Here is a 57,671-nt window from a genome sequence, read left to right on the forward strand (position 1 = left end):
GCTTCAATTTTCACACGCTGGCTGACCCCAATCGCACCATTGGCACGCATCGCAGTTTCTAAACCACGTTGAGATAAATACAAACGTCCAATCAGTGGAATACGGCTATTAAAACCTTGGAAAATGACCCGATCACCCAAATTCAATTCAAGATCGGCACGAATATCCCATGGACGAGCTGAACGTAATAATGCCAGTTGATCTTGTCCTTCATGTACCACACGCACATCCGAAGACACGTTAACCACAGGTGCAGACACTTCAGGCATAGAAATTAAAGCCCGAGGTACATCTACACGTCCTTTTAAACTCAGTTTTTTCTGGAAAGGTAAAACATCTAAGGATACATCTGGCGTAATCATTGCAGTAATTAGCGGTGCTTGACGAATTAATAAGTCTTTACCGTTTAAATTTAACTGAATACGCGGATCATTTTTCCAATCCACACTGCCCGTTAAACGCCCTACACCACCACCGCTGTTAAATGCGCCATTAATGCTGGCTTGATCTTGGCGGATAGAGGAATAGACCTGCACATTGGTCAGATTTACAGGTAACGAAATCATGCTGATCGCACCATCTTTCAGGCGCATTTCACCTGTGAGCAATGGTGAAGTTAAAGTCCCATTGATCTTGCCAGCAAAGGACAAAATGCCTGCCATTGAGCGCACATCGGCAATAAACGGTTTAAAAACTTTAAGTTGTACCTGATCAAAGGCAATTTCACCGCGCATTGGCATGTTTTTAGTGTAAGGATCAATCAGCACATTGGCATAACCTGTACCAATTTCAGGTGTTTTCACATCTATGCGTAATTTCAAGCCTTCGGCAATGCTTTTTGCGACCACAGCCACTTGTTCATAGCGCAAGGTTGAGCCTATATCTTGTGGATCGTCCGCAGCAAGTCCAATGACGCCATCACGCGTGACCAAATGTGCATCAATTTTTGGCTTCTGTCCTTTTGCCCACGCCGCTTTGGCATATCCATTGACCTTGCCTGTAATCGCCAAACCTTCAGGCATAAATGCTGAAAAGTCATTTAAGTCTAAGTTTTGAGTCACAAATGATGCATTGGCTTTGGTTTTACTCACACGAATAGGTTGATCAAAACACAATTGGCTTTGCTGACTCATCCAACAATGCGCACCAACATACAACTCACTGGTTCTATGTTGATAAATCACGGCCGCGTTTTGGCGCTGTGCCAAGTGGGTTCTTAAGGAGTCAAAATCTCCTTTCTGAATTTGTCCCATCCAATCATTTTGTGCATTTAAACCACCCGCCAATTGTACATAAAACTTACTCAGCTTATTTTCGGCTTCTAGTTTTAAAATATGTGCCTGACGTGTACCTGCTAAAGAAATCTGCCCTTGCTCGATGCCACGGTTGCCACTGCGTAAATTTTCCATGGATGCCGTCATCAGCGTTGGCGTATTTTCAGAGGTTGGCAATTCACCTTGTAGGCGCAATTTACGCACGCTGAAAATATTATTTACACTGAACTGATCAACAGCGAAATTGGCAGTGGCTTGTAAGCGTGGCTGCGACTGCACATTGATATAGCCATACGCACGTCCACGTAAACCTGAATAGATTTCGTATAAAGCAGGCGCATTGACTTTAATACGCAGATTTTGTGCATTCCCCGTTGCTTGTAACTGATTTTTGGCATAAGACAAAAATAGATTATTGGCTTCAAACTGTTGTGGTAAAAAGCCTTTTTGATTAGCATCAATCAACATGGCTAAATTCCCCGTACCACGTACAGGTTTATTATTGAGCATGCCTGCCAAATTCAGACGTTCAATGTTGATCCGTTTTTGAGTGTCTGACCAAATACCTTGAGTGCGAATATTGCCCGATAATTCACCACGTACACTGGACACAAAATAGTGCGGCTTAAAGCGAATCAATGAGGCATTTAAATTCCAACCTATGCCATTATTCAAATGCAGCAAACCATCCGCCACAATTTGCCCTGCAACACCATTATGGCGTAAGTCGCTAATTTTAATTAGTTCCGGCGTACCCGATAATTTTAGTTTTAAATGTCCTTCACTGCCTTGAATGGCACTGGCATTTAACCCACCATCATAATTCACGGCAAAACTTTTAAAGCCACCACCAGCTTTCACATCATGGAACAATAAAGCGATGGTGCTTTGCCCAGTTAAATGTACGTTTTCATTTTGATTGACCAAACGCCCTGTCAAATTAATATCTTTCAAATGAATAATTTGCTGATTCGGCAATGCAAAACCATTGGCTTTAAACTGCCCATTTAACACATTAACAGGTGCTGCGGTGCTGATACTTTGCGGATTAAAGTTTTTCGCAGCCAATACCGCATTCCATTTCAACTGACGTTTATCAGTTGGTAAATCAATGACGGCGCTGCCTGCCAAATGACTATCTGCAGTATCAAATTTAAAATTAGGAATATTTAAACGATTATTCTTTAAATTCAATTTGGCTTGGTACATGCCCGCAGGTAACATGGTTTTTTCATGTGTGCTGACTTTACTCGCCACAAAAATATCTTGCTGACCTTCTACCAAGGCCAATTGCACATCACCCGATTCACTTTTCAACCAACCCACATACGGCACAGCACGGTCTATGTTGTTCCAGCGCACATCAAGCAACATCGGATTTGCCGCTTTGCCCTGCGCAGGTTTTTGATCGAGTTTTAAATTCCAAGTTTCATATTGGTCAAAATCGACTTGTGCAGTTAAGTGTGTGCCTTTTTCCAAATGACCTTTAGATGCTAAATTGGCATCTAAACTTGGCGGTAAAAAGTCTTTGACCACTTGAGGAATTAGTGGATCTTTAGGATTAATTTTATCCAGACGTCCTGTTAAATCCCAATTGACTTTTTTATCCCAACTGACAATGCCCGCTACATTGGCAGCACCTTGCATAAGTTGTGCATTTAAATTACTGATATTCAGTTGATGAACTAAATCGGTATACATCAGACCTGTATATTGACCTTTAGGAATGTTTTTACCACTCAAGTCCGTATTGACATCAATATCTAAACGGTTAATGTCGCCTTTAAATTTGGCTGCGCCTGCTTGAGTAAAAAGTTCCTGCTCGGTCAAAATCGGCCAACGGTAGTCTTTAAATTGTAACTCACCAAACATTGGCACTTGCTTGCGCATAGGGTGCAACACCACCCATCCTGTGAGCAAGTCAGGCGTATTTGTTGCAACACCTGCCTGAACTGTATCGAGCGTGCCTTTGCCAACCACCTTAATATCGTGAATATTTAAGCTGTTATGTAAAGATGGAATATTTAAAACACCCACCACATTAAGCGGATATTTACCCTCAAACTTCATATTGCCTGTGGCATTACGTACATTCAAATACTCCATATCCATCTTGGAGTCTTCAAATTTAAGCTCTGTGCCCGACCATAAGGCATTGTTTAAATGAATATCGTAAAAATCGACCTGAGTTCCAGAAGCGGTTTGAATCAATAAATGATCGACATCGGCAGTGTCTAGACGCAAAACAAAAGGTAAACGGATTTCATTGAATTTGAATGGATCATCACTCGGTGGGCCTTTTGGATAAATCCGCAGATTACGCACATCGGCACGGTTAAGATGGATTTCTTTATCTAAAATGGCGCGCCAACCAAGAATGACATCGGCACGGTCAATTTTGACATCAACAGGTTTTAAGCTGACGATGATATTGCGCAAAATAATCCCGCGCCATAAATTACCGCCTTCATATTCATATTGAATAATTTCTTGGCGCTGCAATACGCTGTCTAATAAGAACTTTGAGCCACGGTCTGTTGAGAACATCACCACCAAAGCGGACACCAATAACACCAGCATCAACAGCAGTGACAGTAAAACACTCCTGAGTATTCGACGCTTTTTAGGTGGCGTTACTGGAGTTTCTGGTTGCTGTTCAACTTCAGCCATAATGTTCTCTAAGTCTTAAATTTATAGTTGAGAGCCAATAAAGAAATGTAAACGGATTGGATGGTTATCATCTGAAATACCAGAAGCCACATCAATCCGAATTGGGCCAATTGGTGATGCCCAACGTACCCCTAAACCAACGCTATATTCGGTGTCGTTGCTAAAGTCTTTATCGTAAGCATTACCAAAATCACTAAATACGGCTGCGCGCCAACCCTCTTTAAATTGATAGTTATATTCTAATGAACCCACTGCCAAAGCCTGACCACCAATTTTAAAGCCTTCGATTTGTGGTGATAAAGACTTGTAGTCAAAGCCACGTAAAGACTGGTCACCACCAGTAAAATAACGCAAATTATAAGGCACTTTATTAAAATCTTCGGTGTAGATATAACCTAAGTCACTGCGTCCGACAAACTGATGATCGTCATTTTCACCCAATGAATAAATAAAACGCCAACCTGCATTTAGAATGGCTAAATCTGCATCGCTGAGCAGTGATTCACTCCCCAGTTCTATTTTATAAATTTGGCGGAAACCTTTGCTTGGGTTAACACGACGGTTACTGTCGGTACGTGAAACTTCATAGCCAAGCAATAACGATTGTTGCTCGACATCACCATTGGCAATAAACGCATCAGGCACTTTTTCCAAAAATACAGTGCCATCTTCAGTTAAGCGATCCAGTCGATAACGCAAGCCAAAAGTATGTTGCCAACTGCCCATTGGGTTTTTAATCACACGGTCTACACCTGCAACCGCAGATTCAATCATCAAGCCGCCACCTTGTGCAACATCGTCACGTTCTTCACGCTCATAACCGCCAACCAACGCGACATAATCATTCAAGGGATGGTTATAAGGAATATTATAACGTCCATCAATGGCTTGACGAATTTGCGAAAGCTCTAAGTTGGCATCGAAAGAGTGACCACGTTTATTGACAATGGCACGGCGATATTGCCCACGCAAACGCACGCCTGTGTCAGTTCCGTAACCTGCACCGACTTCGGCACTATTTAAGCGGTCTACATTTAAAGTCACAATCACAGGAATTTTTTTGTCTATGCGTGCTTGCTGTTTTAAGCGTTCTTCTTCTGATTGTTTGTCTTCTTGCTGTGCTTGTAGCATGCGCAGCTTATCGTTGCTCGCACCTTCTTCTGTGCCAGCAAATTCAGCTTCGTTCACCACAGATTGCGTCACTTCCTGAGATGACACCACCCGTTTTTGATCGACGACTGTGGCATCGTAAACTGAGATTTTTTGTTGATCGACCAAAGCCTGAATATCAGGTGGCAATTCCAAAGGATGCTCTACAGGATCAGGACGGATCGTATCAACTAAGGTGTAGTTGAAATAACGCGAGTTGGTGAGGTTATTGGCCAAACCATTTACACGCCAAAAAGTATAGTCAGCATTGTCCTGCCAAGTGACCATACTTTGCAGAATATCCATATCCAAAGGGAATTCTTGATTTGGATCGCTCATACGAAATTCAACATTTCCGAGTTTATAACGCTCGCCTGTTTCATAACGTAAATTGATATCGGCTGTATTTTGAGGTTGAGCGACTTTAACGTCATGCAAACGCCAGTAACTGTCAAAATAACCGTTATCTGAAGCGGCATCGGTAATTCGTTTTTTGGTTTGCTCATACAAACCATGATTAAACACATCATCTACTTCTTGATCAGGCAAGACACCAATAACCTGAAATTGTGCCTCGTATTGTCCTTCACCTGTAAATTCAATATTTTGCTGTTTAATCGCCACAGGTGGATTTGGCACAACCTGCACACGCACGCGGCTATCACTGAGTTTTTCAAACTTAAACTCGGCATTATAAAAACCCACCGCCTGCGCAGCCTGATTGGATAAGGTGCGCAACTGTGGCAATGCCGATGGAAAATCTGCAAAAGACTCCTGGGTAAAACTGGACAGTTTGGCCTTAATATTGGCACTTAACTGATCTACCGCTGTACGATAAGCATCGGGCGATACCTCTCCAATTGAGTTTTGTGTACCATTGACACCATTTGCGGTAATGACCACATCTGCACTAATACGCGGCACTTTGGCTGTATTTAGCTCACGCGGTGGACGGACTTTATACAGTAAACGTCTGAAAAAACCGGGTTTATCGGCATTTTCCACCTGCGTCATCCAGCCCAATTCAGCCATTAAGGTATCGTTAGGATTGGCTTCCACTACAAAATTACTGTCTGCCTGAATATTGGTTATGAGCTGATCGACATTTACAGGCGCTTGATCAATTTGCAGTAGCTCCTGCTGTGTTGCGTCTTTAACCAACGTTTCTGGCACTTGACCATTGCGGTCTAGCATCGCTTCTTGTTTGGCTTGTTCTGCCACCTGAAAAATTTCATTGGCAAGCCCCTGATCTACAGGTGCAATGGGTAAATCTTCTAAGTCTTCAAATTCGATAGGCTGAAATTCAGCAAAAGATGCCCCTGCCTGTTGTTGCTGTTGCAGCATTTCTAGACTATTAAATTCAGGTGTTTGCGCTTGCTCTAAAGCTTCTTCTATTTTTTGTAGATCTTGGGCACTGTCTTTACCTTGTGCTGCTGCCAGTTGTTTAATTTCTGCAGCTAAATTTTGTGCTTCTTCTGCAGTTGGAGTCTGTAGCGGTACAGGATTTTCAGCAAGCTGAGCGTTTGAATTGGGTACAGTAAGACTTTCTGCAAAACTTGAAGATGCAACTAAACCTAAAAACAGACTTAGTCCGAGCTTTTTCGGCATATTCCAGCATAAAATTGCATGCATACTGGAACACAGTACTGATTTTTTAAAGTTTGTATTTACAAGCATAAAAAACTCTAAACTGATTTAATTTTTATGGAAAAACCCCAATGAACCCGCGTACAAACACCAATTTATTTGATTTTTTCATCAGTGAAAAGACTTGAAACATCATACATGATTTTCTGTACTATTATATCAAGCGGTCACATTTCTTAATAAAACTAAACGAAGTTAATCACGCATGGAAAAAAATGAACATTTGTTGAGGAGTCGTCGCTTTTTGCCGATGTTTCTCACTCAATTTTTTGGCGCACTCAATGATAATGTGTATAAACAAGCGCTGCTTTTGGTCTTTACCTATGGCTGGATTAGCCAACAATCTGCAAATGTCAGCACCCTGAACAATTTGGCAGCCCTGCTGTTTATTTTGCCCTATTTCATTTTTTCTGCCACCGCAGGACAATTGGCAGACAAGTATGAACGCGCTCAATTGGTACGTGCCATCAAACTGCTTGAAATTATCATCATGCTGATTGGTACCGTTGGTTTTATTTTAGGAAATTTGTGGCTGTTGCTGATGGCCTTGTTTTTAATGGGCGCACAATCGACCTTTTTTGGCCCAATCAAATATGCCATTTTGCCTGAAGTGCTCAAACCGCATGAACTGATGTCAGGGAATGCAATTTTCCAGTCAGGTACATCCATTGCAATTTTACTGGGGATGATTTTAGGCGGTGCAGTGATTTCGGTATCTGCAGGCAATTTAGTCTGGATTAGCTTAACTGTGGTGATTATTGCACTAATTGGTTATGCCTCAAGTCGTTTTGTGCTGACGCAGCGCGTCACGGCACCCGACATTCAAATTGACTGGAATTTTTTCCGTACCAGTTTCCAGACTTTAAAATATGCCAAAAGCCTGCCGATGATTTTTCTAATATTATTGGGCAATTCTTGGTATTGGTTTTATGGGGCAACGTATTTAACCCAAATTCCACAGCTCACTCAACAAAACTTGCATGCTTCTGAAAATGTGGTGAGTTTATTACTGACACTCTTTTCTGTCGGTATTGGCGTAGGTTCTTTGCTCTGCCGTAAAATAGGCGGTACCGAGGTCAATATTAAAATGGTGCCTATTGGCGCAGTCGGTTTAACCGTCTTTGCTTTTTATTTGGCAGGCACATTGGCTTTTGTACCAGAAAAAACAGGCGCACTACTGGGCTTAGCCGAAGTCTTTCAGCAAGGCTGGAGTTATTATCATGTCATGTGTGCAGTCACTTTACTGGGCATTAGTGGCGGTTTTTACATTGTGCCCTTGTATGCCATGATGCAAGCCTATTCCCCTCGCTCGCACCGCGCACGTGTGGTCGCAGCCAACAATATTTTAAATGCGGTATTTATGGTGTCATCTGCCATTTTTTCGATTTTAATTTTAAGCATTTTAAAAATTGATTTAAAAATTTTATTTAGTATTACGGCTGTTTTAAGTGCTGTTTTCACCTTTTGGCTCTTGTTAAAGCTCAAGCCAATGTTAGATACTGCACAGGACTCTTTGGAGGATTAATTTCATGCGTCATTACACAGGCATCGACAAGTTTATTCATTCATTTGACCAAGCCTTACGTAGTTTAGTACCTGGCACAACTTCGGCTCAACGTGAAAACCCGGGCAATACGGTTGAAACCAAATTGGCTGTGAGTGAAGCACGTCATGTTGCAGGCTTAATGCGAGTAAACCATAGTGGTGAAGTCTGTGCACAAGCCTTATATCACGGTCAGGCTTTAACTGCGAAATTGCCCAATGTACGTCGTGAAATGGAACAGGCTGCAATTGAAGAACAAGACCATTTGGCGTGGTGCGAAGACCGCTTAAAAGAGTTAGACAGTCACACCAGTTTGCTTAATCCTGTATGGTATGGCTTGTCTTTTGGGATGGGTGCAATTGCAGGTATTGCGGGCGATAAATACAGTTTGGGTTTTGTGGCAGAAACTGAACGTCAAGTCAGCTTGCATTTAGAACATCATATTAGCCAATTGCCTGAACAAGATGATCGTTCACGTAAAATTCTAGTCCAAATGAATGAAGATGAATTGCATCATCGCGATACGGCGCTCAAAGCAGGTGGTGTAGATTTGCCTGTACCTGTACGTTTGACCATGACTGCGATTTCCAAGCTCATGACCAAGACCAGTTATTATATTTAATGAATTGATAACACTTAAACGCTCACAATTGTGGGCGTTTTTTTATGTCATTGGAATAGAAAACATCTCGATTAAAACGATCAAAAAATAACAGAGAAAGAGCCGATTTTGAGTTATCCCAAGATTTATCCGCAGATTTTGTGGATAGTTTTTAAGTGCAAAGCCGTATAAATACAGAAAAATATTATTTTTGATGGTTTTTCATACAAACATATCAGCAAGATATGACACAATGATGTAAGCCGAAATCAGATCACGTATCACAGCCAAAATTTAAAAATGCATCACTGATCTGCCAATTTTACTGGCTGATTTACTCTTCACAACTCACAATGGGATAGTCATGCGCAGAATGCACAAAAGCCTCATCTTGCCAAATATCCCACATTGGAATTTTAACATCTAAAGCAAGTGGCATTTTTTTCGGATTGAATTGCATTTGAGCTAAATTTTCACCCCACGCAATAATATCAATATCCAGCGGAATGTCATGCGATGGACGCACACGCCCTGCTGCAACTTCCAATTCCTTAAGGATGACGTTTAGATGCTCAAAGCTTAAACGGCTTTTTAGCAAACAAGCAGAATTCCAATAGTGTGCACCAATTCCATCACGGCATGGAATCAGATAAATGTGCGAAAAATGCACTTCACCCAATGCAGCAATTTGCTGATAGGCATTTTTAAACTGACGCGGTGCTTCGCAGTTACTCGCCAGAGCGAGGGCAAAAATCGTTTCGGTGGCGTTCAAGACGAATTCCTACAGAATTGGCTTCTGGAATAATGGCAGGTTTGCGAATGGTGATGGTAATGGATTCAATGGCGGCAAAAGTCGTAAAAAGTGCATCCAATACCAATTGTGCGGCATGCTCAATCAATTTGGGCGCAGCCTGCTGAATCACTTGCGCTGAAATGCTGCAAATTTCTGCATAATTGAGCGTGTCTTGCAACTCATCTGAAGCTGCAGCTTGGCTTAAATTGGTGGCAATAATCAAATCCAACATAAGCGGTTGTTGAATCTGACGCTCCCATGCAAAACAGCCAACGACTGTTTCTACCTTTAAGCCTTCAATGATAATTGCATCCATGACCACACTCTATATTTCATTTTAAATCCTTCTATCTCTGTCTATTGAAAGGGATATTTGCCGTATTTTAAAGCCACACTGAACTCATAAAACAAAAGATCGGTGGCTTTAAAACATGCAACCAGAAGGCTTGATTCGCCCAATATGGATAATTAATGCTTTAACAACAAATTCGGATCAATGCTTTGTACCATCTGCAATCGTTGATCGGCATAAATATCGGTATAAGGTGCTAAAACGCGCATGAAACGGTCAAAGTACAGCATTTGCTTGAACAGTAAAGCAAAGTCACGCGGGAAACGAATCCCATGACGCTCACCCACAGCAACCATATCGAGCATAATGTCATTTAAATCTGCAGGGTTAGAAGTCAGCAACTCTTGAGGATCGGCCAGCAATACGCCACTAAATAAACGCTCTAAATCTGCTGCCAAAACCTGAGTATCAATTTGCTTGTCGGTCATGCCCATTTTGAGCATATTTTCAGCCATAAGCGTGTAGTTGGTATTTTGTAGAGCATCCATAAAAGCCATACATGCAGTCCACACTTCAGGATTCAGCTGTCCAACAATACCAAAATCAATAAAGCCGACACGCCCATCTTCAAGCAACATCAGGTTGCCTGCGTGTAAATCGGCATGGAAACTGTTACACATCATCAAGCTACCAAACCATGTATTCATGGCAGTAATCAACACTTGCGATGGATCGTTAGATACTTGTTTCACCACGTCAAAATCGGTCAAAGGTACGCCATACAAACGCTGCATGGTCAATACGCGACGGGTGGAATATTGATGATAGACCTTAGGTGCAGTGGCTTTTGTATTTTGGGTTAAATTCAGATAATTAATAAAATCATCTAGGTTACGTGCTTCTTCAATAAAGTCGACTTCACGCACCATACGGGTTTTGATTTCTTCGACAATATCGGCCAATGACGCAAATTTGACTTTAGGTACAGCTTTTTCGAGCAGTTTAGTCGCCCAGTGCAAGACGTTTAAATCGGTATAGAGAATGGTTTCTACACCCGGTTTTTGCACTTTAATCACTACATCTTCGCCACTCACCAATTTTGCAGCATGTACTTGTGCGATAGATGCTGAAGCTAAAGGCTTTTCATCTATTGAGGCAAATATTTCATCTAAATTGCGCCCTGCAAATTCAGATGCCAATACTTGCTGTACATAGCTAAACGGTAAAGTTGGAGTTTGGTCTAAACAACCTTGAAATTCTTCGACATATTCACGTGGGAACAATGACGGTGTACTGGCAATAAACTGCCCAAGTTTAATGTAGGTTGAACCTAAAGATTCAAATGTTTCGCGCATGAGTTTGGCATTACTTGGCTTTTCAGTGGCATATTTAATGCCTGCTTTGGCTGCCACTACGGCAGTTTCACCCATGCGAGCAACTGAACGTAAACCATCTAACCAGATATTATTTTTCATCATGTCTGAGTCATATTAAAGTAGTGAGAGTTTAACAAAAAATTGCCAAGTAAAAAGGCTATCTTGCCTGACAAACTGGACAGTTGTGGTCTTGATCAAACGACAATAAGCGTTGTTTCATGCTTAAACCATCCCAAAGTAATAGCTTTTGTTTCAGCGCGGTGTTGCCTAAACCCAAGTACAATAAGGCATGATGCGCTTGTAAACTGGCCATGACGTTGGGAGTGGTTGCCAATACGCCACTGTCGGCACAGCGCAAACTTTCATTGGCATGTTGTTCTTTCGGGAACAGACATTCATAGCAAGCAGAATCACCTTCGACCATGAACATTTGCCCTTGAAAACCAATGGCAGAGGCACTGAGTAAAGGTACATTCAATTGTCGGCAATATTGATTGACCAAATATCGGGTACTGAAATTATCACAACCATCTAAAACTAGGTCTTGTTGGGCAACTAAAGTGCCTGCATTTTGCGCATCTAACAGCGTGGTTAAACAAACAATCTCGATATAAGGATTAATTTGCATTAATCTTTTTGCGAGAATTTCGGCCTTATAAAAGCCTAAATCTGCGGGGGTATAGGCGATTTGTCGTTGCAAATTACTGGTTTCAATCACATCAGCATCAATCAGAGTGATTTTTCCCACGCCTGCACGTGCAAGTAATTCTGCGCTTAAACAGCCAATCCCGCCACACCCCACAACAAGTACGTTGGCCAGTTTTAATTTTTCTTGGGCTTCAATATCCCAGCCATCCAATAAAATTTGTCGGCTATATAGATGCATTTCTGCATCGCTCAATTCCAACTGAGTATCGAATATGCTTTCCAAGAAAATGCCCTATTCTGCAAAACCAAAACGCCAAGTATAACGGGTATTCAAAGCAAACCGCCATGACGGCGGTTGAATTGTTGCGTATTTGAACAGATGGAGATGTGCAACGACTTGCTTAAAAGTGCATCCGCATGCCTACGTTATAAGTAACGCCATCGGCATCGCCTATATATTCATTATAATAGGCAATTCCACCATTCCAGTAACATGCCGTATTCCCGACTTTGTCTGAGGTTGTCCCATCTTTACAGGTGGTATTCGAGGTGCTGTCATATAACCATTTATAACCGGCAGTGGCGTAAATCGAGAAATCAGGAACAAAGTTCAAACCGACTTCTACGCCCACAGGTAAAGTGACAAAATTGACATCATTGGCAAGCAGCTTTGAACTTGCGCCGCTATAACCTAGACCTGCGTATGTATTGAAATAAAAACCATGATAGCTGATCAGGTTTAAATTCCCGCCCATATTGAATTCATAATAATCCAAATCGTATTCATTGTTTTTTAAGAATTCCAATCTGCCATAAAAACCTGAGCGATGTGGCGTGGTGGAAACACCCAAAGCAAAACCATCTAGTTCTACTGTATCGCCACTGTCAAAATCTGCTTCAAAATTGGCGTATTCGGCAAAGACTGCATAATTTTTTTGTGGCGTTTTTGCTGCTGGATAGCTGGAATAGGCTGTACTTTCAGCAGTTGGCGCTGGGTTCCAGTTTTGTGCATAACTGCCAGAGGCACACAACAGTAAAGCTGCGCCCATCCATATCGACTTCGTAAATATCCGCTTTGACGGCTGCGTGAAATTTAAATGAGCTGTTACCATGATGTTCTCCCCCAATATGTATTGCGCTGCCTACATGCTTTTATCGTAATCGAAGTACATGCAGCCTTGTTCATTGTGTCAGCATAAAGTTGAAAATATCACATCACCAATATGATGCACACATTTTCTATCGATTGAGTTCGTGCTTGCATAATCGGGTGGTTTAAATAAAGAATACAGATTTAAAAAAACGCCAATCTGTATGAATGGCGTTTTTCTTATGGCGCAATAATTAACAGGGCCTATTGGCTGAATTTAGCTCACTTTTTTAAAAGCATTTTGTTTTGCAATTTCTTGTTGCTTCAATAAATTACGCTGAATTTTTCCACTGGATGTTTTAGGCAAACTGCTGACAAATTCAATTTCATTAGGATAGGCATGTTTCGATAAGCGTGAACGCACATACTGTTGCAGCTTTTCCTGCAATGCAGTGCTTGGTTGATATTGATTTTTTAACACCACAAAGGCTTTTACCACTTCTGTACGCTCTGGGTCTGGCTTACCAATTACTGCGGATTCAAGCACTTCCTCACATTCAAGCAAAGTACTTTCTACATCAAAAGGCCCGACACGATAACCCGAAGTTGTAATGACATCGTCTGCACGACCAATAAAATCAATCCCACCAAATTCATTTAAACGTACCGTATCACCCGTTAAATAATACTGTCCCACAAATGATTTACGGTCATCCCCATCGTAACCTTTGAACCACATTAAAGGCGATTGTGATTCATCCAGTGCAAGTGTGCCAATTTCGCCGTGAGCGACTTCCTGATGCTGTGCATTTAAAACCGCGAAACGATGTCCGGGAATAGCATAACCCGCAGAACCTACTTTTTTCTGATGTTCCAGTGCATGATGATTGGCAATCACCATCCCCAATTCGGTTTGTCCATATTGATCATAAATATTGACTTGTAAATCATGCTTAAACCAATGAATCACTTCTGGTGTGAGCGGCTCGCCTGCACTGCTAACCACACGCAGATGTCGTTGAATATCACCATCAAACTTTTCTTTAAAACCAAAGAACATTCTAAATGCGGTTGGTGAACCTGTTAAATTACTCACCTGATATTTACGGATAATTTCCAGTGCATGATCAACACTAAATGGACGTTCATCCATAATAATGCTATGCCCCAAACTCAGTGGCCCTGTAATACCGTAATACAAGCCATAAGCCCAACCAGGGTCGGCTAAATTCCAAAATGAATCTTCTGCTCTTAAATCGACTGCATGCTGCATATAACCTTTAAATGCCACAATGGCTTTTAAAGGCACAGGTACAGATTTAGCTAAACCCGTAGTGCCTGATGTAAACATCATCAGAAAATCATCTTCAAAACTGCGATACACGGTTTCAAAGTAAGTGTCTTGAGTGCTTAGAACTTGCCAAAAATCTGTATCATGGTTTTGAGCTTGATTTGCTGCGTCCACAGTTAAAATTTTCACATTAGACAAGGCATTTAGTTTTGGACGCTGCTCAGTATTGGTCACAATGAGCTGCGTCTTTGCAGTTTGAATACGGTGCTCAATCGCTTTAGATTCAAAGGCTGTAAATAAAGGCTGATACACTGCCCCAATGCGCCATGTGGCAAAAACCGTAATTAACAATTCAGGCGTACGCGGCAATAATCCTGCAATACAATCACCTGCTTTTAAGCCCAGTTGAGTAAAATAATTTGCCAATTTTCCAGATGCTTCTGCCAGTTGATCAAATGTCCACGATGCAGTTTGACCGTGTTTGCCTTCCCAAATTAAGGCAGTTTGTTGAGTACCCGTATAGCGTCCGCAACATTCTTCATAGGCATTAAGTGCCGTTGGCGTTCCTGCCAATTGGGTTTGAATCAGTTGCTCAATATCAAACTGTTGATATGCCTCTTGCAAAGTTTTCATTCTTTTAAGCTCCGTCTTAAACTGATGACACTGCAATTCATTTGCAGCAATATGCGTTATTGTTTTAACCGTTTTTACAAGTTAGGATTGAATCGCTCTTTAAAATTTAAATTAGGTTTGCTGTGTTGAAGTCGATCATGCAACGCAATCACGACATGATCTTCGCGTATTTTTCAATCAAGTTAGCTAAACATGATTTGAACATTTTCTCAATTTCCACATCCTGCAATAACCTTGCAAGCTTTGGACACCGACTAAAGTTTTAGATACTCAGCTTTAACGCTTAGTCACTTCACGTGCAATCACCAAACGCTGAATATCGGATGCACCTTCATAAATTTGGCTAACGCGCACATCGCGGTAAATACGTTCAACTGGGAAATCAGATACATAGCCATAGCCCCCATGTATTTGAATCGCATCTGAACACACACGCTCTGCCATGGTTGAAGCAAAAAGCTTGGCCATAGATGCTTCTTTTAAACACGGTAAGCCTGCATCTTTGAGGCTTGCGGCATGTAGAATAAGCTGTCGTGCAGCTTCAATCTGTGTTGCCATATCTGCCAAGCGAAACGCGACTGCCTGATGTTGCACAATTTCAACTCCAAAAGCTTTACGCTCATTGGCATAGTCCACGGCTGCATCTAAAGCTGCTCGCGCCATACCCACCGATTGCGCGGCAATACCAATACGCCCCGACTCTAAATTAGAGAGTGCAATTTTGTAGCCTTCACCTTCTTGCCCCAATAGGTTTTCTGCAGGAATACGGCAGTTTTCCAACACGATGGTGGCGGTATCGGAACAGTGCTGTCCCATTTTGTCTTCTAAACGTGCCACGATATAACCTGGTGTGTTCGTCGGGACTAAAAAGCAGGAAATGCCTTTTTTACCCGCAGTTTTGTCCGTTACAGCAAAAACTAAAGCAACATCTGCATATTTGCCTGTGGTGATAAACTGCTTGGTGCCATTTAAAACCCAATCCTCGCCATCTTTTTCAGCTTTACATTCAATCGCGCTGGCATCAGAGCCGACTTGTGGTTCAGTTAAACAAAAGCAGCCTAACCATTCGCCTGTTGCCAGTTTAGTTAAATATTTTTGTTTTTGCGCCTCTGTGCCGTAGCGTTGTGTAATTCCGCATGGCAATGAGTTTTGCACACTCACAATCGTTGAAATTGCACCATCACCCGCAGCAATTTCTTCTAAGGCTAAAACGAGAGATACATAATCTAAACCTGCACCGCCCCATTCTTCTGCAACGGTCATGCCCAAAGCACCTAGCTCACCCAGTTCTTTTAACTCCTTTGCAGGGAATTCAGCAGTTTTATCACGTGCCGCTGCAGTTGGTTTAAGCTTTTCCTGTGCATAACTGCGCAGCATATCCTGAATCATTTTTTGTTCATGGCTTAAAATCATGGTGACCCTCTGTTTATATGGTAGATGTTGTTTTTGTCAGGAATGCGCGCAACATCCTTGTTCTGTATTGCAACGGTTTTTTAGTATCCAGTTTTTCAATACTTGAATTTTTGCTTAGGCTATTTTATGGATATAGCATCGTCATAACTTATTTCGGTTGCATACGAATTGCGCCATCCAAACGAATCACTTCACCGTTTAAATAACCATTTTCAAAAATATGACCCACCAATTGCGCAAATTCTTCAGGCTTTGCCAAACGTGGTGGAAATGGCACCATTTGCCCTAAAGCATCTTGCACATGCTGTGGAAATGCTTTCAGCATCGGGGTTTCCATAATACCGGGGGCAATCGTCATCACCCGAATGGCTTCACGTGCCAATTCACGTGCCAAAGGCAGCGTCATCCCCACAATTGCACCTTTCGATGCAGAATACGCACTTTGTCCAATCTGCCCATCAAATGCTGCAACCGAAGCAGTATTCACAATCACACCACGCTCTTCTTCATCGGCGGCTAAGTCATATTTCGCCATCAGTTGTGCCGCAAAACGGATCATATTAAAACTGCCCGTGACATTAATATTCAGCACTTTTTGGAACATTGCCAAATCATGCAAACCATCACGTCCCAAGACTTTGGCAGACGGTGCAATGCCTGCACAATTCACCAAGCCATTTAACTGTCCGTATTTTTGCTCAATATGGTTAAAAAGCTGCTGTACTTGGTTTTCATCGGTCACGTCTACAGCTACGAAGTCTGCATTTTCGCCCAATTGCTGTTGAAGCTGCTGCCCAAGTTCTTGATTCATATCAACCAAAATAACTTTTGCACCTTGCGCAACTAAATGTTGTGCAGTCGCAGCGCCTAAACCCGATGCACCACCCGTGACCACACAGACTTTTCCTTGAATTTTCATTTTATTTTCCTTATAAATTTTCAGGTTGATACAACTTAAGAAACAGATTAATCACACTCAAGCTAGAGTACAATTACCAAACCCTGCATCGACTATGATGTATTTGAACACTCAACTTGTAAATGGAATACCACGCCATCCCATGAATGCAACTCAGCTCACTTACAGCAAAGGTACAATTTCAATTGCTTTAGTCCATGAAGCTTTGCATACTGCACAGCAACGCGGTATGGATACGCATGCGATTTTGCAGACGGCGGGTATTCCTGCAGAGCTGTTACATTCCAACAAAGCGCGGGTGTCGGTTCTGCAATATGGTCAATTGTGGATTGCACTGGCAGATACCATGAATGATGAGTTTTTTGGCATGGACAGCCATGCTATGCGTCGTGGCAGTTATCAACTCTTGTCTAAATGGGTGTACCAAGCAGAGCATTTAAAGGCCGCATTACAGGACATTTTAAATTTCTTTAATTTAATACTGGATGATTTTTCAGGTGAATTAAACGTAGATGGTGAATATGCAATCTTAACCATTCACGATAAATATCAAGTGAAACCGATGTTTAGTTATGCCACATATTTAATGCTGATTCATGGCTTGATGTGCTGGCTGACAGGACAACGTATTGCTATCTTAAACATGCAACTCAAATGTGCTGCTCCGCAGGATGATGCTGATTATCGTGTCCGTTTCTGTGACCAAATTGAATATGCGTGTACAACGCATAAGATTTATTTTGAGGCAAAACATCTTGATTTAAAAATCAAGCAGGATAAAAAAAGCTGGAAACGCTTTTTAAAACAAACGCCTTTTAATCTTTTAGTGCGTTATAAAAACCCACATGCGCTGAGTCATAAAATTCGTAAACAATTAATGCGATTGCCGCCGAGTGAATGGTTAGAGCTGAACGAATTAACCCAGCATTTCAATATGTCTGAAGCGACGTTCCAACGGCGTTTAAAGCAGGAAGGCACTAGCTATCAGCAATTAAAAAATGAAATCCGTCGAGATACGGCAATCGAATTGTTGAGCAAAACCCAACAATCACTTCAAGAGATTAGCGATCAATTAAATTTCCATGATCCTAGTGCTTTTCATCGTGCCTTTAAAAAATGGACTGGGGTCAATCCTGGTGCATATCGACAATATACCGAAAGCTCATAATTGAAAGCTCATAATTGCGTGACTTATCACCTACTACTCAGCCACTATTTTGTGTATTTTACAAACAACTTAATTATAAAAGAAAACTCATCGCTGTGATTTCAAGGTTGAGCAGTGAACTGGACGTTCATCGGCACTGCATTGTCAAAGTATTAAATTTAGTTTACTTTTCAATCAATTTAAAGCATAAATTTTATGCAATTCGGCTGTCATACTCCCCCTGTAATATTAAATGTACGAGCATCTTTGGAGGTTTCCCCATGCTTAAGATGATGGATGTACTTGAACACAATCTAGTTCAAAATTTCTCTCACTCCCTCAACCAAGCTTCTGACCAATTAGATGAATTACTCAATCAAAGTATTCTAAATACCTCAGAAGAACAGTTACGCAATGTCATGTCTGCGTTTTTCAAACGTGAAGATGCACTTGAAGCAGCGCAAGCCCTAGATATTTGCCAAGAAGATTTACAATCTTTACAAGCAGGTTTAGCACTCAAAGATGAACACCTGTGCGATACCGCTAAAATTGTTGCACTATGTTTAGCTTTAGAAACAGACAGTTTGGCACAAGTTGAAATTCCAGACTGTTTGCAAGATTACCCGATGTAAGCTAAAACTTTGAGCATTCAGTTGCTGAAAGTATTTAAAAAGTGATGTCTTCATGGCATCACTTTTTTATTGGCTGTTGCAATAATAAATAAGAAAAATTGACTTTAAGCCGCTTGCTGCTTTTTTAAATCAAAAGCTAGCTATCATCTTGCCAAGCGTTGTTTGTCTATGAAACACTAAGGACAGCTTCAAGGATGCATCAAGATGATTATTCGCAATAAAAACAACAGTTTTACCCTACTGTTTGCATGGTATGGGACAATTTTACCCACGGTCTTACCTGCACTTGCAATTGTGGTCTTCCTTTCTACGGTCTTAGTGTATTTGTCTTCTCACCACTTTTTTCAAGTGCCGAGCGTACCAGCCATTGGCTTTACCATTTTCGGTATTATTTTGTCTATTTTCCTCAGTTTTAGAAATAACGCCAGTTATGAACGTTGGTGGGAAGGTCGAAAATTGTGGGGGACGTTAATTGCAACATCACGGCATATTTCACGTGACTCATACGTACTGCCAGATCAACAGCGTCGGGTCTTGATGTATCGGGTCATGTTGTTTAGTAATTTATTGCGTAACCGTTTACGCAATCAAAACCAACCTATCGATTTTTATCAAAACAAAGTCAACCTCACATCTGCAGATTATGAAGCATTATTTCCGCATATTAATGCCGCACAGTTTATTTTAGAAAGCATTCAAAAAGAGTTAGTCAGCGCACTGAAAACAGGTGAAATTTCCGATATTATTTATCAAGGCTTGAATCAACATATTGTTGAATTGGGTAATGTGCAAGCAGGTTGCGATCGAATTCTCAGCACACCCTTGCCTTTTTCTTATTCAGTCTTGTTGCACCGCACTGTGTATTGCTTCTGCTTTATTCTGCCTTTTAGTTTAGAAGCAAGTTTAGGAATCTGGACACCAATTTTGGTGGGTTTAATTGCCTATTTATTCTTAGGTTTAGATGCTCTCAGCGAACAACTTGAAGAACCTTTTGGCCTGCAAGACAATGATTTACCGCTCAACTCCATGGTGCGATTAATTGAACGGGAAATGCTGAGTTCACTTGGCGAAGAACTGCCACCTGCAATTTTGGCAGTGAAAGGCAACCTAAGCTGACATCAGTTGAGTTGAGGCTCATAAATTGGTCTTGCACTTAAACTTTGCTAATCATTCGTCTATGTTTGCAAGCTGATAAATAGATCTCACAAGATTTTTAACTGATATAACACATCAGCCAGCAAGCCATTGTGCTAAAGTCACCCGATCATTGCCTGCATAATCTTTGACTGTACGAATGTCAGAAAAACCGTGTTCTGCAAAAATCGCTTGCACTGCTAAAGCTTGGTCATAGCCATGCTCTAGTGCAATCCATCCATTTGCTTTCAGCCAGTGCTTACCCTGCGAAATAATCTGCAGAATATCTGCCAAACCCTGATCTGCTGCCACCAATGCACGTTCAGGCTCTGCTGCCAAAGCAGACATGTGTGCATCATTAGCATCTATATACGGCGGATTAGATACAATTAAATCAAAACGTGGCTCGGCTGCTGAACCCAATGCCTCAAACCATGCACCACAGGCAAATTGCACCTGATTTAAAGCATGCTTGCTTGCATTTTCTTGAGCAACTGCAAGCGTTGGCAGGTAAATATCGGTTGCGGTTACCTGCCAATCTGGACGTTCAGATGCTAAAGCCAAAGCAATCGCCCCTGTACCTGTGCCTAAATCGACAATTACAGCATCACGTTGTAATGACAAAGCCAACACAGTTTCGACCAAAACCTCGGTATCAGGACGTGGCACCAAAGTATCGTGCGTGACTTTTAAATCCAGTGTCCAAAATGGCTGTGAACCTGTGATATACGCCAAAGGCTCGCCTGCTGCTATACATGCCAAAGCCTGCACATACATCTGCTCTTGCGCGGCACTCAATTCCTGATCTGCACGATATTTTAATTCAAGCGCACTGAGTCCTAAAAAATGCTCTAACAACCAAATATTTTCTTGACGCTCATAGCTATCGACTTCACCACGTAGCGCCAAGGCTTGTGCAATATTCATTAACCACCGTTTTGCTGAGCAAGCATCGCCAACTGATCTGCCTGATATTCACGATGCAGACTATCTAGTAGTTCAGTTAAATCACCTTCCATCACCGCATCCAACTTATATAAAGTCAGGTTAATACGATGATCTGTCATACGTCCTTGCGGATAGTTATAGGTACGAATACGCTCAGAACGGTCACCCGAACCCACCAAATCACGACGCATTTCTGAAGTTGCTGCATCTGCTGCAGCACGTTTGGCATTTTCCAAACGTGATGCCAACAACGCCATCGCTTTCGCTTTGTTTTTATGCTGTGAACGCTCTTCCTGACATTCCACCACAGTACCCGTCGGAATGTGGGTTATACGCACTGCAGAGTCGGTTTTGTTAACGTGCTGACCACCCGCACCCGAAGCACGATAGGTATCGATACGCAAATCGGCAGGGTTAATATCTACCGTGGTATCAACATCTACCTCTGGCAGAATTGCCACGGTACATGCAGACGTATGCACACGCCCTTGTGATTCTGTTGCAGGCACACGTTGTACACGGTGTGCACCACTTTCAAACTTCAAACGGCCATACACGCCTTCGCCATTGACCAAGCAAATGACTTCTTTATAGCCACCGTGTTCGCCTTCATTTTCAGAAAGAATTTCAATCCGCCAGCCTTGGCTTTCTGCATATTTGCTATACATGCGGAATAAATCACCCGAGAAAATTGCAGCTTCATCACCACCCGTTCCTGCACGAATCTCTAAATAAGCAGAGTTAGCATCGTTCGGGTCTTTCGGAATCATTAAAATATTTAAATCTGACTCAAGTTGCTGAATCAGTGCTTTATTCTCTTTAATTTCTTCTTGCGCCATTTCCTTAAAGTCAGGATCAGACAACATTGCTTCGGCTGTTTCAATATCGGCTTCGGCTTGTGTGTATTGTGACCACACTGCCGTAATTTCGTCTAAATCACTGTGTTCACGTGATAATTGACGAAAACGCTTGTTATCTGAAATCACTTCAACATCTGCCAACAAAGCAGTCAATTCTTCATGGCGGTCAGAAAGCTGATCTAATCGTAAACGTAACGATTCTTTCATTGTTTAAAAAATCTCAATGCAAAGGCTGTTACATGCAACACGCAGCACAGCGAAATAAAAAATTGCGCATAGTTTACCGATTCTACCACCCAAATAACATCATTATTACGTCTGTACGATGTTTGAAATACCTATCTGCAGATGTTCTAGCAGTATTTCTGTGTGATGATGCTGTGCATTGCGGTGAATGTACAACTCACCAAGTACCGCAATTAGCATCCGCATTTGGACATTTTTTTAGCAATTTTAATCAAACTCATACAAAGCCCACACCAAAGCACACCAATCTCGTGCGCACTCTCCACATTTTGACAGAGACTCTTTGATAGATTTAGCCCATCAAAATTGATCATAAAATAAGTCCTGAAAATGGACATGGAGTGCAATCATGAAACTTAATGCAATGTTATTTAGTGCAGCTTTAGCCGCAGGTTCAATGCTTAGTGCTAATGTTTACGCAGACAATACCACACGTGTAGCTGCTGCAAGTGCTTTAGGCAGCGTGGCAGGTACAGCTATTGGTAAAAATATGGGCGGCACAACAGGTGCAACTATTGGTGCTGCACTCGGTGGTGCAGGTGGTGCTGCGGTTGCGAGCAATAAACGTCATCGTACCGAATCTGCTATTGGTGGTGCTTTAGGTGGTGGCGCTGGTTATACCGTAGGTAAAAATATGGGTGGAACCAATGGTGGATATATTGGTTCGGCACTCGGTGCTGCCGGTGGTGCAGCTTTGGGGAATAAAATCTCAAAAGATAAAGAATACGACCGCTACCAAGAACGTAAATGGAAGAAAAAACGTAACCGACGTTAATTTATACGTCTGAATCAGTCTTAATGATTCACCTAAAAGCATCGACATTAGCTCGGTGCTTTTTTGATCCTGTTTAGAAATATCATAAATACCAAAAAGCGATGAAATATGTAGAATTAATGTGGGGTAATTACAGTGTATTTACCAAACTTTACAACATGTTCTATCTGGCCTTCACGATTCTTTCTACAAGCTTTTATACATTAATTACATATATAAATACCCAAGCGCATAAGTTATTGATACGGAGCATCCTCATGAAACTGAATTATTTTTTATTAAGTGGTGTCATCGCGAGTTCTGCCTTAATCATGGGAACTGCACATGCAAATGACACACGTGTTGCTGCAAGTTCTGCGCTTGGTGGTGCAGTCGGTGCAGCCATTGGTCAGCACATGGGTGGACAAACAGGTGCCATGATTGGCTCTGCAATTGGTGGCGCAGGTGGTGCGGCGGCTTCTGCCAGTAAACGTGACCGTAACGGTGCCATGATTGGTGCAGCGTTAGGTGGTGCGGGTGGTTATAGTGTCGGTCGCAACGTGGCAGGCAATACGGGTGGCTATGTTGGCGCTGGACTCGGTTCTGCAGGTGGTGCTGTACTGGGTAAAAAAGTGAGCGAAGACCGTCGAGATGATCGCTATGACAACAAACGCTATGATGACCGTTACGACCGACGCTATGACAGCCGTGGCTATCGTTATAATGATGTGCGTTACAATAACCGTTACAGTAAAGACAATGGCTTGCATTTAGGTCATTACAAAAATGGAAAACGTCGTTAATTGTTAATTCATCTCCGCCACGCTCTCTACAATCTCTTTAATATTGCAAAAGCACCTTCGGGTGCTTTTTCTTATACAGACAATAATCTCACTATATTAAATCACTGCTTAAACACACATCCGCTAAATCTAGCGCACTGAACACCCTTATATCGAAAATTATCGATATACAATCCACTCAATGCATCGTATGATAAAACTCTCTTTATCAAGCTGGAATAAATGATGCGTTCCCTGCAAGACACAAAATTTGCCATTCTTGAACTTGCTCCCGTCCGTGATGATCAAACAGTTCAATTTTCACTGCATCACGCACTCGAATTGGCACAACATGCAGAACAACTTGGTTATGACCGTTTATGGTTGGCTGAACATCATAATATGGATGGCATTGCCAGCTCTGCAACTGCAGTACTTTTAGGCTATTTATTAGCAAATACGCAAAAAATTAAACTCGGTTCTGGCGGTATTATGCTCCCCAACCACGCACCGTTAGTGGTCGCTGAACAGTTTGGAACTTTAGCGACTTTATATCCTAACCGTATTGAACTCGGTTTAGGTCGCGCACCAGGCACAGATCAAGTGACCATGCGTGCGCTGCGTCGTGGGCGACAGGAAACTGAAGATCAATTTCCGCAAGATGTTTTAGAAATTTTGCATTACTTTAAAGATGCTGAACCACAACAACGTATTGTTGCTACGCCAGGACAAGGGACACACGTTCCTGTATGGTTGCTTGGTTCAAGTTTATTTAGCGCACAACTGGCTGCAAAATTAGGATTGCCCTATTCATTTGCCTCACACTTTGCCCCACGCATGCTTGGTCAAGCAATTCAGTTATACCGTGACAACTTTGAACCCTCAGAATATTTAGACCGCCCGTATGTGTCTATGGGTGTACCAACTGTAGTTGCAGACAGCGATGCAGAAGCACAATATCTCGCCACAAGTTCCTATCAACGGGTATTGGGCTTAATTCGTGGGCAGAGTTTGAAACTCAAAGCTCCTATAAACAGCATGGATGGTTTGTGGTCACCTGCTGAAAAAATGTCAGTCGATAGTTTTTATGGCATGGCGCAAATTGGCTCTGTGGCAACAGTAAAAGCTGGACTGGAAAACTTATTGGCAAAGTATGATGTAGATGAGTTCATTTTCACTTGTGACATTTATGATACGCAAAAACGCTTACATAACTTTGATTTGCTCATGCAAATGAAGTTAGATACTTAATTAGCTCCGACCTTGTAGTTCTATTGAGCTACAAGGTTTCATCAATTAAAAACATTTAAAATAAATAACTTAAATCCGTTTTCTTGTTCTCTTTCGCTTAAATCTCAGTAATCTCAGTTGAATTAATTTTCAATCTTTAGGAATGACTGGCTCGCCTGCACAAAAGACTTTACCAAACAGTACTGTCCCAACAAAATAGAGTAAATGTTCTAATTTATAAAATGAATATATCAAGAGATTCAGCATGGTCAGTCCTAAACACGACGTACATAGACACGCTTTTCAAAACTGCTTGGCAGATTTTCAAGAATTCCAAGGCGAATGCATTCCTGCAACTGAAATCAAACAGCATGACTTCACAGGTTTACGCGTTGCAGTTATTGGTGCAAATCAGGACAGCGTGGCACAACTCGATAGAATTTGTCAGCAAGCAACATCTGTTCAAGTCTTTCAAATTGCACCGCATTTTGTCCTGCCAAGTACAGAACGTGGCATCCATCGCCTAATTAGCCATCCTTTGGTGTTTAAAAATCGACGTTTGTTTAATAACCGCGTCAAAAATATTTTGGCTTTACGCTTTTTAGATGCTCAAGTCAAAGACACGTGGCTTAAACGTCAACTCACACCAAACATTGCAGATACACATCAACGCTATTTTAAATCTGATCATTATTATTCAGCTTTACAATGCGAAAATTGCCATTTGATTACTTGGCCAATTGTCAAAGTCTGTGCACATAGCGTGCATAGTATTGATGGACAAGAACATCCAATTGATACCATTATCACTACATTTTAAGTCACACTAAAAGCATTATCATTTAAATAAATAGTAGCTTGATTTTTATTCTATTTAAATCCAATAAAAAAGAGCCAAAATAAAATTTTGGCTCTTTTAATACATATAGTTTCATTAACCAATACGACGTTTTAAACCTGTCATTTGTAAAACACGTGTTGAAATTTCTTCAATCGACATTTCTGAAACATTTAAATATTTAATCCCTTCTGAAATATAAATACCTTCAATCGCACGCAATTCCATTTGGCATTGATTAAAACTTGCATAACGGCTATTGGCTTTACGTTCAGTACGAATTGCAACAAGGCGTTCAGCATCAATCATCAAGCCAAATAACTTATGTTTATGCGGCTTTAATACGGCTGGCAAACGGTTGTCATCGAGGTCTTCTTCAGTCAATGGATAGTTCGCCACACGAATCCCGAACTGTAAAGAAAGGTAGATGGAAGTTGGCGTTTTACCCGAACGCGACACCCCAATCAGAATCAGATCGGCCTTGTCGTAATGGCGTGTACGTGCGCCATCATCGTTATCTAAGGCAAAATGCACCGCATCAATACGTGCCTTGTAAGATTCAGAATCTGTTACGGCATGCGTCTGCCCGACCAAAGTGGTTGGTGGTGTTCCTAACTCTTCAGAAAGCTTACTAATTAAGCCTTCAAATACATCTAAATTAATTGCTTTGGCAGTGTTGATAATGTCACGCACATATTGGTCAACCAAGGTATCAAACACCAAAGGTAATTGACCATCAGTTTGTGCTCGGGCATTAATCTCTGCCACCACATTCATAGCCGCTTCTTCAGACGTAATATAAGGATGAATATGAATATCAAAGTCCACATTTGGAAATTGCGCTAAGAGTGAATGTCCAAGGGTTTCAGCCGTAATTGCAGTTCCATCGGAAATAAAAAAAACACTCCGCTTAATTTGTTTACCATCTGACATTAAAATTCTCCTTAAACATTTGTCTTAGTGCTATATAATCTTTATAGTAAACCGATCTTACATGACTGTCGCTTAGTAAAACCAAATTGCTAAGTAGATTTATTATAATTTCATGACAAGATAGTGATTAATACTGCAAAAGTGGAGTAACAACTTTGGAAGCGCGCGTAATTGGTCTGGAAAAATTAGGGAAACACGATGTTGAGCTCGTGGGTGGGAAAAACTCATCTTTGGGCGAAATGATCAGCCACTTATCTAATGCTGGTGTATCGGTACCAGGTGGCTTTGCAACAACAGCTGCTGCTTATCGTGAATTTCTCGAGCAAAGTGGCCTAAACGCTAAAATTCAAGCAGAGCTAAAAACACTCAATGTAGATGACGTGAATGCGCTTGCTGAAACTGGTGCAAAAATTCGTCAATGGATTGTCGACACTCCGCTTACTGCATCACTAGAACAAGAAATCCGAGTTGCTTTTGAAGCACTCTCTAACGGCAACCCAAACATCGCGGTTGCCGTTCGTTCATCTGCAACTGCAGAAGATCTACCAGACGCATCTTTCGCAGGTCAGCAAGAAACATTCTTAAACATCCGTGGCATTGACAACGTATTAATTGCCATTAAAGAAGTTTTTGCATCTTTGTACAACGACCGCGCGATTTCTTACCGTGTACACCAAAACTTTGACCACGATGTCGTTGCTTTGTCTGCAGGCGTACAACGTATGGTACGTTCAGAAACTGGCGCTGCTGGTGTAATGTTTACCCTAGATACAGAATCTGGTTTCCGTGATGCTGTATTCATTACTGCTTCTTATGGTTTGGGTGAAATGGTGGTTCAGGGTGCAGTTAACCCAGATGAATTCTATATTTCTAAGCCTTTATTAAAAGCAGGCAAACACTCAGTTTTACGTCGTAACCTTGGCTCTAAACACCAAAAAATGATTTATGGTGAAGAAGGCGCGGCTGGTAAATCTGTAGTTGTGGTCGATGTTGAAAAACAAGATCGCCAACAGTTCTCTTTAAATGATCACGAACTACAAGAATTAGCGAAACAAGCGTTAATTATTGAAGAACATTATCAAGCGCCTATGGATATTGAATGGGCAAAAGATGGTGATGACGGTCAAATCTACATCGTTCAAGCACGTCCTGAAACTGTAAAAAGCCGTGAAAACGTCGGTACTATGGAACGCTACCTATTGAAACAAAAAGGTACGGTCATTTGTGAAGGTCGTTCAATTGGTCAGCGTATCGGTTCTGGTAGAGTCCGCGTTGTAACGTCTATTAAAGAAATGGACAAAGTTCAGGAAGGTGACGTTCTTGTTTCAGACATGACTGATCCAGACTGGGAACCAGTGATGAAGCGTGCTGCTGCAATTGTCACTAACCGCGGTGGTCGTACTTGTCACGCTGCAATTATTGCCCGTGAATTAGGCGTACCTGCAATTGTAGGTTGTGGTAATGCAACTGAAGTTTTGACTGATGGTCAGGAAGTTACAGTTTCTTGCGCCGAAGGCGACACAGGTTTCATTTATGAAGGTGCTTTAGATTTTGAAGTTCAAAAGAACTCAATCGAATCTATGCCTAAACTTCCGTTCAAAATCATGATGAACGTTGGTAACCCAGACCGCGCATTTGACTTTGCTCAAATTCCAAACGAAGGGATTGGTCTTGCACGTTTAGAATTCATCATCAACCGTATGATTGGTGTGCATCCTAAAGCATTGCTTAATATTGACAGCTTACCACGTGAAACACGTGCAGCAGTTATGGCGCGTACTGCGGGCTATTCATCGCCAATCGAATTCTATGTAGAAAAATTGGTTGAAGGTATTTCTACCCTTGCTGCTGCATTCGCTGACAAACCAGTGATTGTGCGTATGTCTGACTTCAAATCAAACGAATACGCAAACTTAATTGGTGGTAAGTTATATGAGCCAGAAGAAGAAAACCCAATGTTGGGCTTCCGTGGTGCAAGTCGTTATGTGTCTGACAATTTCCGTGACTGCTTCGAGCTTGAATGTCGTGCCTTGAAAAAAGTACGTGACGAAATGGGCTTAACCAACGTACAAATTATGATTCCATTTGTACGTACCGTTGCTGAAGCAAAACGTGTGATCGAATTGCTTGCGCTGAATGGTTTAAAACGTGGTGAAAATGGTCTGAAAGTGATCATGATGTGTGAATTACCAACCAACGCATTGTTGGCTGAACAATTCCTTGAGCACTTCGATGGTTTCTCTATCGGCTCAAATGACTTAACTCAGTTAACACTTGGTTTAGACCGTGACTCAGGCATTGTTTCTCACCTGTTCGATGAACGTGACCCTGCAGTGAAAGCATTACTTTCTATGGCAATTCACGCATGCCGTAAAGCAGGTAAATATGTCGGTATCTGTGGTCAAGGCCCTTCAGATCACCCTGACCTTGCACGTTGGTTAATGGAACAAGGTATTGAATCTGTATCTTTAAACCCAGACTCAGTTTTAGACACTTGGTTCTTCCTTTCTGAAGAAAAAGCTCAACAAGCGTAATAAAACGTGTTAAAAGAAAACCCATGCACCTGCGTGGGTTTTTTTTCAAATTCATTTTTTGAGATTTTATATTTATGCAAATTTACTTGGCACGAAATAATCAACAAGCTGGGCCATACACCTTAGAGCAGCTCAACCAAATGCTCGCCAGCCAACAAGTGTTGCTGACAGATTTGGCTTGGCACCAAGGCATGAGCGAATGGAAAGCTTTAGGTGAACTCACCCAAGGTAAACTTGTATATGAACCACAAGGCTATGTAGCACCGACTTCTGAAGCATCTCCTTTTCAGCAGCCTGAACAGAACTATAGTGCAACTGCAGCACAATATAGCCAATCACAAAATACAAAAACCAAAACAACGCAAACTGAGTTAGCCAGTATCAACAGTCGTGCGCTAGCAAAAATTATTGATATGCTACTTTGGCTACCAGCAGCAGCTATTCCCTCTTTTTTCTTAAATGCAGATCAATTTGAACAATTGTCTGGCTTACAACAAAAGATGCAAGCGGCAACCACTTCAGATCAAGCCATTCAATTACAAACTGAGTTATTTCAGCTGATTCCTATGCAAGCATGGCAAGCCATTGCAATTTATTTACTCATTATGCTGGGCTTGCAAGCATTCTTACTGGCTAAAAATGGTCAAAGTATTGGTAAGCGTTTAACCAAAATTAAAATTGTAGATGCAGAAAGCAATGAAAAAGTGAGCCTAATGCGAGTCTTTACGATTCGCTCTATCATTTTCATTATTTTGAATATGATGTTTATGCCATTCATCACAATTTTAGATTATGGCTTTGCATTTGGTGCAAAACGACAGGCTTTGCACGATAAACTCGCCAAAACCAAAGTCGTAAAGCAATAATTTGATTTTATTTATTCAGGGATGATTGATCATCCCTTTTTTCTTATAATATTGATAAATATAAATAAATTAAAATTAACACAAATAATTCCGAGTATAAAAATTGGTTTTTATTCCCTCCACTTAAAGCCGCTTTATGTGTAGCTTAGTTTGTCGATATCAGGCATAATGCCCTACAACGTAGCGGTGTCCGATGATTAAGAAGACTTTTTCATCTTTTTTGATGTCTTTTTAATCATGCGACACTTTAATCGCTATCCCATATTAAATTAGGGAATGGGACTCTTCACCGAGGTTGTAAAATGAGACAAACGATTTTAGCTGTATTGTCTTTATCTACGATGGCTGCACTCTTAACTGGGTGTGGCGGTGATTTAGTACTTCTGAACTCAAAAGGTCCAGTTGCAGCAGGTCAAAGTAACCTGATGATGACTGCGATTTACCTAATGCTATTGGTGGTTATTCCATCTGCAATTATGGCATTGTGGTTCGGTTGGAAATATCGCGCATCGAATAAAGACGCAGACTATCAACCAACATGGTCACACTCTACTGCAATTGAAATTGTAGTATGGGGTATACCTGTTATTATTATTTGTATTTTAGCTTGGTTAACTTGGTGGGGTTCCCACAAGTACGACCCTTACCGTCCGCTAGAATCCGAAAAAGCTCCTTTAACTGTTCAAGTTATTGCTGAACAATTTAAATGGATCTTCATCTACCCAGAACAGAACATTGCTACTGTTAACGAATTACGCTTCCCAGAGCAAACGCCTGTAAGCTTACGTTTAACATCTAACTTCACAATGAACTCGTTCTTTATCCCTGCATTATCTGGTCAGATTTATGCAATGGCGGGTATGCAAACTCACTTGAACGTTTTAGCAGACAACACGGGCGAATTCCGTGGTTTCTCATCTAACTACTCAGGTTATGGTTTCTCGCAAATGCGCTTTAAAGCTCACTCTGTAACTCAAGCTGATTTTGAGCAATGGGTAACAGCTGTTAAAGCAGGTCAAGGTACGACTATCAATCCTCAAGCTGTTCAAAAAACAGTTTTAGATCAAGCTGAATTTGCTTCTTTACGTGACGGTAACCGTTCACAGAAACAAATTGATGCAATGGTTCGTAACGCCAAAACTGAATTAGAGAAAAAACTTGCTGCAACGGCTTTAAAAGAAGGTCCATATAAGACTCAGCCACATCCTGTGACTTATTACTCTTCTGTTGAGCAAGGCTTGTTTGAATCAGTGATCAATAACTATATGAGTAACTACCATGGTGCTGACCATTCAGCTCCTGTAGTGGCTGGTGAAGCGCCTGCTTCTGAAACTCATGTAGCAGTTGAACATGCGACTGCTTCTCAAGGGGAATAAGACATGAGCTTATTAGGTAAGTTAGGTCCAGATGCAATTCCTTACGATCCAATCGTATTGGTAACTGTTGCAGCGATGATCTTAGGTGGTCTTGCAGCGATTGCTGGTATTACCTACTTCAAAAAATGGGGCTACTTGTGGAACGAATGGTTCACATCTGTAGACCATAAAAAAATTGGTATCATGTATATCTTTGTATCTGTAGTCATGTTACTTCGTGGCTTCGCAGATGCGATCATGATGCGTCTTCAACAGTTCCTTGCGAAAGGTGGTGGTGAAGGCTATTTACACCCAGAACACTATGACCAGATTTTCACCGCACACGGTGTGATCATGATCTTCTTCGTGGCAATGGGTCTTGTTGTTGGCTTAATGAACATCTCTGTACCATTACAGATTGGTGCTCGTGACGTAGCCTTCCCGTTATTAAACTCTTTAAGCTTCTGGTTATTCGCTGGTGCTGCAGGTTTAATGATGGTTTCACTTGCATTAGGTGAATTCGCTGCTACAGGTTGGATGGCTTATCCTCCTCTATCTGGTATCGAATATTCTCCAGGTGTTGGTGTTGACTACTATATTTGGGCACTTCAGGTTTCTGGTCTAGGTACGCTTCTTACTGGTGTTAACTTCTTCGTTACCATCATCAAAATGCGTGCGCCTGGCATGAAACTTATGGACATGCCTGTTTTCACTTGGACATCATTAGTTACTGCGGTACTTATCATTGCAACTTTCCCAGTTTTAACTGCGACAATTGCGATGTTAACGCTTGACCGTTACTTCGGTTTCCACTTCTTTACCAACGACATGGGTGGTAGCCCAATGTTGTATGTAAACTTGATTTGGACATGGGGTCACCCAGAAGTATATATCTTAATATTACCAGCATTTGGTATTTTCTCTGAAGTAACTGCGACTTTTGCGCGCAAAACTTTGTTCGGTTACAAATCAATGGTGTACGCAACCGTTGCAATTGGTGTGTTATCACTTGTTGTATGGGTTCACCACTTCTTTACCATGGGTGCAGGTGCCAACGTTAACGCGTTCTTCGGTATCATGACCATGATTATTGCGATTCCTACTGGTGTGAAAATCTTCTCTTGGTTATTCACTATGTACAAGGGTCGTATTACCTACACTACCCCAATGCTATGGACACTTGGCTTCCTTGTGACTTTTGGTATCGGTGGTTTAACAGGTGTATTAATGGCAGTTCCACCAGCGGACTTCCTTGTACACAACTCTTTATTCTTGATTGCTCACTTCCATAACGTAATTATTGGTGGTGTTGTATTCGGGATGTTCGCAGGTATCATTTATTACTGGCCAAAAATGTTTGGTTGGAGACTCAATGAAACTTGGGGTAAAGCAGCATTCTGGTTCTGGTTCTTCGGTTTCTACTTTGCATTCATGCCACTTTATATCCTTGGTTTCATGGGTATGACTCGTCGTTTGAATACATATGACAACCCAGAATGGGATCCATACTTGGCAATTGCGTTCTTCGGTTCTGTGTTAATTGCTATTGGTCTATTCTGCTTCGTTATGCAGATTGTGGTTGGCTTCCTACAACGCAACCAACGCTTAGACCTTACTGGAGATCCATGGGATGGCCGTACGCTTGAGTGGGCGACTTCTTCTCCAGCACCGTTCTATAACTTTGCTCACCTTCCAAAGATCAATGGTATTGATACTTTCTGGACTGACAAAGAAAATGGTGTTGCATACGCTCGTCCAACGAAGTATGAAGATGTCCATATGCCAACTAACCGTGCAGCTGGCTTCATAATTGCAATGTTTATTACAACTATGGGCTTCGCATTAATCTGGCATATTTGGTGGCTAGCAATCGTTACGTTCATTGCGGCAATCATCAGCTTCATCGTGAGTTCTTTCACGAAGAAAGTGGACTACTATGTTCCTGCTGCTGAAGTTGAGCGTATTGAAAACGAACGCTATGCGATCCTTGAAAAACACTTGAAGAAGGACTAAGACATGGCTGAAGTACTTCATCACGACAACCACGGACATGATGATCATCACCACGATGATACAGACATCACCGTCTTTGGTTTCTGGACCTACTTGATGAGTGACCTTGTAATTTTTGGTACACTTTTCATCGCGTTCGCTGTATTAAGTAGCCACGTTCCAGTAGGCACTCCAACAGCTAAAGATTTGTTTGGCGAGTCATTAGGCTTCGTTTTAACAGAAACTTTTGCCCTGTTGATTTCTTCTGTAACTTTCGGTTTTGCCGTTTTAGCTGCTTACAAGAAAGATGTTGCTAAAGTTCTAACTTGGTTAGGCGTGACTTGGGTTTTCGGTGCGATCTTTATTGGTATGGAACTTTATGAGTTCAACCATTTAGTTCACGCTGGACATGGTCCAAGTGCGAGTGCGTTCTTATCTGCGTTCTTTACTTTGGTTGGTACGCACGGTATTCACGTAACTTCAGGTTTAGTTTGGATGATCGTGTTAATGGTTCAAATCAAGAAATATGGTTTGACTATTCCGAACATGCGTCGTTTAGCTTGCCTAAGCTTGTTCTGGCACTTCCTTGACATCGTTTGGATCTGTGTATTCAGCGTAGTTTACTTGATGGGAGTTCTCTAATGAGTCACGATCACAACTCTGCTGGTGCATCACACGGTAACACTAAGCAATATACGATTGGCTTTATCCTTTCTGTTATCCTTACCATTATTCCTTTTGGTATGGTTATGGCAGGTGGTTTTGGCCGTGGTATTTTGATTACTGTTATTTCGATTACAGCAGTTGCTCAGATTCTTATTCAATTAATTTATTTCTTGCATATGAATTCTTCTTCAGAGCAACGTTGGAACGTGATTGCATTCGTGTATACCATTCTGACCATTGCCATCCTTTTGGTTGGTTCTGTATGGATCATGAACTACCTACACTACAACATGATGATCTAAACTGGTTGTCATGCTGAAAAAGTATTTATTCCTGACAAAGCCAGGAATTCTCTTTGGTAATTTTATTACCACTTTGGGTGGCTACTTTGTAGCTGCCCAAGGTTCTGTAGATTTCCTTCTCCTACTGCTTACTCTGCTTGGTACAACGCTTGTTGTCGCCTCAGGATGTGTGGTCAACAATATTATTGACCAAGACATCGACCAAAAAATGCAACGCACACAAAACCGTGCTTTAGTGAAAAAAACTGTTTCTGTTCCTATTGCGCTGATTTATTCAGTGGTATTGGGCATAATTGGTTTTAGCATTTTATGGTTTGGAGTTAACGCATACGCTTTTCTTTTTGCACTGATTGGTTTCGTGGTTTATGTCGGCTTTTACAGTCTATGGACCAAACGCACAACAATTCATCAAACCATTATTGGCAGTATTTCAGGCGCAAGCCCACCTGTCATTGGTTATACCGCTGTTGCAAATCAATTTGACTTAGCTGCACTACTTATCTTTTTAGGTTATGCACTTTGGCAAATGCCCCACTCTTGGGCGATTGCAATTTACCGTTATGATGATTACAAAAATGCGGGGATTCCAATTTTGCCAGTTGCTCGTTCAATTTTTCGAACGAAAATTGAATCACTAATTTATGTGGTGTTATTTACCGTTGCCATGAATGGACTGTTTGTATTTGGTTATGCAAACTGGCTATATCTGGTTATTTTGAATGCACTTTGTATTTATTGGTTCTATATTGGCGTCATTGGCTTCAAAGCAGAAAATGATCAATTATGGGCAAAACGCTTTTTCCTATTTTCGGTTATTTTAATTACTGTTGTGAGTTTATGTTTTAGCTTTACAGCAACCACACCAAGCACGCAAATCATACTTTTTTAAAAGATAGAGTTTAGCTCTATCTTTTAATGGAGTGCCTACCCTCTCCACACTTCAATATTTAAATAATAACAATTTATCTGTCTTTGATTTATTCGTCCTTAATAATTTTTGCATTAAACACTCTAAAAGTTAGTGACATACAAATACAAAGCATAAAATTTAAATTCCAATCATAGATGCAAAATATTACATTCCCTTTTTACCCAAGCCGATCTTTTCTTAGACCAAGCCTTGAATTTACTTGGAAAAAGCTCTAAAATTCACGCTTCGCAATTTCGCGACACAACTTCGGTTGTGACTCCTTGCTTCTGGCTCAATTTAGTCAGGGGCTGCATAAACCGTAAGGAGCTGACAATGCGTCACTACGAAATCGTACTTTTGGTACACCCAGACCAAAGCGATCAAGTTGTGGGTATGGTAGAACGTTACCTAACTCACATCAAAGAAGCTGAAGGTCAAATTCACCGTTTAGAAGATTGGGGCCGTCGTCAATTGGCTTACCCAATTAACAAAATTCACAAAGCGCACTACATTCTTATGAACGTTGAATGTGGTCAAACTACGCTTGACGAGTTAGAAGAATTGTTCCGTTATAACGACGCGATCCTTCGTAGCTTGATCATCCGTCGTGAAAACGCTATCACTGAAGAGTCATTATTGGCTAAGAGTGCTGAAGAAAAACGTGCGCGTAAAGCTCAACGTGAAGAAGCACAACACGCTAACCAAGACTCTGCTGAAGCTTAAGGAGAACATCAATGGCACGTTTTTACCGTCGTCGCAAGTTCTGCCGCTTTACAGCTGAGAACGTTACGTACATCGACTACAAAGATATCGATACACTAAAACAGTACATCACTGAAAATGGCAAGATTGTTCCTAGCCGTATTACAGGTACTAAAGCTCGTTACCAACGTCAATTAGCGCTTGCTATTAAACAAGCTCGCTACTTAGCGTTGATCCCTTACACTGACAATCATAAGTGAGGTTGAGCTGTGGATATTATCTTATTACAACGCATTAAGAACCTTGGTAAATTAGGCGATAAAGTTTCAGTTAAAGCTGGTTACGGCCGTAACTACTTGATCCCTCAAGGTAAAGCAGTTGCTGCAACTGAAGCAAACACTGCTGCATTTGAAGCTCGTCGTGCTGAACTTGAGAAGCAAGAAGCTGAAATTTTAGCTGCTGCTCAAGCACGTGCTGACCAATTGAACGAAGTTAACATCGTAATCACTGCTAAAGCTGGTGATGAAGGTAAACTTTTCGGTTCTATCGGTACTCGTGACATCGCTGACGCGTTAACGAATGCTGGTCTTGAAGTTGACCGTGCAGAAGTTCGTTTACCAAACGGTGCGCTTCGTCACACTGGTGAATTCAACATCGCAATCCAATTGCACCATGATGTTGTTGCTGAAGTTCTCGTTACTATCGTATCTGAGTAATTTTCTGCAAAAGAAAAGAGCATGCCTAATCGCATGCTCTTTTTTTGTCTTTAGAATATACGATTAGTACAATTTTCCTAAATCGATCTATACGCTTTGACTTATCCTTCACCAAAATCTACTCGCTTTTTTTTCTAGAGGGCGTATCATCGGGAAGTGGAAAGAATATGAGTTTCAAGTTCTATCCCCCATGCATTATTCAGCATTTACTGTTTTAAAAATCAGGGATTTATATGTCACAGGCGACTGCTAGCGCAAAGCAACATACTGCAAAGTCTGATCTAAAACCAAATGAGAACAGCCCGCTTAAAGAGTTTCGTACCCCACCGCATAACTTAGCCATCGAACAAGCTGTTTTGGCTGCGTTGATGACTGTAGCCGAATCTTTTGAACAAGTGGGTGATGTATTACAAGAATCTGATTTTTACGCGACACGCCACAAATATATTTTCCGCGCTATTGATTCTTTATCTAAAGAAAACTCACCTTATGATGCCGTATTGGTGAATGACTGGCTGATTAAACAAAATTTACTTGAAGCTGCGGGCGGTGAAGAATATTTAATGCAGCTCATGGCAGACTCACCTTCTAGTTTTTATAACCTAGAAACCTATGCCACGAAAATTAAAGAATTCTCAACCCTCAGAAACATGATTAAAGTCAGTTCTGAAATTTTACAAAATGCCTATGACACCAAAGGGCGTAGTGTAAGTGAGATTTTAGATTTGGCTGAAACTAATATTTTCCAAATTGCCGAACAACACAATAACAATGCCAAAGCGCAAGGCCCAAAAGCCATTTCGAGTGTGGTTGCCGATGTATTCGACAAACTTGATGAACTTTCTAAAATGGAAGGCAATATTACAGGTTTAACCACAGGCTTTGTGGAGTTAGATAATAAAACTTCGGGCATGCAAGCGGGTGATTTGATTATTGTCGCTGCGCGTCCATCTATGGGTAAAACCACCTTTGCCATGAATTTGGTTGAAAGTGTTTTGTTTAACAATGACTTACCTGCCCTTGTCTACTCTATGGAAATGCCTGCAGACTCAATCGCAATGCGTTTAATTTCTGCATACGGCAAAGTGCATCAAGGGAACTTACGTTCAGGTAAACTCAGTGGCGATGAATGGTCAAAAGTCACAGGCACGATTTTACAACTGCAAGAAAAGCATTTGTATATTGATGACTCATCTGCCCTACCACCTACGGAAGTACGTGCACGTGCGCGACGCATTGCCAAACAACATGGCGGTAAAATTGGCTGTATCATGGTCGATTATTTGCAGTTAATGAAAGTCCCAGGCATGGGCGATAACCGTGTCGGCGAAATCTCAGAAATTTCACGTAGCTTAAAAGCCTTGGCCAAAGAGATGAACTGCCCTGTGATTGCTTTGTCACAGCTCAACCGCTCATTAGAGAACCGACCTAATAAACGCCCTGTGATGTCTGACTTGCGTGAATCTGGTGCAATTGAGCAGGATGCGGATTTAATCATGTTTATTTACCGCGACGAAGTTTACAATAAAGAATCTAAAGAAGCAGGTACTGCCGAAATTATTATTGGTAAACAGCGTAACGGCCCAATTGGTACGGTACGTCTTGCTTTTGAAGGGCAATATACGCGTTTTAGTAACTTATCTCCTGAGTATTATGCTCAGTATGATGATGAAGAGTAATGCTTGCATTGCTCTTTTTTATTAAAACCATGTTTTAATCTGACTTATTAACTTTGCCCACCATAGTTTCCAACTTGAGAGTAAATTATAATCTTGACTATTTTCTTCCATTTCAAGTGATGGAAATGCTTTATTTAATTGCTTGCATGTCGGATACTTTTGTTGCAGTTGCGCCAAATAATGTGTCTGATCATAGTCTATAAAACCATCTAAAATCCCAACCTCTGATCTATCGACTGTAGAACAATTTGAGGTCTGCTTATTCCAAGCTAAAAATGGGACAATCGGTTTAGATAAAACAAGCTGGTCATTCTTACAGTTTAATGTTGCAAATGAAACTACTTGATATTGCTGGGGTTTAGCACCATCTGGTGCATAAGCTAAACCAATAATTAATTGGTTTTTAGCTGTACTTTTACCTGAAAATCCACTGTACCATTGAGTAGGCTTTTTATATTTAACCTCATCTAGTATTGAGCGAAAAATAAATTGACCTGAACTGAGTTCAAAAATGAAGTCTGAACTCTCCTGTACTGCCAGTGAACCTTGGTAACGGGCAATAAAAACGTCATTGGGTGAATGTGGCATACAAGCCATAACTGACTGACAAAAAAATAAAGTACTCCATCCCAGATAACAAAATATTTTCATTATTTATTCAACATATCCAAGTTTAAAATGCATTGTTTAATCTCTCTTTGAGTTCATTTAAATTACGAACCCACTCTCCACAATCATCTGAATCTTGCCATAACTCGTACAGTTTAGAATTTCCTGAGTGAGAGCATCTAACACCATAATAGCTTTTAGAACGTATAGTTTTATATGAAAAATAAAGTCTGAAACTTTTACAAATTATTTGCAATCAATAACCTAATAGATTTTTCGATCTTAAATTAATTTATGATCAAAAACTTAAATGTTCATGTCTATTTGAGGTTGATAGGTCTACAATAGTGAATATTTTTAAATAGAACTATTTTTAGTATTTATTTATCACTCCACAGTGTATCTAACACAAATTACCAATTGTCATTCCCAAGGAGTAACGAGGGTGCGCCAAGCAACAGTTTATATTGACAGTCAGGCACTGCAATATAATTTAAACCGTGTCAAACAACTTGCCCCAACAGCGAAAATTGTTAGCATGGTCAAGGCCAATGCTTACGGACATGGTGTAAAAGACTGCTTAGCAGCCTTAAAAGACAGCGATGCCTTTGGTGTCGCTTGCGTTGAAGAAGCCTTAGAAATTCGTGAATTGGGATATACGCAGCCCATCACCCTGATTGAAGGTGTTTTTTCTGCCGATGAAATGCAAAGTGTGTTAGCACACAAATTAGAATGTGTGGTGCATCATCAAGCACAGCTCGACTGGCTGCTACAACATAAAGCTGATTACATCACACAAGGCTTAAAAGTCTGGGTCAAACTCAACAGTGGCATGAATCGTTTAGGTTTTAAAATTCCTGAAATTATTGATGTGATTCACATGCTCAAAGCCGAAGGTTTTACCTGTGTGTTGACCATGCATTTTGCCAATGCCGATGGTGATCATGCTTTAAATGATCAACAAGTCGCGCAATTTTTGCATGTCAAAGACAATTGCAGCCCTATTCTTGCTTCTTGCTGTAACTCTGCTGCAATCTATCGTTATCCCGAATTGCATTTTGATTATGTACGCCCAGGCATTATGCTTTACGGTGCAACGCCTTTTGCCGCACATAATGTGCATACACTCGACTTAAAGCCTGTGATGACTTTAAGCGCAGAAGTGATCGCACTAAATGAAATTGATGCAGGCGAACACGTCGGCTACGGTTCAACCTTTACTGCAGAACAAGCCATGCAAATTGCGATTGTTTCAATTGGCTATGGCGATGGTTATCCACGTACATTTGTGCAGCCAAATTTTGTTGCGATTGGTACAAAATTAACGCCTGTACTTGGTCGTGTGTCTATGGATATGATTGCCATTGATGTCACAGGTTTAGACGTTGAATTAGGCACACAAGTTGAACTATGGGGCAAACACCGTTTGGTGGATGATGTTGCCACAGCCAATGGTACGATTGGCTATGAGTTGTTGTGTCGTTTAAGCCCTCGCCCACAGCGCAAGGCAACCAGCATTTAACTTTCTTTTTTCGATCTGTTGCATGTAGCAGTTTTGCTGCATGCAATCGTCTAAGCCATTCTCTTTTTCTTTCTTATATTTTTCTTTTCGCTTTTTATTTTCTTAAATTCACTGTATTTCCATTCATATTGATAAAAATTTGTGGTCACCCACATTTGCATTTAGCGCTTTACAGTCATCCAAATATTTAGCTGAAAATCACACTCAAAATCTCAAGAAAAAACAATATGCTCGCGCACTGTCTTTAAACTGCCACATCGCTTCAAATTCATGGATTAATCACATTTCACCAGTACTCAGAAGTTTGTGCTGCGCGCTACGATGAATCAATGACTTCACGACTATTTAAGCCATTTATAAAAGCATCCACATGATAAGAAAATAATCTATTACCAATATTTGTTTACTTTTGACTTCAAAGCATCATCAAACTGCAGCCTCTTTGAAATATAAAACGCTTAATTTCTAAACAAGAATAAAGGGGAAAAACTCCTTAATTTTTATAACCTTATTCTGCTTAGGAAAACAACATGTCTGAACAAAAAGTAGCTTTAGTGACGGGTGCGTTAGGTGGTATTGGCAGTGAGATTTGCCATCAACTGGTTACAGCAGGCTATAAAATTATTGCAACGGTTGTACCAAGAGAAGAAGATCGCGAAAAACAATGGCTTGAAAGCAAAGGCTTTACAGAAAGCGATGTGCGCTTTGTTTTAACCAACTTAAATGAGCATGAAGCGGCAACAGCAGCTATTCAAGAAGCAATTGCTGCTGAAGGTCGTGTCGATGTGCTGGTCAATAATGCAGGCATCACCCGTGATGCAACTTTTAAAAAGATGAGCTATGAACAGTGGTCACAAGTCATTGATACCAACTTAAAAACACTTTTTACAGTGACTCAGCCCGTGTTTAACAAAATGTTAGAACAAAAGTCGGGACGTATTGTCAATATCAGCTCAGTCAACGGTTTAAAAGGTCAGTTTGGACAAGCCAACTACTCTGCGAGCAAAGCCGGCATTATCGGTTTTACCAAAGCCTTAGCTCAAGAAGGTGCACGTTCAAATATCTGCGTGAACGTCGTTGCACCAGGTTATACCGCAACCCCGATGGTCACAGCCATGCGCGAAGAAGTAATTAAAAGCATTGAAGCACAAATTCCTCTGCAACGTCTTGCCGCCCCTACCGAAATTGCGGCAGCAGTTATGTATTTAGTGAGTGATCATGCTGCATACGTAACAGGCGAAACCTTATCAATCAACGGCGGCTTATACATGCACTAAGCGTGTAACACCTCATTTTAATCTACAAGTTTATTTACTGGAGTGACACCCATGCTATACGGCGACTTATTTTCAAACATGAATGCTCAATACAAAAACGTGTTTGAACCGTACACCAAATTCAACAGTATAGTTGCAAAAAATTTTGCTAACTTAACCAACCTACAATTAGAAGCAGCACGCAACTATGCCAACATTGGTTTAGCACAAATGTTTGCCAATAGCGAAGTGAAAGACATGCAAAGCATGGTGAACTGCACCACCAAGCAATTAGAAACTATGAACAAACTCAGTCAGCAAATGATTGAAGATGGCAAAAAATTAGCAACACTGACTTCAGAAGTCAAAGCAGAATTTGAAAAGTTAGTCAGCGATTCAATGCCAAATAATAAATAAACACTGCTCTGAAAACCATGCGTTATCAGGACGAATGTTACGGGGAAGTGTGAAAATTTCCCCGTTTTAGTTTCAGCCTTACACTCAATTTGATTGCTAAAAGCCATGTGCTATGGAGCGATGAAATGAAACAGAACTCATTTCAATTCAAAGAAAATATATTACAATTTTTCTCTAGCCACGATGATATCTGGAAAAAACTACAAGAATTTTATTATGGGCAAAGCCCTATTAATGACGCCTTAACACAGCTCAACAAAGAAGATATGTCTATGTTCTTTGAAGCTTTGTCTAAAAATCCAGCACGCTTGATGGAAATGCAATGGAGCTGGTGGCAAGGTCAAATGCAAATCTACCAAAATGTGATGATGCGCAGTGTGGCAAAAGACATCGAACCATTCATTCAACCTGAAAGTGGTGATCGTCGTTTTAACAGCCCATTATGGCAAGAACAACCCAATTTTGACCTGTTATCGCAGTCTTATTTGCTGTTTAGCCAACTGGTACAAAATATGGTGGATGTCGTAGAAGGCATTCCAGACAAAGTGCGTTACCGCATTCACTTTTTTACCCGTCAAATGATTAATGCTTTATCACCAAGCAATTTTCTTTGGACTAACCCTGAAGTGATTCAGCAAACCATTACCGAACAAGGCGAAAACCTTGTCCGTGGTATGCAAATTTTCCATGATGATGTGGTCAATAGCGGAAAATATTTATCTATTCGCATAGTCAATAGTGACTCTTTTAGCTTGGGTAAAGATTTAGCCTATACACCAGGCGCAGTGGTCTTTGAAAATGAAATTTTCCAGTTGTTGCAATATGAAGCAACGACAGAAAATGTATATCAAACCCCGATTCTAATCGTGCCGCCATTTATTAATAAATATTATGTGCTGGATTTACGCGAACAAAACTCATTGGTGAACTGGTTACGTCAGCAAGGTCATACGGTCTTTTTAATGTCTTGGCGTAACCCAAATGCCGAACAAAAAGAACTCACTTTCGCAGATCTTATTACCGCAGGTGCAGTTGAAGCTTTGCGTGTTATTGAAGAAATTACAGGCGAAAAAGAAGCCAACTGTATCGGCTATTGTATTGGTGGTACTTTACTTGCTGCAACGCAGGCTTATTACGTGGCAAAACGCCTGAAAAGTCATGTGAAATCTGCCACGTATATGGCAACCATTATCGACTTTGAAAACCCAGGCAGCTTAGGCGTATTTATTAATGAACCTGTGATTAATGGTTTAGAAACCTTAAATAATCAATTCGGTTATTTTGATGGTCGCCAATTGGCAGTTACGTTCAGTTTGTTACGTGAAAATACCCTGTACTGGAACTACTACATCGAGAACTATTTAAAAGGCAAAGAGCCTTCAGATTTCGATATTTTGTATTGGAACAGCGACGGCACCAATATTCCTGCCAAAATTCATAATTTCTTATTGCGTAATTTGTATTTGAATAATGAATTGATTTCACCAAACGCAGTGAAAGTAAACGGTGTTGGACTCAACCTTTCTCGTGTCAAAACACCAAGCTTCTTTATTGCAACGCAGGAAGATCATATCGCACTTTGGGATACAAGCTTCCGTGGTGCAGATTACTTAGGCGGTGAATCTACACTGGTACTTGGTGAATCTGGACACGTGGCAGGCATTGTGAATCCGCCAAGTCGTAATAAATACGGCTGCTATACCAACTCTGCCAAGTTTGAAAATACCAAGCAATGGCTAGATGGTGCAGAGTATCATCCTGAGTCTTGGTGGCTACGCTGGCAGGCTTGGGTTACACCGTATGCAGGCCAACAATTCCCTGCCCGTGCCTTAGGTAATGCACAATATCCAACAATAGAAGCAGCACCAGGTCGCTATGTTTTGGTAAATTTATTTTAATCAGTCATATAACATCAGTAATGCACATGCTATATATCATGTGCATCCACAGAAACGTGAACATAAGATTTAAGGATATAAAATGAAAGATGTTGTGATTGTTGCAGCAAAACGTACTGCGATTGGTAGCTTTTTAGGTAGCCTCGCTTCTTTATCTGCACCACAATTGGGGCAAACAGCAATTCGTGCGGTATTAGACAGTGCCAAAGTACAGCCTGAACAAGTCGATCAGGTGATTATGGGCAACGTACTCACTACAGGTGTAGGACAAAACCCTGCACGCCAAGCCGCAATTGCTGCAGGTATTCCTGTGCAAGTACCCGCATCAACGCTTAACGTGGTGTGTGGTTCAGGTTTACGTGCCGTACATTTGGCTGCACAAGCGATTCAGTGTGATGAAGCAGAAATTGTGGTTGCTGGTGGTCAAGAATCAATGTCACAAAGCGCACACTATATGCAATTGCGAAACTGTCAAAAAATGGGGAATGCCCAGTTGATCGACAGTATGGTGGCTGATGGTTTAACCGATGCCTATAACCAATATCACATGGGTATTACTGCAGAAAATATTGTAGAAAAGCTTGGTTTAAACCGTGAAGAACAAGACCAATTGGCACTGACTTCACAACAACGCGCGGCTGCAGCACAAGCGGCTGGTAAATTTAAAGATGAAATTGCAGCTGTAAGCATTCCACAGCGTAAAGGCGACCCAATTGTATTTGCTGAAGATGAATACATCAAAGCCAATACCACCCTTGAAAGCTTGAATAAATTGCGCCCTGCGTTCAAAAAAGATGGCAGCGTAACCGCAGGTAATGCTTCTGGTATCAACGATGGTGCAGCAGCAGTGTTGATGATGAGTGCAGACAAAGCTGCAGCCTTAGGTCTACAACCTTTAGCACGTATTAAAGCCTATGCAATGTCGGGTATTGAGCCTGAAATTATGGGTCTTGGCCCTGTTGAAGCGGTAAAGAAAACCCTGAATAAAGCAGGCTGGAGCTTAGATCAAGTTGATTTGATTGAAGCTAACGAAGCCTTTGCCGCTCAGGCTTTAGGCGTTGCCAAAGAACTAGGCTTAGACTTAGATAAAGTAAACGTGAATGGCGGTGCAATTGCCCTCGGTCACCCGATTGGTGCTTCTGGTTGCCGTATCCTTGTGACGTTACTACACGAAATGCAACGCCGTGATGCAAAAAAAGGCATCGCAACGCTTTGCGTCGGCGGTGGTATGGGTGTTGCACTTGCGGTTGAACGCGACTAAGTAACCGAGCCGAAAGTACTGCACGAGTCAAAGCTATTGAATTTGATAGCTGTTCAAAGCCAGTAATAAGTTAAGACATAATGGGAGCTTCGGCTTCCACTATTTTTTTAACTACACAGAGCTTAAAATAATATTGTTGTCGATTAATTTGACATGACAAGTTCTGCTTAATCCACCGAAAGTAAGTGCTGAATATGATCACTAAAGTGATAAAAATGCATGGTATCGGGTTGCTGTTTCAGCTGTTGCCATGCGTCTACAAACGACGTCCAACCTAAATCTTTTAGGCATTGCACAATCATTTCCAATTGCGACAAAGTCTTTTCAGTCGATTGTTTTAACCGAATTTGTCGGTCTAATTGTTCAATTTTTTGCCCCAATTGGAAAAATAAATATATCTGCTGTGGTTCTGCATCTAATAGTGCTTCGCAGTCTTGTACCACATCACAAATATAACTCGCGTTATCGCACGCATTTTGAATACATTGCTGTAATTCAACATAAGTAGCTTTAGAAAACACCTGTGCCAAGTTTTGAATTTTTGTCCGTGTTTGCTCAAACTGCATCGCAAATGAAGCAGGCTGTTCTTCGTTTAAAATCAATTCATTTAAAGAAGCTGCATCAAATGCAGGCAAACAAAAGGCATGTGCATAAGTCAAAGCAGCATCATTTTGTTTAAATGGAAATTGCTGACATACATATTGAATACGGGTTAAATATCGGGCTAACCAAAAAATTTCTCGCGCATCGCTGCTAGATAAATTCACGGTTGTTTCATCCTCCTAACTCTAAGGTCTGTTGATAATTCATCGCGATAAAGCACCTCAATCGCCTTGCCCAATTAACCTACAGCACTCATCCACTCAGACCGCTTTTATTTACATAAACCTGTATCTACCATACAAAACAATGACAGGTTTTCACTTAAACACAACTATTCAATCTTGCTTTTCTAATTGATCCAAGTATGGCTTGAGGTCATAGTTTCTGATTCACTTCTATTATTTGATTAACTTTGCCCGTCCAAATTTTGTGATATTTACTGCAAAATCTGCGGTTATATTTTGCCCTTTTTCAGTAAAAAACTTGCTAATCATTCCGAGTTTTCTTATTGTGTGGAAGAACAAGTTTTCATCCGTATGAATTGACCTAGTAAATATTGAATATGTCTATACAAGAAAAAGAAACATCGAATAGTTTATATCGCCAATGGCAAATTTTATCGCGCCTTTCTACAGGTAAATGGATGGGCACACGTGAATTACACGATGTCCTGCAACGTGAAGGTATCGACATTAGTTTGCGTACGATTCAACGTGACTTAAATCAAATTTCTCAGCGCTTTCCAATTGAAAGTAATGGTACCGTACCACAAGGTTGGCGCTGGCGTTCAGATGCACCGATTCAAAGTTTACCGCACATGACCAGCTCTCAAGCGGTAACGTTTATGATGGTCGAGGAACATTTAAAACATCTGCTGCCGCCAAGTTTGATTGAAGAAATGAACCCATGGTTTGATTTGGCACGACGCAGTCTATCGACCCAAAACAATGTCCGCCAATGGATTAATCGTGTGCGAATTGTGCCTGCAACACAACCTTTAATTCCACCAGTCGTAGACCGCAATGCACAACAGGCGATATATGAAGGCTTGCTCCAAGACAAACAACTAGAATGTATTTATCAATCACGCAGCAATTCAGGCGAAGAAAAAACTTATGTGCTGAATCCTTTGGCTTTGGTGCAAAAAGGTGCGGTGATTTATTTAATCTGTACTCGATTTGACAAAACCGACATTCAAACCTTTGCCCTGCATCGTTTTAAAGCAGCCAAAGTTTTAGATTCACGCGCCTTGCATCCTGTTAATTTTGATATTGATGCCTATATTGAATCTGGCGAATTAGGTTTTAGAGTCGATTTCAGTAAAGCTACTGAAAATATTCAGCTCAAACTTACCATGCAAAAAGCTGATGCCATATACTTCGATGAAAGCCAATTAAGCAAAGATCAAACTATGGAAACACTGGAAAATGGTAATGTGTTGGTGACTGCCACTGTGCCGTTTACCTCACAATTGGTTTGGTGGTTGCGTAGTTTTGGTAAAAAGCTAATTCAGATTGAACCTGTAGAAGTTGCCAATGCGGTGCATCAAACTCAGGAATAAAAAAGCCCCAAATATATTGGGGCGATAGCATTATCGTTCTCTTTTAAATCAAATTATTGTGATTGCTGATTGAAGTTAAAATTAAAATTGACTCGGCATCGTTCAGCGTGGGCATGCCAGTTCAGCTGTACTATAACGAATGCTTTTTAAAGTCATATTTTGCTCCTATCTATGTTGATAAGTGTCACTTTAAATGCTCCTGATCTAGCTGTGAAATCATAAGATATGCAGTCGAAATCAGATTTATTCTTATACGCAACTTCTTCTTTGCTTAGCATCTGATTTACTTTGGCGCATAAAAAAGCCCGCAATTTAAATTGTGGGCTTCTTCATCAATCCATCAAACCTTAAGCAGATTTACGTGACTGTGCATTTTTACGAATGGTGATCATCACCAATTGAACTGCGGCAGGTGTCACACCTGGAATACGACTGGCTTGTGCCAAAGTTTCAGGCAAAACATGCTTCAATTTTAGCGTGATTTCACGCGATAAACCTGACACTGCATCATAATCAAAATCGGCAGGGATTTTGGTTTCTTCCAAGCGTTTTAATTGTGCGACATCTTCATGCTGACGGTTAATATAACCAGCATATTTCACTGCAATTTCAATTTGATCGCCCACTTGTCCAGAAACTTCTGAGCCTGTTAATTCTGCAATTTGCGCAAAACTGATATTTGGACGTTTTAACAGATCAATCGCAGAACATTCTTTAGATAAATCTGCACCTGTCATTTCAACAAATTTTTTGCCCATTGGGTTGTTTGGTGCAGCCCACAAATGCTGTAAACGCCCTGTTTCACGTTCTACTGCTTCCATTTTTTCACAGTAAGCCGCCCAACGAGTGTCATCCACCAAACCAAGCTCACGACCAATTGGCGTCAAACGCTGATCGGCATTATCTTCACGCAACATCAAACGGTATTCCGCACGTGAGGTAAACATGCGGTACGGTTCTTTAGTACCTAGCGTGATCAAATCATCAACCAATACACCAATATAAGCTTCGTCACGTTTTGGTGTCCATTGTTCCTGATCCCAAGCGCGACGTGCCGCATTCAAACCAGCTAACACACCTTGCGCACCCGCTTCTTCATAGCCAGTCGTACCATTAATTTGACCTGCAAAATACAAGTTATTAATGGCTTTGGTTTCCAAAGTGAATTTCAAGGCTTGTGGATTGAAGTAATCATATTCAATCGCATAACCTGGACGCAAAATATGCGCATTTTCCATACCACGAATTGAACGAACTAACTCGAACTGCACATCAAACGGTAAAGAGGTTGAAATCCCGTTTGGATACAATTCATGTGTATCTAAACCTTCAGGCTCCAAAAATACCTGATGCGAGTCTTTATCAGAAAAACGGTGAATTTTATCTTCAATCGATGGGCAGTAACGTGGGCCAACACCTTCAATCACACCTGTATACATCGGTGAACGATCTAAACCACCACGAATAATTTCGTGAGTACGTTCATTGGTATGGGTGATATAGCAGTTCACTTGTTCAGGGTGCATCGACACATCACCCATGAATGACATGGTTGGTGATGGGAAATCACCTGGCTGCGGAATCATGACCGAAAAATCGACTGAGCGTGCATCAATACGTGGTGGCGTACCTGTTTTTAAACGCCCAACAGGCAAATTTAATTCACGTAAACGTGCCGCCAAAGCAATTGATGGAGGATCGCCTGCACGACCACCGCTCGATTTTTCTAAACCGATGTGAATCACACCACCCAAGAATGTACCTGTGGTCAATACCACGGTTTTCGCATCAAAACGAATCCCCATTTGAGTGACTACACCTTTTACAGTATCGCCTTCTACAATCAGGTCATCGGCTGCTTGTTGGAAAATATCTAAATTGGCTTGGTTTTCTAAAGTGGCGCGAATCGCAGCTTTAAAGCGAACTCGGTCTGCCTGCGCACGTGTTGCACGAACAGCAGCACCTTTACGCGAGTTTAAAATACGGAATTGAATCCCGCTTTTATCGGCAGCCAATGCCATTGCGCCGCCTAAGGCATCAATCTCACGTACCAAATGCGACTTACCAATCCCGCCAATTGCAGGGTTACAGCTCATCTGCCCTAAAGTCTCAATGTTATGAGTTAAGAGTAAGGTTTGACGACCCATACGTGCTGCTGCAAGCGCCGCTTCGGTGCCTGCGTGACCGCCACCAATAACAATGACATCGTAAACTTTAGGATAGTGCATAATGGTCAATGAGAGATAAAAAATAAAGACGGAATATTATAGCAAAACTTGTGGCATAAGTTGACAGATTCAGTCGATTTTATTGGCTTAACCGCGCTACAAAATTAATATTTTGTAATCCAAATTTGCATTTTTACTGTACATAAAAACATTTAGACCTAAAAATTAACCAGATCACCGTTGTTTTAATTTGTCTATTTTTTATCCTAATAGCACAGATATGAGAAACAAAGGGAAACATCATGAATAAGAAAATTTTGCTGTCCTCTATGCTTTGTGGCTTATTTTTCAGTCCATTTGCAGTGCAGGCAAATGATAAAGTAGAAACCGTCTATAACGCGCAAAAATTCCAGCAAGTCTGTAAAGGTAAAACTCAGGGCGCACCTGTAAGCTTTGCTTATCGTGGGATTATCTGGAATGGTACCTGTGAACCACAATTCTTTAGTTCATCTAAAGCAGTGCAATTACAAGGCAATGAGCCTGAATTATACCGTTCTTGTATGGCAGATGCGCAAAGCACCGTCATTACAGTCAATGGTACTGAGTTAAAAGGCAAATGTGCCTTAGGCTTTACGCCACCACGCCCTGCTGCAATGTGATCAATCAGTTAATCTATATTTTCATGAACAGATCGGGTATTCATTCAAACTGAAAGCATGAAAATAACACCAAAGCAGTCATTTATAAGAAGTGACTGCTTTGTTTATTGCACAAGCTCAAAAAACAATTACACTGCAAAGAGAGGGAAAATTATACCCATAAGAAAAAAATAAAGGATGTGCTATGGATTCAGGCTTTTTTACCTTTTTTCTACCACTGACCTTGGCTGTGATGATGATGGGCTTAGGCTTACAACTCACGCCTAAAGACTTTATTCGGGTCAATCAATTTCCTAAAGTCATTTTTTTAACGCTTTTTTCACAATTGGTCATTTTGCCTGTTTTAGCATTTTCAATTTGTTTATTTTTAGAATTGCCACCGCTCTTGGCAATTGGCTTAATGCTGCTTGCTGCCTCACCAGGGGGGCCTACTGCGAACTTATTTAGCTATGTTTATAAAGGTGACGTTGCCCTAAATATTACCCTAACCGCAATGAACTCTGTGATGGCGACCTTTACGCTGCCTTTTATTGTTAATTTGTCTTTTCTGTATTTTATGACCGATCAACAACAAATTGGCATGCCAATTGAAAAAATGGCACAGGTTTTTTTACTGATTATTGTGCCTGTTTGTGTAGGAATGGCGGTGCGTAATGCAATGCCACAAATTGCATTACAGTTGGGCAAACCTATGCGTTTGATGTCCATTTATTTCATTTTCGCTTTATTCTTTTATGCGCTTTTCCGCGAACGCGCCAATGTCTTTGACTATTTCAGTGCGATTGGTATCGCCACAGCGCTTTTTTGCTTTTTAAGTTTACTTATTGGTTATCTTGTGCCGTATTTGGCGGGTGTGCCTGATCAACAAGCACGCTCTTGTTGTTTTGAAATTGGCATTCATAACACTGCTGTTTCTTTAACCGTTGCGCTATCGGTTTTGCAAAGCACTGAAATTGCCATTCCTTCTGCGATTTACACCATTTTTATGTATATGTTCAGCTTTATTTTAGGGAGTATGCTAGCTAGACAATCTGCCAAACTTGCCCATCAACACAAACAGGAGCAGAGTTTAAACCACAATAAAAATACAATTTAAAACGTGAGCAAAATTAACTACATATTAAACAAACAGTTAAATATCAAATAAATTATTGTAGATGTAAAAACAAAGGAGTGTTTATGGATTCAGGATTAATCACAATATTTTTGCCGCTGGCTTTGGCCGTGGTCATGGCTGGACTTGGCTTAGAACTCACTCCTAACGACTTTAAACGGGTGAGCAAACACCCCAAAGCAGTGTTTATTGCTTTATTTTGTCAATTGGTCGTCCTGACAGCAATTGCATTCTTTATTTGTAAACTGCTGAATTTACCACCACTGCTTGCAGTCGGACTCATGCTACTAGCAGCATCTCCAGGTGGGCCAACAGCCAACTTATTTAGCTACTTATATAAAGGTGATATTGCACTAAACATCACCCTCACTGCCGTGAATTCCGTGATTGCAGCATTTACCTTGCCCCTGATTGTCAACTTTGCCATTCAACATTTTATGCAGGATGGGCAACAAGTCGGCTTACAGTTTGCCAAAGTATTACAGGTGTTTTTAATTATTATTATCCCTGTCACTTTGGGGATGTTGGTACGCCATTTTAGCCCGCAAACGGCAGACCGTTTAAACAAACCTGTGCGTATTTTTGCTGTGGTTTTTCTGATAGTGATTATTATTGGCGCGATTGCCAAAGAGCGAAATAACATCATGCTTTATTTGGCAGATGTAGGACTTGCCACTGCTCTGTTCTGTGCCTGCAGTTTATTGATTGGTTATTTTGTCCCGCGTTTCTTTGGTGTGAACAGCCAACAAGCCCGTGCCTGCGCCTTTGAAATTGGCATTCACAACAGTACCCTTGCAATGACCATCGCCCTAACCGTTATGGCAAGCTCAACCATTGCCATGCCTGCTGCGGTTTATTCTATTTTCATGTATATTTTTGCCGCAATTTTAGGCACATTACTAAATAAATTTGTGCCGACTCCTGCATCGGAGCAATCTGCATCCTAAAACAAGTCTCTCAATCATCCCCAATCCAGCAATTTGACTGTTTTGGGGATGATTGAGCGATGATGGTTCAAACAAATTCTTAACTTATATTTTTTAGAGTTATATTTTTGTCACATTATTCGACTATAAGCATAAAGCGAATTTGAAACTTCCAATCGTATAGAGTTTTCCCTTTCGCAATCCGAATAAAAAATAACAGCGCCTGCAGCAGTTCAGTTACAATAGCGCTTACGCATTAAATTTTAGGTTATCTCCGTGAAGTGGTTACAAATACATATTACTGTTGATCAAGCGCAAGTCGATTTTACTGAAACCCTGCTCAGTTCATTGGGCGCAGTCAGCGTAACCTTAGATGATGCGGAAAATCAGGACTTACTTGAGCCACTACCAGGTGAAACACCACTTTGGAACAAAGTCATTGTGACAGGTATTTATGCACAAGACGAAGGTGAAGAAATTGATGTTGCAGCCTTAGAAACCTTTATTTGTGCGCAAATGCCAGATGCCCCTTTACGCAGTGAATTTTTGGAAGATCAGGTTTGGGAACGCTCATGGATGGATTACTACGAGCCAATCCAGATTGCAGAGAAATTCTGGATTGTACCTGAATGGTTAGAACCACCTGAGGCAGATGCAGTCAATATTAAACTTGACCCAGGTTTGGCTTTTGGTACAGGTAACCATGCCAGTACGTTCCTGTGCCTGCAATGGTTAGGTAAAACCAATGTAAAAGATAAAGTCGTGATCGACTACGGTTGTGGTTCAGGTATTTTAGGAGTAGCGGCTTTGTTGCTCGGTGCAAAAAAAGTCTATGCGACTGATATTGACCCGCAAGCAGTTTTAGCGACCAAACAAAATGCAGAACTCAACGGTGTACTTAAAAACTTATATGTGGGACTTCCAGAAGAGTTCAATGAAACCATTGGCAATGAAAAAGCAGACATTTTAGTTGCCAATATTTTGGCAGGCCCATTGATGATGCTTGCGCCAGAGTTTGCAACTTTAATTAAATCTGAGGGCGAGTTCGCACTTGCAGGTGTAATTGAAGAGCAAGTTGCTGAAGTTTCTAGTGTTTATTCTGAATTTTTTGATATAGTACAAGTCGAAAAACGTGAAGAAAACTGGTGTCGAATTTCTGGGAAACGCCATCCCCACTAACTGTAATTTTTGAGTTATGAGTGACAAGCAAACCAAGTGCCCTGAATGCCAAACTGTTTATAAAGTATCCGTTGCGCAGCTGACCGTTGCGCAAGGGATGGTTTGTTGTCCTAAATGCGACAATACCTTTAATGCTCTTTCGCATTTGGTATTTGCCTTTCCTCAAAATAAAAACTCAGTCACATCACAATTACATCACATTCAAAACCGCAGTTTTATGCAGGCAACTGCTGAACTTGCGCAACCGCAACATATTTTAGATATTTTTCAGCGTAAAGTTGAACATTCCAATATTGATCTGAAAACCTATCTGAATAACCTCAATTATTTCAGTACTGAACCGATTGGCAACATTCCTGCCATGAAGTTGTCTGCTCCTGATCTTGAAAGTGAAAAAAAGCATGGCAATGGTTACTACTTACTTTGGGGAATTATTAATCTTTTATTGATTGGCTTGTTGATCTTCCAAATTTTGTGGTTTAACCCAAAGTTTTTAAACAGCAGCCCTGCACTGAATTCTGTGTTTACCCAAGTCTGTCAATTTTTTAACTGTAGCAGTTTAGAAGAACGCTATAGCTTAATTTCAGCAAATCGCGTGAAGGTTAAACGTGTAGATCGTATGAATACACAATTTACGGGTGAGCTGATCAATTACTATGATAAAAGCTTGGCTTTGCCTAATATCAAAGTCACTTTAAAAGAAAAACAACAAACATTATCGACTTACATCTATTCCCCACAGGAGTATTTGGTCGAAAGTCTTTCGAGCATTCAACGTATTCCTAAAAACAGTCCATTTAAGTTTGACATTTTAGTTCCAATATCACGAAACGACTTCGATGCCTATACTTTAGAAATTATCAAGCCTTAATTCACAAAAAAATAGTGAAAAAATAGCGAAAAAAATTAAAAAAATTGCAGTTTTCTTGCTCACTTTTTCTCATACAATGGTATCATACGCGCCACGAAAGCTTTGTGCTGCAAACTCCTCGCAAGATTCACAACAAATATAGATCTGTCTAATGCGCTTTATTTTTATATATCGCGTACAGAGTAGATTTTTTGTTTTGATTTTGGTCTGTAACAATTATTAATGTATTGTTACGCTTAAATTTCGACCAATGCCTAGAGTTGTGGCAAGCTAAATGTTCCAGTTTTAGAACTTCCCGTTTTAGGATCTAAAACGGAGTTCATTTAATTTATAGACCACATTGATATATCACTTTATCCCAGTGATATCTGATTTTCGGATTAATTCGCATGAATAGCAAATCTCCTATTTTTACTGCACAATCTGATGTTGCTTTACGTATTCACGTAGATCGCGCAGTTCGCCATTATTTTGCACAACTACAAGGTGAACAACCTTCACAAGTGTATGACATGGTGTTAGCAGAAATGGAGAAACCTCTTTTATCTGTTGTTCTTGAATACACTCGCGGTAACCAAACACGCGCTGCTGAAATTCTTGGACTAAACCGTGGTACTTTACGTAAAAAGTTAAAAGCTCACGGTTTAATGAGTGAATAAGTGATAAAATGCTTGCGACCTCCGCAGGCATTTTTTTTACCTGCATTTTGCTAGTTTGTTTTAATCTGTAATTGAAAACTGTGACGAAGATCATGACTATTAAACGCGCTTTAATCTCTGTTTCTGACAAAACAGGTATTGTTGAATTTGCACAAGACCTTGCTGCTCTTGGGGTAGAAATTTTATCTACTGGCGGTACTTATAAGTTGCTTAAAGACAACAATATTGCTGTCGTAGAAGTATCAGAGCATACTGGTTTCCCTGAAATGATGGATGGTCGTGTAAAAACGTTACACCCAAAAATTCATGGCGGTATCTTGGCTCGTCGTGGTCTAGACGAAGCAGTCATGGCAGAACACAATATTGATGCCATCGACTTGGTTGTTGTTAACCTTTATCCATTTGCTGCGACTGTTGCAAAACCAAATTGTTCACTTGCAGATGCGATTGAGAACATCGACATTGGTGGCCCTACTATGGTTCGCGCTGCAGCGAAAAACCATGCTTCTGTAGGTATTGTAGTAAATGCTTCTGACTATGCGACTGTTATTGCAGAAATGAAAAGCAACGGTGCATTGTCTTACGAAACTCGTTTTGATTTGGCAGTGAAAGCATTTGAACACACTGCACAATATGACGGCATGATCGCCTCTTACTTAGGTGCACGTGTAGGTAAAGAAGAAGGTACTGCTGACCAATTTGCACGTACATTCAATACACAATTGAACAAAGCGCAAGATTTACGTTACGGCGAAAACCCGCATCAATCTGCAGCGTTCTATGTAGACCCTGCTGCAACTGAAGCTTCTGTTTCTACAGCGAAACAGCTTCAAGGTAAAGAATTATCTTATAACAACATTGCAGATACTGATGCCGCACTTGAATGTGTGAAATCATTTGCAAAACCTGCTTGTGTGATCGTAAAACACGCGAACCCATGTGGTGTTGCTGTCTCTTTAGACGGTATTCAAGCAGCTTATGACCTTGCTTATGCAACTGACCCTGAATCTGCATTTGGTGGCATCATTGCGTTTAACCGTGAGTTAGACGTTGCGACTGCACAAGCGATTGTAGACCGTCAATTCGTTGAAGTAATCATTGCGCCTAGCATTGCAGATGGCGTACTTGAAGTGACTGGCGCGAAGAAAAACGTACGTGTATTGGTATGTGGTGAGCTTCCTGCGATTGATGCACGCGCTCCACAAATGGATTACAAACGTGTCAACGGCGGTTTATTGGTTCAAGACCAAGACTTGGGCATGATCACGAAAGATGACTTAAAAGTTGTGACCAAACGTGCACCAACTGAACAAGAAATTGACGATATGATCTTTGCTTGGAAAGTTGCGAAATACGTAAAATCGAACGCAATTGTTTATGCGAAAAACCGTCAGACCATTGGTGTTGGCGCAGGTCAAATGAGCCGTGTAAACTCTGCTCGTATTGCTGCCATTAAAGCAGAACATGCAGGTTTAGTGGTTGAAGGTGCAGTAATGGCATCTGACGCATTCTTCCCATTCCGTGATGGTATTGATAACGCAGCTAAAGCTGGTATCAAATGCATTATTCAACCGGGTGGTTCTATGCGTGATGAAGAAACGATTGCAGCAGCAGATGAAGCTGGTATTGCAATGGTCTTCACTGGCATGCGTCATTTCCGTCACTAATTAAACTCATTAATTAGAAGTCGTATTTAATAATCCTCCGAAATCCCCCTTTTTTATAAAAGGGGGACTTTTCACGTAAGGGAACTGTGTTTTTATGCACAATCTCCTTCCTTTTCAAGGGTGAAAAGCATAGCTTCGCTAGGGGGATTTTATTCTTTGAGGGATTTTTAGATGAATATTTTAGTTTTAGGTAGCGGCGGTCGTGAACATGCGTTGGCATGGAAAATCGCACAAGATGACAAAGTCGCTAAAGTCTTCGTTGCACCGGGTAATGCAGGTACGGCAACAGAAAACAAATGCGAGAATGTAGCGTTAGATATTCAAAATAACCCTGCAATCATCGACTTTGCCAAAAATAATGCTGTTGATTTAATCATTGTTGGCCCTGAAGCACCACTGGTCAATGGTGTAGTAGATGCCTGCCGTGAAGCGGGTTTAAAAATTTGGGGCCCAACCCAGTTTGCTGCACAGCTTGAAGGTTCTAAAGCCTTTGCCAAGCACTTTTTAAAACGTCACAACATTCCAACTGCATTCTATGACGTATTCACCGAAGTTGATGCGGCAAAAGCATTTGTTGAAAAAAATGGTGCTCCAATCGTGATCAAGGCGGACGGTCTTGCTGCAGGTAAAGGCGTGATCGTGGCGATGACCAATCAAGAAGCATTTGATGCTATTGATGACATGCTAGCAGGCAACAAATTTGGTGATGCAGGTTCACGTGTAGTCATTGAAGAAT

The 57,671-nt window shown here is 41.0% G+C and carries 50 protein-coding genes (2 of these 50 cut by a window edge); 34 read left to right on the plus strand and 16 right to left on the minus strand.

All coding sequences use genetic code 11. The features are described from left to right. Both AC07E5_RS05295 and AC07E5_RS05300 read right to left on the minus strand, forming a co-directional pair. Window positions 1–3,944, minus strand: the 5' portion of a protein-coding gene (locus tag AC07E5_RS05295) for a translocation/assembly module TamB domain-containing protein (protein WP_498624854.1). It extends 568 nt beyond the left edge of the window; the window shows 3,944 of its 4,512 coding nt (coding positions 1–3,944); its start codon is at window positions 3,942–3,944; the stop codon falls past the left edge of the window. Between the two features lie 21 nt (window positions 3,945–3,965). Beyond that, entirely contained in the window at window positions 3,966–6,770 is a 2,805-nt protein-coding gene (locus tag AC07E5_RS05300; RefSeq protein ID WP_498624855.1) for an autotransporter assembly complex protein TamA, read from the minus strand. Between the two features lie 175 nt (window positions 6,771–6,945). Between AC07E5_RS05300 and AC07E5_RS05305 the strand changes: the two genes are divergently transcribed. Together AC07E5_RS05305 and coq7 are read left to right on the plus strand one after the other, a co-directional pair. Beyond that, window positions 6,946–8,265, plus strand: coding sequence for an MFS transporter (locus AC07E5_RS05305; RefSeq protein WP_253103558.1), 1,320 nt, complete (start codon window positions 6,946–6,948; stop codon window positions 8,263–8,265). Between the two features lie 4 nt (window positions 8,266–8,269). After that, window positions 8,270–8,905: a 2-polyprenyl-3-methyl-6-methoxy-1,4-benzoquinone monooxygenase gene (coq7, locus tag AC07E5_RS05310; RefSeq protein WP_004973212.1), complete on the plus strand. Its 636-nt coding sequence runs from the start codon at window positions 8,270–8,272 to the stop codon at window positions 8,903–8,905. Between the two features lie 313 nt (window positions 8,906–9,218). On the opposite strand, the gene AC07E5_RS05315 is transcribed toward coq7, so the two are convergent. The 8 genes from AC07E5_RS05315 to AC07E5_RS05350 form a co-directional block, all read right to left on the minus strand. Beyond that, window positions 9,219–9,656 (minus strand): 2-amino-4-hydroxy-6-hydroxymethyldihydropteridine diphosphokinase, encoded by a 438-nt coding sequence (locus AC07E5_RS05315; protein WP_498624857.1) that lies wholly within the window; start codon window positions 9,654–9,656, stop codon window positions 9,219–9,221. Beyond that, window positions 9,613–9,993, minus strand: coding sequence for a dihydroneopterin aldolase (gene folB, locus AC07E5_RS05320; protein ID WP_004973210.1), 381 nt, complete (start codon window positions 9,991–9,993; stop codon window positions 9,613–9,615). The genes AC07E5_RS05315 and folB overlap by 44 nt, the downstream gene beginning before the upstream one ends. Window positions 9,994–10,145: 152 nt before the next feature. Further along, entirely contained in the window at window positions 10,146–11,444 is a 1,299-nt protein-coding gene (locus AC07E5_RS05325; protein ID WP_026438367.1) for an ABC1 kinase family protein, read from the minus strand. A 58-nt stretch (window positions 11,445–11,502) separates the two neighbouring features. Beyond that, window positions 11,503–12,231, minus strand: coding sequence for a HesA/MoeB/ThiF family protein (locus tag AC07E5_RS05330; RefSeq protein WP_096900943.1), 729 nt, complete (start codon window positions 12,229–12,231; stop codon window positions 11,503–11,505). A gap of 163 nt (window positions 12,232–12,394) precedes the next feature. Beyond that, window positions 12,395–13,105 (minus strand): hypothetical protein, encoded by a 711-nt coding sequence (locus AC07E5_RS05335; RefSeq protein ID WP_004973205.1) that lies wholly within the window; start codon window positions 13,103–13,105, stop codon window positions 12,395–12,397. Window positions 13,106–13,360: 255 nt separating this feature from the next. Then, window positions 13,361–15,007, minus strand: a complete 1,647-nt coding sequence (locus AC07E5_RS05340; protein ID WP_346791603.1) for an AMP-binding protein — start codon at window positions 15,005–15,007, stop codon at window positions 13,361–13,363. Window positions 15,008–15,283: 276 nt separating this feature from the next. After that, window positions 15,284–16,420: an acyl-CoA dehydrogenase family protein gene (locus tag AC07E5_RS05345; protein WP_004973203.1), complete on the minus strand. Its 1,137-nt coding sequence runs from the start codon at window positions 16,418–16,420 to the stop codon at window positions 15,284–15,286. A 148-nt stretch (window positions 16,421–16,568) separates the two neighbouring features. Continuing rightward, window positions 16,569–17,339, minus strand: coding sequence for a 3-hydroxyacyl-CoA dehydrogenase (locus tag AC07E5_RS05350; RefSeq protein ID WP_004973201.1), 771 nt, complete (start codon window positions 17,337–17,339; stop codon window positions 16,569–16,571). 142 nt (window positions 17,340–17,481) lie between these two features. Here AC07E5_RS05350 and AC07E5_RS05355 point away from each other — a divergent pair, with 142 nt between their 5' ends. The 3 genes from AC07E5_RS05355 to AC07E5_RS05365 all read left to right on the plus strand — a co-directional run bounded on the left by AC07E5_RS05355 (window position 17,482) and on the right by AC07E5_RS05365 (window position 20,234). Further along, window positions 17,482–18,507 carry an AraC family transcriptional regulator gene (locus tag AC07E5_RS05355; protein ID WP_498624861.1) on the plus strand — a complete coding sequence of 342 codons (1,026 nt, stop codon included), beginning with the start codon at window positions 17,482–17,484 and terminating at the stop codon, window positions 18,505–18,507. Between the two features lie 260 nt (window positions 18,508–18,767). After that, window positions 18,768–19,118: a hypothetical protein gene (locus AC07E5_RS05360; RefSeq protein WP_104852119.1), complete on the plus strand. Its 351-nt coding sequence runs from the start codon at window positions 18,768–18,770 to the stop codon at window positions 19,116–19,118. Between the two features lie 204 nt (window positions 19,119–19,322). Then, the gene (locus AC07E5_RS05365) at window positions 19,323–20,234 is read left to right on the plus strand and encodes a bestrophin family protein (RefSeq protein ID WP_004973196.1); all 912 of its coding nucleotides are present in this window, start codon (window positions 19,323–19,325) and stop codon (window positions 20,232–20,234) included. A gap of 114 nt (window positions 20,235–20,348) precedes the next feature. Here the strand turns inward: AC07E5_RS05365 and prmC are convergent, their stop codons facing one another. Beyond that, window positions 20,349–21,179, minus strand: a complete 831-nt coding sequence (prmC, locus tag AC07E5_RS05370) for a peptide chain release factor N(5)-glutamine methyltransferase (RefSeq protein WP_498624864.1) — start codon at window positions 21,177–21,179, stop codon at window positions 20,349–20,351. Continuing rightward, the gene (gene prfA / locus AC07E5_RS05375) at window positions 21,179–22,267 is read right to left on the minus strand and encodes a peptide chain release factor 1 (RefSeq protein ID WP_498624866.1); all 1,089 of its coding nucleotides are present in this window, start codon (window positions 22,265–22,267) and stop codon (window positions 21,179–21,181) included. The genes prmC and prfA overlap by 1 nt, the downstream gene beginning before the upstream one ends. Before the next feature lie 388 nt (window positions 22,268–22,655). Between prfA and AC07E5_RS05380 the strand changes: the two genes are divergently transcribed. The 4 genes from AC07E5_RS05380 to AC07E5_RS05395 all read left to right on the plus strand — a co-directional run bounded on the left by AC07E5_RS05380 (window position 22,656) and on the right by AC07E5_RS05395 (window position 25,892). After that, window positions 22,656–23,081 carry a glycine zipper domain-containing protein gene (locus AC07E5_RS05380; protein WP_168417463.1) on the plus strand — a complete coding sequence of 142 codons (426 nt, stop codon included), beginning with the start codon at window positions 22,656–22,658 and terminating at the stop codon, window positions 23,079–23,081. 257 nt (window positions 23,082–23,338) lie between these two features. After that, complete coding sequence (locus AC07E5_RS05385) at window positions 23,339–23,863, plus strand: hypothetical protein (protein WP_498624868.1); 525 nt, start codon at window positions 23,339–23,341, stop codon at window positions 23,861–23,863. Window positions 23,864–24,088: 225 nt separating this feature from the next. Continuing rightward, window positions 24,089–25,093: an LLM class flavin-dependent oxidoreductase gene (locus AC07E5_RS05390; RefSeq protein WP_498624870.1), complete on the plus strand. Its 1,005-nt coding sequence runs from the start codon at window positions 24,089–24,091 to the stop codon at window positions 25,091–25,093. Between the two features lie 244 nt (window positions 25,094–25,337). After that, window positions 25,338–25,892, plus strand: a complete 555-nt coding sequence (locus tag AC07E5_RS05395) for a flavoprotein (RefSeq protein WP_498624872.1) — start codon at window positions 25,338–25,340, stop codon at window positions 25,890–25,892. A 114-nt stretch (window positions 25,893–26,006) separates the two neighbouring features. Here the strand turns inward: AC07E5_RS05395 and ppsR are convergent, their stop codons facing one another. Further along, complete coding sequence (ppsR, locus tag AC07E5_RS05400; protein WP_096900902.1) at window positions 26,007–26,843, minus strand: posphoenolpyruvate synthetase regulatory kinase/phosphorylase PpsR; 837 nt, start codon at window positions 26,841–26,843, stop codon at window positions 26,007–26,009. 155 nt (window positions 26,844–26,998) lie between these two features. Between ppsR and ppsA the strand changes: the two genes are divergently transcribed. The 11 genes from ppsA (at window position 26,999) to dnaB (ending at window position 38,565) form a co-directional block, all read left to right on the plus strand. Then, complete coding sequence (gene ppsA, locus AC07E5_RS05405) at window positions 26,999–29,377, plus strand: phosphoenolpyruvate synthase (RefSeq protein ID WP_004973175.1); 2,379 nt, start codon at window positions 26,999–27,001, stop codon at window positions 29,375–29,377. A gap of 74 nt (window positions 29,378–29,451) precedes the next feature. Beyond that, window positions 29,452–30,243: an RDD family protein gene (locus AC07E5_RS05410; RefSeq protein WP_498624874.1), complete on the plus strand. Its 792-nt coding sequence runs from the start codon at window positions 29,452–29,454 to the stop codon at window positions 30,241–30,243. Window positions 30,244–30,545: 302 nt separating this feature from the next. Then, complete coding sequence (gene cyoA / locus AC07E5_RS05415) at window positions 30,546–31,619, plus strand: ubiquinol oxidase subunit II (RefSeq protein WP_004973169.1); 1,074 nt, start codon at window positions 30,546–30,548, stop codon at window positions 31,617–31,619. 3 nt (window positions 31,620–31,622) lie between these two features. After that, a complete protein-coding gene (gene cyoB / locus AC07E5_RS05420) occupies window positions 31,623–33,611 on the plus strand; it encodes a cytochrome o ubiquinol oxidase subunit I (protein WP_004973161.1) in 1,989 nt (662 codons plus the stop codon). A gap of 3 nt (window positions 33,612–33,614) precedes the next feature. After that, complete coding sequence (gene cyoC, locus AC07E5_RS05425; RefSeq protein WP_004973159.1) at window positions 33,615–34,232, plus strand: cytochrome o ubiquinol oxidase subunit III; 618 nt, start codon at window positions 33,615–33,617, stop codon at window positions 34,230–34,232. Further along, on the plus strand, window positions 34,232–34,558 hold the full coding sequence (locus tag AC07E5_RS05430) for a cytochrome o ubiquinol oxidase subunit IV (RefSeq protein ID WP_004973158.1): 327 nt from the start codon (window positions 34,232–34,234) through the stop codon (window positions 34,556–34,558). Before cyoC ends, AC07E5_RS05430 begins: the two co-directional genes overlap by 1 nt. A 10-nt stretch (window positions 34,559–34,568) precedes the next feature. Next, a complete protein-coding gene (gene cyoE, locus AC07E5_RS05435) occupies window positions 34,569–35,447 on the plus strand; it encodes a heme o synthase (protein WP_498624877.1) in 879 nt (292 codons plus the stop codon). 354 nt (window positions 35,448–35,801) lie between these two features. Next, window positions 35,802–36,191, plus strand: a complete 390-nt coding sequence (gene rpsF, locus AC07E5_RS05440) for a 30S ribosomal protein S6 (protein ID WP_004973153.1) — start codon at window positions 35,802–35,804, stop codon at window positions 36,189–36,191. Between the two features lie 11 nt (window positions 36,192–36,202). Next, complete coding sequence (gene rpsR / locus AC07E5_RS05445) at window positions 36,203–36,430, plus strand: 30S ribosomal protein S18 (protein ID WP_004719336.1); 228 nt, start codon at window positions 36,203–36,205, stop codon at window positions 36,428–36,430. Between the two features lie 9 nt (window positions 36,431–36,439). After that, complete coding sequence (gene rplI, locus AC07E5_RS05450; RefSeq protein ID WP_004973150.1) at window positions 36,440–36,886, plus strand: 50S ribosomal protein L9; 447 nt, start codon at window positions 36,440–36,442, stop codon at window positions 36,884–36,886. A 233-nt stretch (window positions 36,887–37,119) separates the two neighbouring features. Beyond that, window positions 37,120–38,565, plus strand: coding sequence for a replicative DNA helicase (gene dnaB / locus AC07E5_RS05455; RefSeq protein ID WP_004973149.1), 1,446 nt, complete (start codon window positions 37,120–37,122; stop codon window positions 38,563–38,565). 21 nt (window positions 38,566–38,586) lie between these two features. Here dnaB and AC07E5_RS05460 read toward each other — a convergent pair whose 3' ends face one another. After that, entirely contained in the window at window positions 38,587–39,153 is a 567-nt protein-coding gene (locus AC07E5_RS05460; protein WP_026438364.1) for a hypothetical protein, read from the minus strand. 466 nt (window positions 39,154–39,619) lie between these two features. Here AC07E5_RS05460 and alr point away from each other — a divergent pair, with 466 nt between their 5' ends. The 5 genes from alr (at window position 39,620) to AC07E5_RS05485 (ending at window position 45,528) form a co-directional block, all read left to right on the plus strand. After that, window positions 39,620–40,696: an alanine racemase gene (gene alr, locus AC07E5_RS05465; protein WP_167846070.1), complete on the plus strand. Its 1,077-nt coding sequence runs from the start codon at window positions 39,620–39,622 to the stop codon at window positions 40,694–40,696. Window positions 40,697–41,226: 530 nt separating this feature from the next. Further along, window positions 41,227–41,973, plus strand: a complete 747-nt coding sequence (locus tag AC07E5_RS05470) for a beta-ketoacyl-ACP reductase (RefSeq protein ID WP_498624881.1) — start codon at window positions 41,227–41,229, stop codon at window positions 41,971–41,973. A 51-nt stretch (window positions 41,974–42,024) separates the two neighbouring features. Then, the gene (locus AC07E5_RS05475; protein ID WP_004973142.1) at window positions 42,025–42,369 is read left to right on the plus strand and encodes a phasin family protein; all 345 of its coding nucleotides are present in this window, start codon (window positions 42,025–42,027) and stop codon (window positions 42,367–42,369) included. A gap of 125 nt (window positions 42,370–42,494) precedes the next feature. Further along, window positions 42,495–44,267, plus strand: coding sequence for a class I poly(R)-hydroxyalkanoic acid synthase (locus AC07E5_RS05480; protein ID WP_440204848.1), 1,773 nt, complete (start codon window positions 42,495–42,497; stop codon window positions 44,265–44,267). Between the two features lie 82 nt (window positions 44,268–44,349). Continuing rightward, entirely contained in the window at window positions 44,350–45,528 is a 1,179-nt protein-coding gene (locus AC07E5_RS05485; RefSeq protein WP_004973139.1) for an acetyl-CoA C-acetyltransferase, read from the plus strand. Window positions 45,529–45,695: 167 nt separating this feature from the next. On the opposite strand, the gene AC07E5_RS05490 is transcribed toward AC07E5_RS05485, so the two are convergent. Further along, a complete protein-coding gene (locus AC07E5_RS05490; RefSeq protein ID WP_004973138.1) occupies window positions 45,696–46,295 on the minus strand; it encodes a hypothetical protein in 600 nt (199 codons plus the stop codon). Window positions 46,296–46,693: 398 nt separating this feature from the next. Here AC07E5_RS05490 and AC07E5_RS05495 point away from each other — a divergent pair, with 398 nt between their 5' ends. Beyond that, window positions 46,694–47,692 carry a helix-turn-helix transcriptional regulator gene (locus AC07E5_RS05495; RefSeq protein ID WP_004973137.1) on the plus strand — a complete coding sequence of 333 codons (999 nt, stop codon included), beginning with the start codon at window positions 46,694–46,696 and terminating at the stop codon, window positions 47,690–47,692. A 347-nt stretch (window positions 47,693–48,039) separates the two neighbouring features. Here AC07E5_RS05495 and mnmG read toward each other — a convergent pair whose 3' ends face one another. Then, complete coding sequence (gene mnmG / locus AC07E5_RS05500) at window positions 48,040–49,920, minus strand: tRNA uridine-5-carboxymethylaminomethyl(34) synthesis enzyme MnmG (RefSeq protein ID WP_179995129.1); 1,881 nt, start codon at window positions 49,918–49,920, stop codon at window positions 48,040–48,042. Between the two features lie 242 nt (window positions 49,921–50,162). On the opposite strand from mnmG, the gene AC07E5_RS05505 reads away from it, so the two are divergent. The 8 genes from AC07E5_RS05505 to purD all read left to right on the plus strand — a co-directional run. Continuing rightward, entirely contained in the window at window positions 50,163–50,519 is a 357-nt protein-coding gene (locus tag AC07E5_RS05505) for a hypothetical protein (protein ID WP_004973135.1), read from the plus strand. 184 nt (window positions 50,520–50,703) lie between these two features. After that, the gene (locus AC07E5_RS05510) at window positions 50,704–51,615 is read left to right on the plus strand and encodes a bile acid:sodium symporter family protein (RefSeq protein ID WP_004973134.1); all 912 of its coding nucleotides are present in this window, start codon (window positions 50,704–50,706) and stop codon (window positions 51,613–51,615) included. Between the two features lie 83 nt (window positions 51,616–51,698). After that, window positions 51,699–52,580 carry a bile acid:sodium symporter family protein gene (locus AC07E5_RS05515; RefSeq protein ID WP_096900912.1) on the plus strand — a complete coding sequence of 294 codons (882 nt, stop codon included), beginning with the start codon at window positions 51,699–51,701 and terminating at the stop codon, window positions 52,578–52,580. A 255-nt stretch (window positions 52,581–52,835) separates the two neighbouring features. Further along, window positions 52,836–53,738: a 50S ribosomal protein L11 methyltransferase gene (gene prmA, locus AC07E5_RS05520; RefSeq protein ID WP_498624884.1), complete on the plus strand. Its 903-nt coding sequence runs from the start codon at window positions 52,836–52,838 to the stop codon at window positions 53,736–53,738. Between the two features lie 16 nt (window positions 53,739–53,754). Further along, window positions 53,755–54,609, plus strand: coding sequence for an MJ0042-type zinc finger domain-containing protein (locus AC07E5_RS05525; RefSeq protein WP_004973129.1), 855 nt, complete (start codon window positions 53,755–53,757; stop codon window positions 54,607–54,609). A gap of 389 nt (window positions 54,610–54,998) precedes the next feature. Beyond that, entirely contained in the window at window positions 54,999–55,268 is a 270-nt protein-coding gene (gene fis, locus AC07E5_RS05530; RefSeq protein ID WP_001086304.1) for a DNA-binding transcriptional regulator Fis, read from the plus strand. 92 nt (window positions 55,269–55,360) lie between these two features. Continuing rightward, window positions 55,361–56,935: a bifunctional phosphoribosylaminoimidazolecarboxamide formyltransferase/IMP cyclohydrolase gene (gene purH, locus AC07E5_RS05535; RefSeq protein WP_004973127.1), complete on the plus strand. Its 1,575-nt coding sequence runs from the start codon at window positions 55,361–55,363 to the stop codon at window positions 56,933–56,935. Between the two features lie 171 nt (window positions 56,936–57,106). Continuing rightward, a protein-coding gene (gene purD, locus AC07E5_RS05540; RefSeq protein WP_004973125.1) for a phosphoribosylamine--glycine ligase crosses the window boundary here: on the plus strand, window positions 57,107–57,671 show its 5' portion. It continues 719 nt past the right edge of the window; only the first 565 of its 1,284 coding nucleotides appear in the window; its start codon is at window positions 57,107–57,109; the stop codon falls past the right edge of the window.

Source organism: Acinetobacter seohaensis (assembly GCF_056431365.1).

Excerpts from the sequence above, each read along its gene's own strand:
- AC07E5_RS05300 (WP_498624855.1), bottom strand. The coding sequence starts at position 6,770 with ATGCTTGTAAATACAAACTTTAAAAAATCAGTACTGTGTTCCAGTATG.
- AC07E5_RS05305 (WP_253103558.1), top strand. The coding sequence starts at position 6,946 with ATGGAAAAAAATGAACATTTGTTGAGGAGTCGTCGCTTTTTGCCGATG.
- coq7 (WP_004973212.1), top strand. The coding sequence starts at position 8,270 with ATGCGTCATTACACAGGCATCGACAAGTTTATTCATTCATTTGACCAA.
- folB (WP_004973210.1), bottom strand. The coding sequence starts at position 9,993 with ATGGATGCAATTATCATTGAAGGCTTAAAGGTAGAAACAGTCGTTGGC.
- AC07E5_RS05325 (WP_026438367.1), bottom strand. The coding sequence starts at position 11,444 with ATGAAAAATAATATCTGGTTAGATGGTTTACGTTCAGTTGCTCGCATG.
- AC07E5_RS05330 (WP_096900943.1), bottom strand. The coding sequence starts at position 12,231 with ATGCATCTATATAGCCGACAAATTTTATTGGATGGCTGGGATATTGAA.
- AC07E5_RS05335 (WP_004973205.1), bottom strand. The coding sequence starts at position 13,105 with ATGGTAACAGCTCATTTAAATTTCACGCAGCCGTCAAAGCGGATATTT.
- AC07E5_RS05340 (WP_346791603.1), bottom strand. The coding sequence starts at position 15,007 with ATGAAAACTTTGCAAGAGGCATATCAACAGTTTGATATTGAGCAACTG.
- AC07E5_RS05345 (WP_004973203.1), bottom strand. The coding sequence starts at position 16,420 with ATGATTTTAAGCCATGAACAAAAAATGATTCAGGATATGCTGCGCAGT.
- AC07E5_RS05350 (WP_004973201.1), bottom strand. The coding sequence starts at position 17,339 with ATGAAAATTCAAGGAAAAGTCTGTGTGGTCACGGGTGGTGCATCGGGT.
- AC07E5_RS05355 (WP_498624861.1), top strand. The coding sequence starts at position 17,482 with ATGAATGCAACTCAGCTCACTTACAGCAAAGGTACAATTTCAATTGCT.
- AC07E5_RS05360 (WP_104852119.1), top strand. The coding sequence starts at position 18,768 with ATGCTTAAGATGATGGATGTACTTGAACACAATCTAGTTCAAAATTTC.
- AC07E5_RS05365 (WP_004973196.1), top strand. The coding sequence starts at position 19,323 with ATGATTATTCGCAATAAAAACAACAGTTTTACCCTACTGTTTGCATGG.
- prmC (WP_498624864.1), bottom strand. The coding sequence starts at position 21,179 with ATGAATATTGCACAAGCCTTGGCGCTACGTGGTGAAGTCGATAGCTAT.
- prfA (WP_498624866.1), bottom strand. The coding sequence starts at position 22,267 with ATGAAAGAATCGTTACGTTTACGATTAGATCAGCTTTCTGACCGCCAT.
- AC07E5_RS05380 (WP_168417463.1), top strand. The coding sequence starts at position 22,656 with ATGAAACTTAATGCAATGTTATTTAGTGCAGCTTTAGCCGCAGGTTCA.
- AC07E5_RS05385 (WP_498624868.1), top strand. The coding sequence starts at position 23,339 with ATGAAACTGAATTATTTTTTATTAAGTGGTGTCATCGCGAGTTCTGCC.
- AC07E5_RS05390 (WP_498624870.1), top strand. The coding sequence starts at position 24,089 with ATGCGTTCCCTGCAAGACACAAAATTTGCCATTCTTGAACTTGCTCCC.
- AC07E5_RS05395 (WP_498624872.1), top strand. The coding sequence starts at position 25,338 with ATGGTCAGTCCTAAACACGACGTACATAGACACGCTTTTCAAAACTGC.
- ppsR (WP_096900902.1), bottom strand. The coding sequence starts at position 26,843 with ATGTCAGATGGTAAACAAATTAAGCGGAGTGTTTTTTTTATTTCCGAT.
- AC07E5_RS05410 (WP_498624874.1), top strand. The coding sequence starts at position 29,452 with ATGCAAATTTACTTGGCACGAAATAATCAACAAGCTGGGCCATACACC.
- cyoA (WP_004973169.1), top strand. The coding sequence starts at position 30,546 with ATGAGACAAACGATTTTAGCTGTATTGTCTTTATCTACGATGGCTGCA.
- cyoB (WP_004973161.1), top strand. The coding sequence starts at position 31,623 with ATGAGCTTATTAGGTAAGTTAGGTCCAGATGCAATTCCTTACGATCCA.
- cyoC (WP_004973159.1), top strand. The coding sequence starts at position 33,615 with ATGGCTGAAGTACTTCATCACGACAACCACGGACATGATGATCATCAC.
- AC07E5_RS05430 (WP_004973158.1), top strand. The coding sequence starts at position 34,232 with ATGAGTCACGATCACAACTCTGCTGGTGCATCACACGGTAACACTAAG.
- cyoE (WP_498624877.1), top strand. The coding sequence starts at position 34,569 with ATGCTGAAAAAGTATTTATTCCTGACAAAGCCAGGAATTCTCTTTGGT.
- rpsF (WP_004973153.1), top strand. The coding sequence starts at position 35,802 with ATGCGTCACTACGAAATCGTACTTTTGGTACACCCAGACCAAAGCGAT.
- rpsR (WP_004719336.1), top strand. The coding sequence starts at position 36,203 with ATGGCACGTTTTTACCGTCGTCGCAAGTTCTGCCGCTTTACAGCTGAG.
- dnaB (WP_004973149.1), top strand. The coding sequence starts at position 37,120 with ATGTCACAGGCGACTGCTAGCGCAAAGCAACATACTGCAAAGTCTGAT.
- AC07E5_RS05460 (WP_026438364.1), bottom strand. The coding sequence starts at position 39,153 with ATGCCACATTCACCCAATGACGTTTTTATTGCCCGTTACCAAGGTTCA.
- AC07E5_RS05470 (WP_498624881.1), top strand. The coding sequence starts at position 41,227 with ATGTCTGAACAAAAAGTAGCTTTAGTGACGGGTGCGTTAGGTGGTATT.
- AC07E5_RS05475 (WP_004973142.1), top strand. The coding sequence starts at position 42,025 with ATGCTATACGGCGACTTATTTTCAAACATGAATGCTCAATACAAAAAC.
- AC07E5_RS05480 (WP_440204848.1), top strand. The coding sequence starts at position 42,495 with ATGAAACAGAACTCATTTCAATTCAAAGAAAATATATTACAATTTTTC.
- AC07E5_RS05485 (WP_004973139.1), top strand. The coding sequence starts at position 44,350 with ATGAAAGATGTTGTGATTGTTGCAGCAAAACGTACTGCGATTGGTAGC.
- AC07E5_RS05495 (WP_004973137.1), top strand. The coding sequence starts at position 46,694 with ATGTCTATACAAGAAAAAGAAACATCGAATAGTTTATATCGCCAATGG.
- mnmG (WP_179995129.1), bottom strand. The coding sequence starts at position 49,920 with ATGCACTATCCTAAAGTTTACGATGTCATTGTTATTGGTGGCGGTCAC.
- AC07E5_RS05505 (WP_004973135.1), top strand. The coding sequence starts at position 50,163 with ATGAATAAGAAAATTTTGCTGTCCTCTATGCTTTGTGGCTTATTTTTC.
- AC07E5_RS05510 (WP_004973134.1), top strand. The coding sequence starts at position 50,704 with ATGGATTCAGGCTTTTTTACCTTTTTTCTACCACTGACCTTGGCTGTG.
- AC07E5_RS05515 (WP_096900912.1), top strand. The coding sequence starts at position 51,699 with ATGGATTCAGGATTAATCACAATATTTTTGCCGCTGGCTTTGGCCGTG.
- AC07E5_RS05525 (WP_004973129.1), top strand. The coding sequence starts at position 53,755 with ATGAGTGACAAGCAAACCAAGTGCCCTGAATGCCAAACTGTTTATAAA.
- fis (WP_001086304.1), top strand. The coding sequence starts at position 54,999 with ATGAATAGCAAATCTCCTATTTTTACTGCACAATCTGATGTTGCTTTA.
- purH (WP_004973127.1), top strand. The coding sequence starts at position 55,361 with ATGACTATTAAACGCGCTTTAATCTCTGTTTCTGACAAAACAGGTATT.